We start from the raw sequence: 57,671 nt of genomic DNA, 5'->3' as shown, positions 1-57,671 counted from the left end.
CTGAGTTGAGGTGAGTTTGCTCAGGCGGGTTGTGGCGGGGTCCGGGCCTGTCCACAGCCAGATGGCGAAGGCTGTGGACAACGCCGCGATCAAGGCGTTGGTCATCGCAGCTGCTCCCATGTTGGTGTGGTGCCGTGGTCGTTGGTTGGGTGTCTCTGTCGCCTGTCGACTGATGTTCGGTGGGCCGAGCCGTCTGATGTCCGGTGGGCGAGGCCATCTACTGCTCGGTGGGTTTGGCTGCCTGCTGCTCGATGGGTTGGGCCAACTGCTGCTCGGGCTTCCGCTGGTCGGTGGGTGGGGCCGTCTGGTGCTCGGTGGGTCGGGCTGCCTGCTCTGCGGGTGGGGGTGGCTGTTCTTTGGGTTAGGGCGTTGTAGCCGGGGCCAGTTTGGGTGTGGCCTGTTGCGTCGAAGGTTAGGGCCGGGAGGGACTCCACCAGGCCGGTCGAGGTTCTGGAGAGCAGGCAGATCTCGGCTATGCGACGTCGGCCGTCCGGACGGTCTCGGGTCAGGTGGATGACCGCGTCCAGTGCTGCGGCGAGTTGGCTGTGTACGGCCTCTCTGCTCAACCCGGCCGCGCAGCCGAGGGCCTCCAGGCGGGGTGGTACGTCGGCCGCGGTGTTGGCATGCAGCGTGCCGCAGCCGCCTTCGTGGCCGGTGTTCAGGGCGGCCAGCAGGTCCACCACCTCCGAACCCCGGACCTCCCCCACGACCAGGCGGTCAGGGCGCATGCGGAGCGCCTGGCGTACGAGGTCGCGCAGGCCCACGCCGCCTGCTCCCTCCAGGTTGGCCGGGCGGGTCTCCAGGCGCACCACGTGTGGGTGGAGGGGGCGGAGCTCGGCCGAGTCTTCGACGAGGAGGAGGCGCTCGCCCGGGTCGGCCAGGGAGAGGAGGGCCGACAGGAGGGTGGTCTTGCCGGTGCCGGTGCCGCCTGTCACGAGGAACGCCAGCCTGGCGGTCACCATGGCGGTCAGGATCGGGATCGCGGATGGGGCGATCGTGCCTGCTGACACCAGGTCTGCCAAGGTGAACGTACGGCGTGGGGGCAGGCGTAGGGATATGCAGGTGCCGCCGGAGGCTACCGGTGGGAGCACGGCGTGCAGGCGCACTCCACCCGCGAGCCTGGCGTCGACGTACGGGGACGCGTCGTCGAGGCGTCTGCCTGCGGCGGCTGCGAGGCGTTGGGCCAGTCTGCGTACGGCTCCGTCGTCGGTGAACCTGATCTGGGTGCGGTGCAGGCCGCCGCCGTCGTCTATCCACACCTCGCGGGGGCCGTTGACCAGGACGTCTGTCACGTCGGGCCGGGTCAGGAGGGGCTCCAGTGGGCCGGCGCCTATCAGGTCGGCACAGAGGGCCCGGGCCACGGCGAGGATCTCGGCGTCGCCGTATACGGATTTCTCGGCTCTCAGGGCGACTGCCACCTGGGCGGCGCTGGGTTCGACGCCCGTTCGGGCCAGGCGTACGCGGACGGCTTCCACCAGCTCCGGGGACACTCCTGGGGCGGCGAGGCCGGTGCTCTGGTGGGCCGGCTGTGGGGGCCTGGTGGTCATGCCGGAAGGAGGTCTCTCAGGAGGGTCGCGCAGAGCGAGCCGAGGACGGTGCGGGGGCCGAGCTTCGGGAGTTCGCCGCGGTTGAGGGTGGCGGTGAGCCTGGGCTGGTCGGGGAGGTGCCCGGCTGACGGGATGCCGAGAGAGGCGACGGCCATGTCGTCCTCGACTATCCCCGGGCGGAGGATCGCGCGGATGTCGGCGGTGTGTTTGCGCACCTCACCGAGGACCTGGGAGGTGGACAGGACGCCGCGTACGTCTGCCGTGGTCACCAGCAACGTGGTCTTGGCTCTGGTGAGCGCCTCTGTCGAGGCTGGGTCCAGGTGGCGGGGGAGGTCGACGACCACCAGGTCGAAGCCTCGTCGGCCCGCTTCCAGGACCGAGCGCATGGCTTGGGCCGGGATCGGTGCCACTTCGCCTCGCTGGAAGGACAGGACCGCCAGGTCCCCGAAGGACGGCAGCGCGGCGTGAAGGGCACTGGAGTTGATCCGGCCCTCCCTGGCCACCAGGTCGCCCCAGCGGGAGCCTGGTGCCTCCTCGTGGCCCAGGAGGGCGTCTATGCCTCCGCCCAGCGGATCGGCGTCTATCAGGAGCGTGCGGAGCTGATCGCCTGACGCACGCAGGGCCAGGCAGGCTGAGAGGACGCTCGCCCCGGCTCCTCCTCGGCCGCCGATCACGCAGATCACCGGGCCTGAGCGGGGGTCGGGCTCCATGGCGTCCGCGAACCGCTCCACGAGGTCGCGTTCGCCGCTGGGGAGGGTGACGACCGCCTGGGCGCCTACCGCGACGCATTTTCGCCAGGTGTCGGGGTCTTCTGGGTCTCGGGTCACCAGGAGGACCTGATCCCGGGGCGGGGGTGAGCTCGCGGCCACGGTGTCCGCCTGGTCGGCGCCGATGGCTATCAGGGGTGCGAGATTCCAGTACGGGCGGGCGTGGGCGGGGACGTGGGCCACGTCCAGCTGGGCTCCGGCTGCGGCTGCTATGCGGACCAGGTCGTCCAGTAGGGCGTGGTCCTCGGTGATGACCAGGGGGCGGTGCATCCTTGTGGCCTTCCTGTGGGGTTGGGGACTCAGCGGAGCTCAACCCTGATGGAGGGGGTGGGGATGGCGGGGCACCGAACGGGGTTCTGGGGATTGTGGGTGCTGGTTGAGGGGCTCCTGTGGATAACGCTGGGGTGAAGCGGCCGAGGCGGGGCAACGCCGGTGGAGCGGCTCAGGCAGAGCGATGGGGGCCAAATGCGATGCAGGCTGAGAGGCGCGGGTGGAGCCGCTTAGGGCTTTAGCGGCCCAGGCAAGGCAAGGAGCTACTTGGGCAGAGCGACCAGCTCGGGCGGCCACGCGGCCCAGGCAGACGCGGCCCAGGCAGGCGCGGCTCACGCGGGGCGCGCCGCTTGGGCAGGAGCGTGGCCTGGGCGAGCGGGTGACGCAGGCAGGCGGGTAACGCAGGCAGGCGCCTGAAGCAGGCGGGCGCGTGGCCTGGGCAGGTGAGGTCGGCGAGATGTGTAGAGGGATGCGCTTGGGCGAAACGTGGAGCCGCTCGGACCGGACGCCAGCGGCGTTGGCGGGAGAGGCGTAGGGCGGTGTGGAGGGGCGCTGGTGGGGCGTGGGGCGGCGGGCAGGACCTTCGGGTGGATGCGCACTGTGCCCCGCAGCGGCCTCGCGGGTGGGTGCGCACTGTGCCGCCCACAGCAGCCTCGCGGGTGGGGAGCGTGGTGGGGCTGGTGGTTCCGCCGTGACCAGGTGGTTGAGGGGGAAAAGGGGCGACCCCCGCCGGGGGGGAGAGCGGGGGTCGCCTGATCGGTCCGGCTCCGGGGGGGTAGAGCCGGTCCCGTTTCAGAAGAAAGCTTTCATCACTTGACCGGAGCCTGGCAAGGGACTTGCAAACCTATCCCCCGCACAGTCGGCTCCAGTTTGGGGCGATACCAACGTATGCTGCCCGATCGACTCGAGTTTCGTCGAGGAGCAATCTCGCATTTTCGCCAAGTTTTTTGGCAGCGCCATAACGATCACATAAAGGCCGTCACAGAGAGTGATCGTCAGGGCTGGGCGGCCGACACATCGGAGGGCGGTTCGGATGGGCGGTCGGAGCCTGGTCCACGGGTGGGTAAAGGTCTTGGTCCGAGGGGTTCCCATCAGGGTGGATCCGTCGTAGAAAGGTGACACGGACCCCTTGTCCGGGTGCATCACCCAGGCACCCACGCGCGACCAGCCGCGGGAGGCGCGTCGTGACGGGCTTGACCCGCTCCGACGAATTGAGGTGCACGCTTGGTAACCCGGTGTGATGCACCGGCAGACGGCGTCTCTTGACTGAGACGCCGTCAGCTATGTCAGCCGCGGCTCTCTCAGCCCCTTTGCATGGCCTCACAGACCGCAGTCGCCTCGCGTACGCCGAGGGTAACCGCGGAGGCACATTGTTGTATCCAGCGGCCCACGCCCTCCGATGTCCCGGTCAGGTACGCCCGCAGACCCTCGGCGTACGGCTGCTCCAGGTGCCCCACCTCCACGGCCACCAGGGACTTCGGATCCAGGCCGTACTCCACCAGGGTCAGGCGCTCCGCCGCGCGGGCCACGACGCCGTCCGCCACGCCGAAGGGGCGCAGCACGGCCAGCTCGGCGTGTACGACGGCGGCCAGCACCAGCGCGGGCGCCTTCGTGGGCCGTTCCAGCAGGTCGAGCAGGCTGTCGAGGCGGGCCGACGCCTCCGCGGCGCCCGGGGCCGGACCCAGGCCCAGAGGGTCGGGGGCCTGGTCGGACGTCCGGGGGCGGCCCAGAGCGGTCATCCGGGCCGCCTCAGCCGACTCACCCCCTGCCCCAGCCTCCGGAGCCGCTCCACCCGCCGAAGCCGCCTGACCCGTGAGGCCGGCCGCCGCCACGGAGTGGAGCCGGGCGAGCACCTGCCGGGGAGCCTTTCGCCAGGTCGAGCCCAGGCGGCCCAGCTCCGCCGACGCGCGTAGCGCCCCCTGGACCAGCGGGTCGTCAATCTCGTCCCGGCGCAGGGCCTCCAGGGGAACGTCCACCCCCTCAAGGGCGGCCGAGGCGCGGGCGCCGCGCAACGACGACTCCGCGGACACCGCCGGGCTGGCCCGGCGCAGGACGCGATGGCGGTAAAGCCTGTCAACGGCCTCACGGGCCTGGTCCACCGCCTCGGGCACGCCAGGGAACCCGGCGATCACGGCCAACGGGTCACTCACGAAACCCGACCCTAGTGGGTGGCCAGGATCAACGCCGCAGGTGCCGGTGGTTCGCCGCTCCTGCCCGCCCTCGGATCAAGGTGTCAGCGAGTAGTGCGGCCTCGCGGATGGTGACGAACCCGTCAGCGTACTGAGGAGAACGATTGAACGCGGCGAACAACCCCGGAAGCACCGGGAACACGGTTTGAGGCGATGCGATGACAGTGCGTCGGAAAGTACTGTACAACGTTCCAAGCCTTATCTCGTCGCCTTACAAGCGCAATTGAAACGTTGTAATACTGAAATCAGGAGAATATAGGGGTGGCCGATTCGTCGGTACTCACCACTTTATGGGCCCCCTGACCACAGTGGCACGGACCACGGTACAGACCTGTCTAGACCTCTTGTGTGTGGAGGCCGTGAGCTGGTGAAGTGGGACACGACCTATCCAACTGGCCATAGAAGGAGCACGAGGTGGCCCCGGAAACCTCTGGCAACGAGACTCAGGCGCTGTCAAATCTGCTACAGGAGAACCGCCGGTTCGCCCCTCCGGCCGACCTGGCAGCGGCCGCGAACGTGACCGCCGCCGCATATAGCGAGGCCGCCGCCGACCGTCTCGCCTTCTGGGAGCGGGCCGCCGAGCGACTGACCTGGGCCAAGCGGTGGGACAAGACGCTGGAGTGGAACCCGCCCTTCGCCAAGTGGTTCTTGGGAGGCGAGCTCAACGTCGCCTACAACTGCGTCGACCGCCACGTGGAGGAAGGTCGCGGCGACAAGGTCGCCTACCATTGGGAGGGCGAGCCCGAGGGCGACACCCGTACCCTCACCTACAACGGCCTGAAGACCGAGGTCAGCAAGGCCGCCAACGCCCTGCGGGAGCTCGGCGTCGCCAAGGGCGACCGGGTGGCGATCTACATGCCGATGATCCCCGAGCTGCCCATCGCCATGCTCGCCTGCGCCCGCATCGGGGCGGTGCACTCGGTGGTGTTCGGCGGGTTCTCGGCGACGGCGCTGAAGAGCCGGATCGACGACGCCGACGCCAAGCTCGTGATCACCGCCGACGGCGGCTACCGCAGGGGCAACCCGTCGGCCCTCAAGCCGACCGTGGACGAGGCCGTCGCCGAGTGCCCGCAGGTCGAGCACGTCCTCGTCGTACGGCGCACCGGACAGGACGTCGCCTTCACCGACAAGGACGTCTGGTGGCACGACCTGGTCGACCGCCAGAGCGACCAGCACACCGCCGAGCCCCACGACGCCGAGCACCCCCTGTACATCCTCTACACCAGCGGCACCACCGGCAAGCCCAAGGGCATCCTGCACACCACCGGCGGCTACCTGACCCAGACCGCCTGGACGCACGACGCGGTGTTCGACCTCAAGCCGGAGACCGACATCTACTGGTGCACGGCCGACATCGGCTGGGTGACCGGACACTCCTACATCGTGTACGGCCCCCTCGCCAACGGCGCTACCAGCGTCATCTACGAGGGCACCCCGGACACCCCGCACCGCGGCCGGTTCTGGGAGATCGTGCAGAAGTACAAGATCACGATCCTCTACACCGCCCCCACGGCGATCAGGACGTTCATGAAGTGGGGCGACGACATCCCCGCCAAGTACGACATGTCCAGCCTGCGCATCCTGGGCTCCGTCGGCGAGCCGATCAACCCCGAGGCGTACGTCTGGTACCGCGAGCACATCGGCGGCGAGCGCTGCCCCGTCGTCGACACCTGGTGGCAGACGGAGACCGGCGCGATCATGATCAGCCCGCTGCCCGGCGTGACCGCGGGCAAGCCGGGCGCGGCGATGCGCCCGCTGCCGGGCATCGTCGCCGACGTGGTCGACGACCAGGGCAACAGCGTTCCGGACGGTGGAGGCGGTTTCCTCGTGGTCCGCGAGCCGTGGCCGTCCATGCTCCGGACGATCTGGGGCGACGACCAGCGCTACATCGACACGTACTGGAGCAGGTTCGACGGGATGTACTTCCCCGGCGACGGCGCCAAGAAGGACGATGACGGCGACCTGTGGCTGCTCGGCCGGGTGGACGACGTCATGCTCGTCTCCGGCCACAACATCTCCACCACGGAGGTGGAGAGCGCGCTGGTCAGCCACCCGAAGGTGGCCGAGGCGGCCGTGGTCGGCGCGACCGACCCGGTGACGGGCCAGGCCATCGTGTCGTTCGTGATCCTGCGCGGCACGGCGGAGGAGAGCGACGACATCGCCACCGACCTGCGTAACCACGTGGCCAAGACGCTGGGCCCGATCGCCAAGCCGCGCCAGATCCTGGTGGTGCCCGAGCTGCCCAAGACCCGCTCCGGCAAGATCATGCGCCGCCTCCTGCGCGACGTGGCGGAGAACCGCAGCATCGGCGACGTCACCACGCTGGCCGACAGCACGGTGATGAACCTCATCTCGGAGAAGCTCCCGACGGCCAAGTCCGAGGACTGAACAATCCGCCTTCCCCAACCGCATGTCCCCATAAATCGGGATATGCGGTTGGACGGCGCCGCAGGCCACGGCCGCAACGGCCGTACGGGGGCACGGACATCTCCCTCACCGCGACCATCCACCGCGACCATCCACCGGCGCCACCGGTGCCCACCCCGGGGGTCCGGCCGCACGCACCCGTCCCAGGCGCTATCTTGTCCGATCGGGTAGTTCTGGGAGTGATGGGCAGGGACCGGTACCCGGTAAGTTCCTCGGCGTGTTCGGCGCCGCCTGGCCGTCACCACCGGCCGGCCTGGCAAGACTGTCCGAGTGACGCCACCGGGCGACGGCCGCGTGTACGGGGTACGCGAGCCGCGTCAATGCGCTGGATGATGTTTGACACGGCCACCAGGCCTCGATAGGAGACGTTCATGCCGCAGACTCCCGAGGAAGAATCCCTGGGTTCACTGGTCGCCCAGGCGAGCAGTCACATCTCGTCGCTGGTGCGCTCGGAGATCGAGCTGGCCAAGGCCGAGTTCAGGTTCGACGCCAAGCGGGTCGGCATGGCCGGCGGGCTGTTCGCCGCGGCGGCCTTCATGGCGCACCTGTGCCTGATCCTGGCCTCGTTCACGATCGCCTACGCCCTGGCCCAGTGGCTGCCCAACTGGCTGGCCTTCCTCATCGTGACCGTGTTCTACCTGCTGGTCGCGGGTCTGCTGGTGCTGATCGGAGTCCGCCGGCTCAAGGGCCTGGCCGGGATGAAACGTACCGCCAGGTCGATCAAGGGTCTCAAGGAGATCGCCACGCCCGACGGCGAGGTGCTCCCGGCGGCAAGCCCGGACCGCGAGCCGGTGACCCGCGATGGCACCTGACGAGTCCGTCGTCCAGATCGAGGGCCCGTGGACGCATCGCGCGGTCCACGCGGGCGGCACCCGCTTCCACGTCGTCGAGGCGGGTGAGGGGCCGCTGGTCCTGCTGCTGCACGGGTTCCCGCAGTTCTGGTGGACCTGGCGGCACCAGCTGAGCTCGCTGTCCGCGGCCGGCTACCGGGCGGTCGCGGCCGACCTGCGCGGCTACGGCGGCAGCGACAAGCCGCCGCGCGGCTACGACCTGCCCACGCTGGCCGCCGACGCGACCGGGCTGATCAGGGCGCTGGGCGAGACCGGGGCGATCGTGGTCGGCCACGACTGGGGCGGGCTGCTGGCCTGGACGATGGCCGTACTCGACCCCAAGTGCGTGCGCCGGCTGGTGGCCGTGTCGTCGCCGCATCCCCTCCGGCTGCGCAGAGCGCTGCTGACCGACCCGTTCGGCCAGCTCAAGGCCAGCCGCCGGACCCTGGGCTACCAGCTCCCGCTGCTGCCGGAGCACCGGCTGACCCGCCACGACGCCTCCCTGGTGGGGCGGCTGCTCCGCGAGTGGTCCGGGCCGGGCTGGCCGCGGACCGAGGTGGAGCGGACCTACCGCGAGGCGTTCCAGATCCCGGCCGTGGCGCACTCGGCGCTGGAATACCACAGGTGGTTCGGCCGTTCGCAGCTACGCCCCGACGGCCGGCGCTACGCCAGGGCCATGCGTACCGAGGTCGAGGCTCCCACGCTGCACCTGCACGGTGCGCTCGACCCGTGCGTGCTGCCGCGTACGGCACAGGGCTCCAGCCGCTACGTGGCGGCGCCCTACCGGTGGCGGCTCCTCGAAGGGGCCGGCCACTTCCCCCATGAGGAGATCCCTGACGTGTTCGACACCGAGTTGCTCGGCTGGCTGGCCGATCCGGAACCCGACCGATGAGAGACCGCGATCCCGAGGGCAGGCCGCGTAACGCCAGACCGCGCGACGCGTACGGCAGGCCGCTCCCCTACGGCTCCCCCGGCGTGCCCAGGGTCCCCGACGACTACGCGCCCACCACCGAACAGGCCCTGGCCGACGGCCGCCGTTTCCTGGGCGAGGGCATGCCGTTCAACGCGCACGAGGTGTTCGAGGGCCGCTGGAAGTGCGCGCCGGAGGACGAGCGCGAGTTGTGGCAGGGGCTCGCGCAGATCTGCGTCGGGCTGACGCACCTCCAGCGGGGCAACGGCCGCGGCGCGGTGACCCTCTTCAGCCGCGGCGCCGCCAAGGCCCAGGGGTACGGCGGCGCGTACGACGCGGTCGGCAAGGCGGCCTCGGGCCTGAGCGCGGACAGCGACCCCGAGGCGGCCATCGCCCTGATCATGGAGAAACTGCCGGCCTAGCGGGCCCGCGCTCAGTCGCACTCCTCCGTGCTGTCCGGCGTGGTGTCGTTTCTGCCCTGGGCGGCGTCGGGGGAGACCTCCTCGGCCGTCAGGACGTAGCCGGTGTCCTTCTCGTTGATCGCGGCCGCGAAGATCACGCCGTAGACGGCGCCGCTCTCCGTGAGCAGCGGGCCGCCGGAGTTACCGGGCAGCACCTCGCCGCGGATCGCGTAGACCTGGCGCGTGACGGTGTGCGAGCGGTAGATGTCGGGACCCTCGGCGTCGAGCTGGCCGCCGATCCTGGCGGGCACGGCGGTGAACCCCCGGCCCTTGGGGAACCCGGCGATGATCGCGTTGTCGTTGCGCCCGCCGTCCCCGTCGAAGGCCAGCTGCGGCAGGCCGAGGCCGGGCACGTACAGGATGGCGATGTCGCGGCGCGGGTTGTAGCGGACGACCGTGGCCTCGTGGCGGGTGTTGGTCGAGTCGATGATCTGCAGGTCACGGGTGACGCCGGCGACCACGTGGGCGTTGGTCATGATCCGGTCGGGCGCGTAGACGAAGCCGGTGCCCTCGATGTGCTTGTTGCAGCTCTCGGCATTGCCCTGCACCTTGACGATGGACTCCCGCGCCCTGGACAGCCTGGAGCCGCGCAGCACGCTCTCGTCGGGCGGCGGCACGTCGATGAACGCCCCCGCGCCGATGTCGTCGAACACGGGCGGGAAGTCCGAACGGTCGATGAACTTCTTGAACGGCTGCTGCCAGTTGCGCGCGGCCTGCGGGATCGCGTCGTCGACCGTGGTCAGCAGCGCGGAGTTCTTCACCTGGTCGACGAGCGGGGTGAACGCGGTGGAGACGATCAGCGACCCGATCAGCCAGGCGATGACCAGCACCGACAACGCGCTGGCGAACGTGCCGCCCACCGCGTCGGCCAGCCTCGCCGGCTCCCAGGTGACGTGGCTGCGCACGACCGCGCCGAGGGTCGAGGACGCGAACTGACCGAGGGTGGCGGACAGGAAGACGATCACGATGGCGAGCAGTGCCTGCGGCGTGTCGCCGTCGACGACGGCCTTGGAGATGGGCGGCGCGATGAAGACACCGAGCACGGCCCCGCCGACGAACCCCACGAAGCTCATCGCTCCGATGATGAAGCCCTGCCGATAACCCGAGATGCCGAAGGCGATCACGAGGCCGATCAATATGAGGTCAAGCAGATCACCGCGCACGCTTCAAAGGTAACCAGCGATACGGTCAAGTGTGCACGTCTTCCGCCAGGACGGCGTCACTCACCTGGCTATCTTGAGCGCTATGCCGCCGGCCGAGGGAACAGTGCGCGGTCTCATCGAGGCAGCCCTGCGCGACACCGATCCTGACGGCCCGCTGCGCTGGCACGTGATCTGTCAGCTGCGCCAGCGGGGGGACCTGGAGTCGTTCATCGAGGCGCGGCGGTTGTGCGCGGCCGACACCGTCGCGGAGCGGCTGCTCGGCGTGGACATCATGGGGATGCTGCGGCCGTTCGTGGACCGTACGCTGCCGGTGCTGCGTTATCTGGCCGCCAGCGAGGACGACGCCATGGTGCTCTACTCGGTGCTGATCGCCTTCGGCCACCTCGCCGACCCGCGCGCGCTCCCGTCGGTGATCGAGCTGGCCGGGCATGAGGACGCCCGAGTCAGGTACGGGGCCGCGTACGCGCTGCAGCACGTGCTCGGCGAGCCGCCGGACCGGGCGGGCCTGGACACGCTCAGGAAGCTGGCATGTGACAGCGACGCCGACGTGGCCGGCTGGGCCTCCCTGGGCGTGGCCCTCCGGTCAACGCGGCAACCGTCCGACCGGCGAGAACGCCCGTCAGCTTCGTCGTGAGGCGAGGTTGAGCATCCCGGGCGGCATGTCCTCCACCCGCGTGTCGTCCCACGGCCGGTCGAGCCCGCCTTCGCGCAGCACCGAGTCCAGCACCATCGCGGTGAACCCCCACACCAGCATCCCCCGCACCTTGAACGCCGGCCCCGCCATCCCGCTGGGATGCCGCAACATGATCCGGTTGCCCGGGTCGACCAGCTCGGCGATCGGCACCCGCTCCACGGAGTCGACCTCGTCAGGCGAGGCCGCGTGCACCGCCGAGGGCTCGCGCCACCAGGCGATCACGGGCGTGACCCGGTTGTCGCTGTGGTCGAGGTAGAGCTCGGGCAGCGTGCACAGCACGTGCACCCCCGCCGGGTCGACCCCGGTCTCCTCCTCGGCCTCCCGCAGCGCCGCCTCGACCGGCCCGGCGTCCTCGGGATCGACGCCGCCGCCGGGGAAGGCGGGCTGTCCCGCGTGCCGGCGGCCCCGGGTGCTGCGCTGGATGAGCAGGACGTCCGGCCCTAACGCCCCCTCCCCGAACAACATCAGCACGGCCGCGTCCCGGCCGCCGCGCGCGGGTGGCCGCATGTATCGGGGAACCCGGGCCCGCTGGGCCCGCGCCGCCAGTCTGTCGAGCCAGTCGGGCACTTGCGTCACGCATGCTGCAACACGCGCCGGCGCCGATCACTTCCCCGGATCAGGAGAACGGGCCGGGCTTGACGAGCTTTTCCGCCTCGGCCTCCGAGGTGGGGCCGGTGCCGTAGGAGGGGCACAGGGCGGCCAGCGGGCACACGCCGCAGGCCGGGCGGCGGGCATGGCAGATGCGGCGGCCGTGCCAGATCACCCGGTGGGAGAAGATCGTCCACTCGCGCCTGGGCAGCAGCTCGCCGACGATGTGCTCGATCTTGACGGGATCGGTCTCGTCGGTCCAGCCGAAGCGGCGCACCAGCCGCTGGAAGTGGGTGTCGACGGTGAGCCCCGGCACGTCGAACGCGTTGCCGAGCACCACGTTGGCCGTCTTGCGTCCCACGCCGGGCAGCGTGACCAGGTCCTTGAGCTTGCCGGGGACCTCGCCCCCGTAGCGCTCGCAGACCGCCTGGGCCATGCCGATGATGCTGTTGGTCTTCGCGCGGAAGAAGCCGGTCGAGCGGATGATGTCCTCCACCTCGGACCGGTCCGCGGCGGCGTAGTCGGCCACCGCCGGGTATTTCGCGAACAGCGTAGGGGTCACCATGTTGACCCGCTTGTCCGTGCACTGCGCGGAGAGGATGGTCGCGACCAGCAGTTCTAAGGGGTTGGTGAAGTCGAGCTCGCAGTGGGCGTCCGGATAGGTCTCCGCCAGGATGCGGTTGATCTTGCGCGCCCGGCGTACCAGTGCGAGCCGGGTCTCCGGCTTGCGCCCCGCCGCTTTGGTGGCCATGCGGCCAAGACTAGAAGCTTCTCCACATGGTTGAACCCTGGACCGGCCGGAACACGTACAACCTGGCGCGGGAAGGGGGCCGGGTATGGGTGATCAGGGTGCGTCGCTGGCGTACTTCGTGCGTCACGAGGGGCCGCTGGGCGGCCGGGCGCTGCATCATTTCGCCGTGAGCTGCATGGCGGCGCTGGCCAGGCTGCACGGTGGCGACACCGCCGGGCTGCGGATGAGCCGGGACAGCGTGGCGCTCGGCGGCCGGGGCCAGGTGCTCATCGGCTGGGAGACCTCCGGGACCAGCTACGAAGGCGCGGCGGCGGACGACGTACGGGCCTGGGCCGACCTGGTGGTCTTCGCGGCCACCGGGACGGAGGACGGCGACCCGCGGATCCTCCCGCCCGCGCTGCGGCTGGCGGTCGAGCAGTGCCGGCACCCCGATCCCGGCGCCCGGCCGAGATCCGTGGACGTGCTGCGTGTCCTGCTGGGACGGTCCGTGGCGGCGGCGATGGCCTCAGTCGACGGCCTGCTGTCCGGGGCGCACCGGCGCGTCGGGTAACTTTCCCCCTGAATGTGACTCATGGGGCAAGCCCAAATCACTCCGGCATATCCCCTAACCTGTGTGTGCCGCCCGGAGTGGGGTGCGTCACAATGGCAGCAGAGGAGGCAGAGTGAACACCGACGATGTGCTGGGCAAGGCCCCCCTGTTCGCCGCGTTGGACCGCGAGAGCGCCGCCGCGCTGCGGACGAGCATCACGGAGGTCCAGCTGTCCAAGGGACAGACGCTCTTCCACGAGAACGAGACCGGCGACCGGCTCTACGTCGTGCTGGAGGGCAAGATCAAGCTCTCCCGCACCTCGCCGGACGGGCGGGAAAATCTGCTCAGCGTGCTGGGGCCGAGCGAGATGTTCGGCGAGTTGTCGCTGTTCGACCCGCGACCGCGCACGGCCACCGCGACCGCGCTGACCGACGTGCGGCTGGCCGGGCTGGGCCACGACGACCTGCGACCCTGGCTGACCGGCCGCCCCGAGGTGGCCCTGCACCTGCTGCGCGCGCTCGCGCAGCGACTGCGGCGCACCAACGACGTGCTGGCCGACCTGGTCTTCACCGACGTGCCCGGACGGGTGGCCAAGCAGCTGCTCGACCTGGCCGAGCGCTTCGGCACCAAGATCGACGACGGCCTGCGGGTGCACCACGACCTGACCCAGGAGGAGCTGGCCCAGCTCGTCGGCGCCTCCCGCGAGACGGTCAACAAGGCGCTGGCCGACTTCGCCCAGCGCGGCTGGCTGCGCATCGAGGCCAAGGCCGTGGTCATCCTCGACATCGACCGGCTCCACAACCGGTCCAGGTGACCGGGTCCGGCCCGGACCGGCGTCAGGACCGGTCCAGATAGTCCAGCTGCGCGACCACTGACATCTCGGCGGCGGCCCAGAGGGAGCGGTCGACGTCTGCGTAGACGATGCGGACGATCTCGCGCGGCGTGCGCGCCCCCTGCTCCCGCGCCGCCCTGATCTGGTCGAGCCGCTCGCGCCGGTGCGCGATATAGCCGTCCAGCGCCCCGATCGGATCGGGCAGCACCGGCCCGTGGCCGGGCAGCAGCGCCCGCGCCGCCAGGCTCTCCGCCACCGCCCTGAGCCGGTCGAGGCTGCGGAGATAGTCGGCCAGCCCGCCGTCCTTGGCGATGATCGTGGTGCCCCTGCCGAGCACCGTGTCACCGGTCAGCATCGCCTGGTCCTGGGGCAGCCAGAAGCAGAGCGAGTCGAACGAGTGGCCGGGCGTGCCGTAGACATGGAGCTCCACGTCGCCCGCGGTCACCACGTCGCCGTCGGCGAGGCCCTCGTCGCCGAGCCGGTGGCGCGGGTCGAGGGCGCGCACGGGCGCGCCGACCAGCTCGGCGAAGCGCCTGGCGCCGCCGCTGTGGTCGAAATGCCCGTGGGTGAGCAGGATCTCGGTGACGTGGCGCTCCCCCAGATGGTCGCGTACGCGGCGGAGGTGCGACTCGTCGTCCGGCCCCGGATCCACCACCACGACGTCCTCCCCGCCGACGACCCACGTGTTGGTGCCGTCGAGCGTCATCACGGAGGGGTTGGGCGCGAGCAGGTTCTCGGCGTGCTCGGTACGGGAGCCGTCGGGCGTGCCGATCGGGATGTACAGGCCGCTCACGAGATCACCAGCCGCATCCGGCCGTCGGTCTCCACGGCCCTGGGCATGATGGGCACGATCTCCCGGCGTTCGGCCAGGATGGAGTCGAGGCCGTCGTGGCCCGCCAGTTCGTCAAGCGTGTGATGGGTGGGCGGCATCAGGAAGATCTCGCCCTGTTCTGCCAGGGCGAGCGCCTCGGCGGGGCGTTTCCAGGCGACCTGGTCGGCCTCGCCCCCCACGTCGCGGGTGCGCTGGCCCTCGGGCAGCACCGCGGCGAAGAAGCGCGTGTCATAGCGCCTGTGCTCGATCTCGGGCGTGATCCAGTGCGCCCAGGGCTTGAGCAGGTCGGAGCGGAGCACCAGGCCGCGCCGGGCGAGGAAGTCCGCGAACGACAGGCTCCGGTCGATCAGCGCCAGCCTGTCGGCCTCCCAGTCGTCGCCTGTCGTGTCCCCGACCACGGAGTCGGGGCCGGGGCCCGCCAGCAACACGCCGGACTCCTCGAACGTCTCGCGTACGGCCGCGCACACCAGCGCGCGGGCGACCCGCTCGCCGGCGTGGAAGATCGCGCCCCACTCCGCGGGCGACGGCCCGGCCCAGGCGACCGCCTGGTCGGCGTCGCGGGCGTCCACGGAGCCGCCGGGGAAGACGTACGCGCCCGCCGCGAAGGCCATCGTGGACGTCCGCCGGAGCAGATAGACCTCCGGGCCCTCCCGCAGGATCACCACCGTGGCGGCGTCCCGCGCGGGCACCGGCTCGACCCGTCCGGCCATGATGTCCCGGGCCCGCGCGGCGAGCTCGGCTGGAAGCGGGAATCCGACCCCGGTCACATAGAACACCATTCGGTCATGGTGACATATCCCAGCAATTAGGAAACTTCCGCTATCAATTCCACCTCCACCGGCGAGTCGAGGGGCAGCACGGCGACGCCCACGGCGCTACGCGCGTGCCTGCCCAGATCGCCGAACACCTCGGCCAGCAGCTCGCTCGCGCCGTTGCCCACCTTGGGCTGCTCGGTGTACGCCGGGTCGCTGGCCACGAACACCACGACCTTCACGATGCGTACGACCCTCGACAGGTCGCCGACCTCCGACTTGAGCGCGGCAACCGCGTTGAGCGCGCAGACGCGGGCCAGCGCGGCGGCCTCCTCCGTGGTGACCCCGGCGCCCAGCTTGCCGGTCCGGGTCAGCTTGCCGTCCACGAAGGGCAGCTGGCCGGAGGTGTAAACGTGGTCGCCCGAGCGTACGGCGGGCACGTAGGCCCCCGCCGGCGTGGGCACGTCGGGCAGGCTCAGCCCCAGCTCCGCGAGCTTCTGCTCGGGCGTCGTCACTGCTTCTCCCGCTTGAAGTAGGCGACGAGCTGCTCGGGCGTGGCGCCCTGCAGGATCTGGACCAGCTCCCAGCCGTCGGAGCCGAAGTTGTCCAGGATCATCTTGGTGTTGTGGATGAGCACAGGGGCCGTGAGGTACTCCCATTTCTTCATGGCAGTCAGCGTAGGCGTTGTGACCACGGCCCGTGATACACCGCCGAACGCGGCGCAGCACAGTGTGAGCAATCTCAATCGAGACTCATCGGCATCCGGGAAATGGCCGTTCGGTAGCCTCGAGTGGTGGAGTCTCCGGACACGGACTGGACCGACGTGCGACTGCACGTGGTCACCGGCAAGGGCGGCACGGGCAAGACCACGGTCGCCGCCGCCCTGGCCCTCGCCCTGGCCGCGGGCGGCCGCAAGGTGCTGCTGGTCGAGGTGGAGGGCAGGCAGGGCATCGCGCAGATCTTCGATCTGCCGCCGCTGCCGTACGAAGAGCGCAAGGTCGCCGTGGCCCCCTCCGGCGGCGACGTCTACGCGCTGGCCGTCGATCCCGAAGAGGCGATGCTCGAATACATCGAGATGTTCTACGGGATGCGCCGCGCCGGCCGGGCGCTGACCAAGATGGGCATCGTCGACTTCGCCACCACCGTGGCCCCCGGGTTCCGCGACGTGCTCGTCACGGGCAAGACGACCGAGGCCGTACGCAGGCGGGGCAAGAACGGCCGCCGGATCTACGACGCGGTCGTGCTCGACGCGCCGCCGACCGGCCGCATCGCGCGCTTTCTGAACGTCACCCAGGAGGTGGCGGGCCTGGCCAAGGTCGGGCCGATCAAGAACCACTCCGAGCTGGTCAACGGCGTGGTCAAGTCGCGGGAGACGGCCGTGCACCTTGTCACCCTGCTGGAGGAGATGCCGGTCCAGGAGACCCTCGACGGCATCGGCGAATTGCGCTCCGCGGGCCTGCCAACTGGTTGCATTTTCATCAATATGGTGCGCGATTCACTGCTCCCCCAGGCCGCTCTTGACACAGCTGTCAAAGCCCGCTTCGACCCGGGGGAGCTCGTACTCGGGCTCAAAGCGGCGGGAGTGGCCGACGGCGCCCAGGCCGTGGCGATGGCCGAGGCGCTCGCCGAGGAGGTCGCCGAGCACGCCCACCGCACCGAGCTGGAGCGCGCCGAACGCGAGTCACTGGCCGGGGCGGGGCTCAAGAGCTACGACCTGCCCCTGCTGGCCGACGGCGTCGACCTGGCCGGCCTCTACGAGCTGGCAGAGAGCATCCGCACCCAGGGAGCAGCGTGAAAAAGCCCGCCCGCCTCGACATCGACGCCATCCTCGACGACAGCGGCACCAGGATCGTCGTCTGCTGCGGTGCGGGCGGCGTGGGCAAGACCACGACCGCCGCCGCCCTCGGGCTGCGGGCCGCGGAGCGCGGCCGGTGCGTGGTCGTGCTCACCGTCGACCCGGCCCGGCGCCTGGCCCAGTCGATGGGCCTCACCGAGCTGGACAACACGCCGCGCCTGGTCAGCTCGCCCGAGGGCGGCGGCCAGCTCTTCGCGATGATGCTCGACATGAAGCGCACGTTCGACGAGATCATCGAGGCGCACGCCGATCCCGCGCGGGCCCGCCAGATCCTGTCCAACCCCTTCTACCAGTCGCTCTCCTCCAGCTTCTCGGGCACGCAGGAGTACATGGCGATGGAGAAGCTGGGCCAGCTGCGCCGCTCCGACGAGTGGGACCTGATCATCGTGGACACGCCGCCCTCGCGGTCGGCGCTCGACTTCCTCGACGCCCCCGAGCGGCTCGGGCGCTTCCTCGACGGACGGGTCATCCGGCTGCTGACGGCACCGGCCAAGGCCGGAGGGCGCAACGCGTTCCGGCTGCTCAACGCCGGGTTCGGGCTGGTGGCGGGAGCGATGACCAAGCTGCTCGGCGCACAGGTGATCAAGGACCTGCAGACGTTCGTGTCAGCGCTCGACGCCGTCTTCGGCGGGTTCAGGCAGCGCGCCGACATGACGTACAAGCTGCTGCAGGCCCCCGGCACGGCCTTCCTCGTGGTGGCCGCGCCGGAGCGCGACGCGATGCGCGAGGCGTCCTACTTCGTCGAGAGGCTCGCTGAGGAGCGCATGCCGCTGGCCGGACTGGTGGTCAACCGCGTGCACGTGGCACCCGCCTCGAAGCTCTCAGCGGCCCGCAGCGCCGCCGCCGCGGAGGACCTGGACTCCAGGGGCGAGCACGAGCTGACCGCCGCCGTGCTGCGGCTGCACGCCGGGCGGATGCAACTCATGGCCCGCGAGGGCCGTGAGCAGGAACACTTCACCTCGGCCCACCCCACGGTGCCCGTGGTGCGGGTTCGCGCCATGTCCGAGGATGTTCACGATCTCACGGGTCTGCGGCAGATCGGTGACCTGCTGGCGAGCGCCTGATGACAAAAGTACGGCCGGCGGACGGCGCCGGCCGTACTTTCTCGCGGGTTCGGGATCAGCCCGCGACCAGCTCGTTTGTTCGTTCGTACTCTTCCTTGGCCGACTCGAGCAGCTCGCGCCACGAGTCCACGTCGGGTCGTCGCCGTAGCAGCGCACGCCGTTCGCGTTCGGTCATACCGCCCCACACCCCGAACTCGATGCGGTTGTCCAGCGCATCGGCGAGGCATTCGGTGCGGACCGGGCAGCCCCGGCAGATGAGCTTGGCCCTGTTCTGCGCGGCGCCCTGCACGAACAGGGCATCCGGATCCGCACCCTTACAGGCGGCACGGGAGGTCCAATCCGTGATCCACATTGTTCGACCCCACTCCCCTTAGGTGGTCAGTCGTTCATTTGGGGCCGACGGGCGCGGGCGCCGAGCCTCCGTATTCAGTTGCCGCAGAGGAGAACGTACGCAACTACACGTTCGGGCCGACAGACCCCAGAGGACCAATTTCTCGGCGGAGTCTTGACCGGGAATGACTAGTCACCCCCGCCAGTCAAGGCGAAATGGTGTCGAGCTACCGATAAGGTCAGGCTTTCGACGTACTCTTGGTAGCGTGCAAGCGCGTGGCAAAGATCGATCCAACCCCGTTCTGGGCACCCTGCGTCTGATCATCGCAGGGGCAGCCGCCGGGGTGCTCACGGCCGCCGTGGCCCTGCCCGCGGTGGGCGGTGCCGGGATCTCGGCCAAGAGCGCCGTGGAAGGGCTCAACCTCAAGCCGGAAGAGCTCGACGAACCTCCCCTGCCCGAGCGGACCGAGCTGTTCGACGCCAACGGCAAGAGGATCGCCCAGTTCTACTTCGAGAACCGGCAGTCCGTACGCCTCGACCAGGTCGCGCCCATCATGCAGACGGCCCTGATCGCGATCGAAGACTATCGCTACCACGAGCACGGGGCGATCGATATCGAGGGAACGGCCAGGGCGCTCCTCAAAAACCTGAGCAACGGCGGCGTGATGCAGGGTGGCTCGTCCATCACCCAGCAGTACGTCAAGCAGGTCCTGCTCAACAAGGCCGAGACGCCTGAGGAGCAGCAGGCGGCGATCGCGCCCACCGTCTCGCGCAAGCTGGCCGAGCTGCGCTACGCGCTGGCGATCGAGGAGAAGTACAGCAAGGACCAGATCCTCGAGAAATATCTGAACATCGCCTACTTCGGCGCCGGAGCCCACGGCGTCCAGGCCGCCGCCAGGCGCTTCTTCGACAAGTCGGCCGCCGACCTCAACCTCGTCGAGGCCGCCACCCTGGCCGGCGCCGTACAGAACCCCGCCAGGACCGACCCCAACGTCGGCCCCGAGTCCCGGGCGCGGCTGCTGGAGCGGCGCAACGTCGTGCTCGACCGGATGGCCGAGATCGGCAAGATCACGCCACAGCAGGCGGCCGAGGCCAAGGCGGAGAAGCTGGGGTGGAAGGACACGAAAGTACCCGGCGGCTGCGAGGCCAGCATTTATCCGTACTTCTGCCTCTACGTCCAGTACGAGATCCTCAACAACGAGGAGTTCGGCAAAAACCCGGAGGAGCGCAGGAAGCTGCTCCAGCGGGGCGGTCTGCGGATCAAGACCACCATCGACCCGAAGATGCAGAAGGCGGCCGAGAAGGCCATCAAGAAATACGTCAGCACCAAGGACAAGCCCGTGGCCGCGCAGGCCATGGTCGTCCCCGGCACCGGCGAGATCAAGGCGATGGCCGCCTCCCGCAAGTTCGGCCGGAGCAAGAAGAACAACGAGATGAGCTACAACATCGTGGCCGACGCGGCGCACGGTGGCGGGCGCGGGTTCCAGCAGGGCTCGACGGCCAAGGTCTACACGCTGGCCGCGGCGCTGGAGGAGGGCCTGAAGTACGGCGACGGCTTCCCGAGCCCGGCGGGCTACACGGCAGGCGGCTACAGCACGTTCAAGAACTGCAAGGGCGAGAACGTCGGCGACCCGAGCCACACCGTGCGTAACTCCAGCGAGGGCGGGGGCGGTTTCAAGACCCTGGAAACCGGCACGTGGGGGTCGGTGAACACGTTCTTCGTCAAGCTGGAGGAGAAGGTCGGGCTCTGCGACGTCGTCAAGATGGCCAAGAAGCTCGGGGTCAAGCGGGCCGACGGCGGCAAGCTGTCGGAGGTGGAGACGTTCACGCTCGGGGTCAACGAGGTGGACCCGGTGACGATCGCCAGCTCGTACGCGGCGCTCGCCGCCCGCGGCGAATACTGCAAGCCGCTGGCGATCACCGAGATCGAGGACCGGAACGGCAAGGCCAAGCAGTACAAACCCAAGTGCTCCCAGGTGATCGAGGAGGAGGTCGCCGACGCGGTCAGCGGCATCCTGTCCGGCGTGTTCACCAAGGGCACGATGACCGAGGTGGGCGGCATCGGCCGGGACGCGGCCGGCAAGACGGGCACGACGGACAACTACATGTCGGCCTGGTTCGCCGGGTACACGCCCAACCTGGCCTCGGCGGTCAGCCTCGGCGACCCGCGCGGCGCCGCCGACCACGAGCTGATCGGGGTCAGGATCGGCGGGACGTACTACTCGTACGTGTACGGGGCCTCCATCTCCGGGCGGATCTGGAAGGACTCCATGATCGACGCCCTGAAGGGGGTCGAGCCCGCGAAGTTCACGCCTGTTGACCGCTCGCGCTTCGGCGGGTGCACGGACAACTGCGCGCCCAAGCCTCCCAAGGAGAAGGACGAGGAGGGCGGCCCCGACAACCCGTTCGACATCTTCAACCCCGACCGCGGGGACGACGGACGCGGCGGCGACGGGCGGGGCCCCGGCGGAGACGGACGCGGCGGCGGTGGCGACGGCCGCGGACCTGGCGGGGGCGGCTTCGGGAACGGACGGGGCGGCGGCGGCAACGGCACGGCAGGCCCTGCCAATCCTGGCCGCTGAGGGCCCTGGAGAGCCTGTGAGGGTGCGCTGTGCGGCGCTGAGGCCTCCTCTGCCGGCTTGAGAAGCCTGGCGAGGAGGCCGCGGTTGCGCAGCCGGCGACAAGCCCGTCTGCGACGCCCACAGAAGCGCGGCGGCGGCGAGGAGCCCGTGTGAACGCCCGCCACGGAAACGGCGGCGAGGAGCCCGCCAGCAAGGCGCGCAGAAGCGGCAAGAAGCCCGCCTCAAGCCTTCGCTCGCCGATCAGCCAGCCGCGTAGCCGCCTATCCTGGCCTTACCTGCCGCGTAGCCCCCAAGCCTGGCCTTAGCAGCCTGCCGCGTAGCCCCAAACCGTGGCTTAGCCCTCAAGCCTGGGCTTAGCCTGCCGCCAGCTTGGTGCGGACGGCGGCGGCCACCCGGCCCCCCTCGGCCCTCCCGGCCACCTTCGGGTTGACGACCTTCATGACCTGCCCCATCGCCTGCGGGCCCGAGGCCCCGGTCTCGACGATGGCGGCCTCGACGATCTGCGCCAGCTCCTCGTCGGAGAGCTGCGCCGGCAGGTACTCCTCCAGCACCGCCTGCTCGTCCAGCTCCGCCTGGGCCTGCTCGGCCCGCCCCGCGTTGCCGAACGCCTCCGCCGCCTCCCGGCGCTTCTTGGCCTCCTTGGTGAGGACCTTGATGATCTCGTCGTCGGTCAGCTCCCTGGCCTCCTTGCCGGCCACCTCCTCGACGTTCACCGCGGCCAGTGCCATACGAATCGTCCGGAGACGTACCTCGTCCCGGCCCTTCAGCGAGGCCGTCAGATCGGCCTTCAGCTTGTCCTTCAATGCGCTCATGCGCTCCATCTTGCCGTCTGCGCGGACCGTACGGTCGTCACGCGCCGGATCTCGGGCATCATGAAGAGGTGAGGAAAGCCGTCGCAGTGCCACTGTCCATGCTCGGTCTCGGCCTGGCGGGGGTGGGTTACGCCGCCGTGGTGGAGCGCAACTGGTTCCGGCTCCGCCGCTTCGACGTGCCGGTGCTGGCTCGCGGCCAGCGTCCCGTACGCGTTCTGCACCTGTCGGACCTCCACCTGACCCCGCGCCGTACGATGCTGATCAACTGGGTCCGCTCCCTGGGAGCCCTCAAGCCCGACCTGGTGGTCAACACCGGCGACTCGATCGCGCACCCGGAGGCCGTCCCCTCACTCCTGCACGCCCTGGAGCCCCTGCTGTCCCGCCCGGGCCTGTTCGTCTACGGCTCCAACGACCTCTACGCCCCGCAGCCCAAAAACCCGGCCCGCTACCTGTGGCGCACGTCCAGAAACGAGCGCCGCCAGCACATCCCCAATCTGCCGTGGGAGGAGCTGGGCGCGAGCATGGCGGCCGAAGGCTGGCTCGACATGAACAACACCACGGCCCGCATCAAGGTGGCCGACCTGGACGTGGCGGTGGCGGGCATCCACGACTCCCACATCTCCCGCGACCGCTATGACCTCGTCGCGGGCCCGGCCCCGGCCGACGCCGACCTCCGCCTGGGCGTCATGCACTCGCCCGAGCCCCGCAACATGACCCGCTTCGCCGCCGACGGCTACCAACTCCTGCTGGCCGGCCACACGCACGGCGGCCAGCTCTGCATCCCCTTCTACGGCGCCCTGGTGACCAACTGCGGCATCGACCGCGCCCGGGTGAAGGGCCTGAGCCGCCACGACTCCGCCTGGCTCCACGTCTCCGCCGGCCTCGGCACCTCCCCGTACGCCCCGGCCCGCTTCGCCTGCTTCCCAGAGGCCACCCTCCTCACTCTGGTTCCGCGACGATAAAGGCGGTCACAAGCACCTTGGGAGTCCGCTAGACTTTCTCAAGCACGCGCAAGACGGGCGTGCACCGGGGTGTAGCGCAGCTTGGCAGCGCGCTTCGTTCGGGACGAAGAGGTCGTGGGTTCAAATCCCGCCACCCCGACAGTAGTACTGCAGATCAAGGGCCTGATCGCTGGAAACAGCGGTCAGGCCCTTGATCTTTCGTTAGCGTGGCGTTAGTGGTTGAACCTCATCACGTAGCCGTTAGCAACCCCAGGCAGCCCAAAAAATCACTCGACCTGCGCCCGTTTGAACCCCGGAATCTGGGGCCAGCGAGGGATCGACCCCAGAGCTGGACTATGAATCCTGGAAGTCTCGCGCGGGCCAGCCTTGCTGATCTCCCCCGGCGCCGCGTGGAGTGGCCGGCTGGAGCGCGCATCGAGTCACGGTCCAATCGTCCTGTCTGTCTTCGTGGATAGGGTGACCAAATGTCGCAAACGCTTCCGCCCCTGATCACCGAGGCGGCGGCACTATCCGTCGCCGGAGCCCGGCTCCACCGGTACGAGATGGGCCCGGCGCTAATCGGGGCGGGAGCGGACGCAACCGTCATCATCGTTGCACCCGGGGACAACCCGGGGCGCAGCAGCGTCCAGGACTCCATCCATGTGTTACTGAGCGGGGACAGGATTGCGGACCTCCACTCACGGTTTGAATTCCGGGGCCCTCTACCCATCCACGTCTTCGCCCGCCTGGACCAAGGATGCCTTCCCCTCGGCACCGCGCTCTGCAGAGGAACGTCGTACGCCCCTGCCGCCTTCGACCACGCCGCATTGGAACTCGACCGCCCCTTGAGCCGCGAGATGCTGGACGCGGTCCGACCAGTCCCGACACCCGGCCCGGTGCCAGACGTGGACTGGGTCGACCACGTGGAAACCGATCCGATCCGGGCTCTGGAGTCGTTCGTCCTCGGCTGGTTTCCCGCCGAGGAGACGGAGCCGGCCGAAGAGGAGAGCACGGCGGGCGACCTGAACAACCTGCCGGAGGCGTTGGCCGCCTTCCACCGCTTGGCCCGCCTCCGCCCGGCGATCCACAGATTCCACGACCCGGTACTGAAGCAGCCCCGGCGCTCTTCCAGACGGCTCGGCGACCGACTGGTCTTCGCCGTGTGGGACGGAGCCGGGATGGACTGGTCCATCCCGTGGCCACCGGAGGAACCATGCCAAGCTGATCCCCGCGTGTGGCTCACCGAAGAACCCAATGCTGCGGACTCGGAGCCGATCCTCGAAGTGGAACCGCTGAGCCGCTTCCTCCTGCAGTTCACGCTCTACGAAGCCATTAATGCCGCCCCCTACCACGCATCGAGCTACTGCATGCCGACCGCGCGCCTTGACGCGTTGTGGAGCATGCTGCGTCCCATACCCCTGAGCCCATTCCTGCCGGCCTATACGGCCGAGAGGTTCTTCGTGGCCCCAGGGTTGCTCATGCAGGTCAGCAACGACGAGAGCGAGGCGGTCGTGAGCTTCGGCGCGCTCCACCGCGGGACCCTGACGCCGCTGCTCGAACACGGGTTCAGCTGGTCCCGCTTCGACGGGTGAGACATGAAGGACCGCTCTGGGCGAGGTCTTTGATCCAGATTATCGGCGGAAGCGTAGTGGCTGGTGATCATTACGATCGGGCGGGTGGACGATTCTGCTGGACGTTACGGGCAGCGTCCAGGTGGGCCGCTGGGCATCCGATGGCGGTGCCGATGAGGGCGTAGTAGCGGGGCGCGGCCACACCTACAGGTATGGCCGCGCCCCGAGTTCAACTCGCGCTCTCGCCTGTGTCCATCCCGAGAACCTTCATGAGATGAGCAGTACAGACACGGTAGAGGTCGCCGATCCGAATGATGCGAACGGGGAACTCGCCATCACGCGCAAGCTGGTACGCCTTGGACCGGCCGATGCCGAGGGCACGGGCCGCTGTCATCAGGTCGATCGTGGGCGGCAGGTCTTGTAGATCGCGGAATGTCATCGGGTTCATGAAATGCCTCCCGATGCCGCTCCAGCCTCTCGGATCCTCGCGACAGCAAGCCGGATGAACGGCTCGTTCAGCTCGATGCCGACGAAGTCCCGGCCGAGTTGCCGGGCGGCGATGCCGGTCGTGCCGCTGCCCATGAACGGGTCCAGAACCTTGCCGCCCGGGCAGCAGCCAGCGGCAATGGCCTTGAGCGGGATATCGATCGGGAAGGCCGCGAAGTGGTCGCGCGTAGCGGGCGGGTGGGATCGACCAGACGTCCCCAGGGTTCTTGCCGTTCGGGTGGGCAGCGGCATGCCGTCTGCCCGTGTGGGGCGCATTGCCGCGCCGTGGCGCAGTGGAACGCAGGCGTCCGTGTCCCCAGAACGGTATCGTTGATCTATTGCATAGCCTTAGCACGAGGAACTCTCTGGAGAGAGGTTATGATCCCGAAAATGTGGCACCCCGCTGCTAAGCAATCGAGGGAAAACAGCACACCCCCGTCGTATATCCGCAGGTGAACAAGTGTCGGCCCCGCGGATGCGGGGGTGTCCCGGTCGCCGTCAAGGTAAACGTAGACCTCGCGGCCCGCCTCACGCATGGCGGGTGTTTCGGCTACGACGATTTCATCAGGTACCGCGCAGTGGTCGGCCCACAGGGCGGGGGTGTTCCACAGGTCTAACTGGACGCGCACATTGCGTTCGAGTTGACCACGCACGTGCGGGGAACTCCGGATGTGACATCAGTTGCTCTTGAATTTCCTGCTCGGTGGGTGTGACTGCCCGTTACCCGTACTGCATGCCCTGTCCTACCGCGCCAGTCTCCACTAATTCAACGTGTGTAGCTGGTTGCGAGAAATGCCTGCATCAACACACCACCGCAGCGGAATTTATGTTACACAGGGGAGTTATGCTTCTGATGCGATAGGTTCCTTCTCCTGTTGGAACCGAGTTCTTCTTAGCCTGGCTCGCCAAAGCGGCTGGCCACTTCGTCTGGTCATCCCAGACAAAGTCGTAGAGTATTTGAATGGAGCCAAAGTCATGGTTAGATAGGTCGGCTCCGCATAGATCTCTGGCGGTTGATTCATAGGCATCCTCCGAAATGCGCGGTAGATCAATTGCGAGGTCGCTTGCCCGAGCAAGGCCGCGTCCTAAGGTGCTGATCAGGGCCCCAATGAGAGTACTTAAGTATGCTTCAAGAAGCAGATCATTAGTTGCGATAGGTGACATAGCAGCTGCGAGAGCACGCGCTGTGGCCACATTGAGCAGGCGAACGAGGTCTGCCACCTCATCCAAATCGTCCGAAGATGCCTTGTCGAAAGCCGCGCTAACGGCTTTCGACACACTGCCCAGTTGTTCTGACGTGGGAATGATCTTAGCGAGGCAGTTGGTGAGTATCGTTGCACGATAGAGATCGGCAATGATCTGGCGGAGCCGGACATGCACCATAAACGGGGTGAGCTCCGGAGTCAGCTTTTCCGGGCGCACGTCGAGTAGATTCGTTAGCAGGATATTGACATTGGTGCTACTTTTCACTCTTTTGGAGAGAGTAGCACTTGCCGAGTCGAGTAGGTGGTCGAGTTCTTCGTCAGTCATCGGCTCTGCTGTATCGTCGCAATCTAAGGTGGTCACTCGTCTCCTTATTCTCGTTGAGATGGCTGCCAAGGATCTTTTTCATTGTTGCACGAGCCTTTTTGATCAGGTCGCGTGCTTGCTGCTCTGTCAAGCCCATTTGTTCAGCGATGATGGCATATTTGAAATCATCCATACGATAGGCCATAGCCAAGCGCTGGTCGGGGGGTAAAGCATGCAGGGCTGCTCGTACATCCGACTCGAGGGCCACCTGCTCGGCCCAATCGTGGCCCATCTGATCATGGTCGGTGGGATCCGAGCCGAATGGAATTGTCGGTATTTGACGACGATTCTGGCCGCGAGGTCGCGTGAGTGCGCGAGTCGCTACGGTGCGTATCCATGCTCCTGGCTCACGAATTGAGATCCATTGGGACGGGCGATTAGTCAGCAACCGCCATGCCTCAAGGAAAGCTTCCTGTGCTGCGTCGTCGCTGTCTTCATGCGATGCACCGTACCGCATAAGGAACACCTTCAAACGAGGGTACTCATTCTCTGTGAACGACACGAAGGCTTCGCGTACCGCTCGATGAGTTCCCGCTGCCGAGTTGATGGGCGATCGCTCTGAGTGCTGGTCGCTCATTAATTTGGGCCCGATATCTGCCCGTCCGAGGCTTTGGTGAGCGTATTGGTCAGCTCTCGAAGAAGGGTGCGTTGCCAGCGGGCGGAAACCCACGCGCTCGCTATGGTGGTGAAGACGCTGGCAATCGCCGAGCATGCGCTTGCCAGGATGATCGGATCCATCGGGGGATGCCTCCAGCTCTCTCTGTGCATCGGAGCACATTAATAAGTGGCGGCTGAGAGCAAGATCGGGAATGGCGAAGGTGTCACGGATGCATGTTCTTGTGGCTACGGGTACTGATTTTTTCCTCGTAGTGTCAAAAATTTCTACGGCTCGACGGGTATTTACGTGTTTTGGGCCGAGTCAATCGACTATCGCCTTATGTGGACTTGTGTTCTTTGTTTCCGATATCACCCGGAGGGTGTTGCGGCGGCATGGCTGTCCCTGCCAGGTCAGGGGGCCGAGGCGTGCTCTTCCTGTAAAGGCCCGTGGCTGAAGGTGCCGAAGCGGCCGGGAGATTCCACTCGCAGCGGGGGCCGATCGAACTTCGTGTCCTCGTGAGGTTGTGTCAGTGAGCTCTTTCCATCGTGACGGCACTGGTCAGGATGGGTTTGCGGGGAGCGGTGGCGGATGAGAGGATCCGCATCCGGTGTGCCGAACGCCGCTCCCGGTGGCGGAGGTTAGACCCGGCCCGGCAAGCCCTGCTGGTCTTGGCGCATCTGCGTAATGGCGACACCTACGCGCGTCTGACCGGCGGGTTTCGCCATCGGCACCACCACGGCCTGGCGCTACATCCGCGAAGCCGTGGACCTGCTGGCCGCCCTGGCCGACGACGTGCACGCCGCCGTCAAGCGCGCATCCCGGCTGGCCTACACCATCCTGGACGGCACCCTCATCCCCATCGACCGCCTCGCCGACGAGCGCCCGTACTACAGCGGCAAACACAAACAGCAAGGGATGAACGTGCAACTACTGGCCGACCCCGCAGGCCGGCTGGCCGGCACCACCGAATGGATCATGCGCGGCGAAAACCGCGGCGGCAGCAACTACGCCATCTCCGGCTCCCTGATCTGTTCCTGACCTCCATCCGCCCTCCGGCCCCCCTGCCCCGCTGTAGGGCAGAGGGCCGCTCCGCCGTTCAAGCACGGCCGGGTGTACGGGCCGGCGCCGCGCACGTCAGCCCGTACGGCGCTGATCCCGCCACAGCGGTGGGCGTCGGCAGCAGCTCTGCCGATCCTCGGTGGCCCGCGCCGATGCCCGGACACTCCAGGTCACGGCCAGGCGGCCGGCACGACGATGTCCTCCCCGGGAAAACGGGTGCCTGGTCAGTGGGTGAGCAGGAGGCTGTCGACCAGGCCGGTGGTGGAGGAGATGGTGTCGGTGCCCAGCAGGCAACCGGGCAGGCTGCCGACGTAGCTGATGCCGCTGGTGATGCGGGTGACGTCGTCACCCAGGTAGCGGCCGGCGGTGACGACGCCGGTGACGTTGATGGTCTGCGGGGTGGTGGTGGCCGGGGCTGAGTCGAGGGCGGGCAGGAGCGCAGTGGCCAGTGCGGTCAGGCGGCGCGGCAGCTGGTGGTGGGCGGGGGAGATCGGTGAGGTCGCGGGGCATGAGGTGCTCCGATGATCAGGTCAGGAGCAGGTGGCCAGTACGACCGAGATGACTGTGCAGGTGGCCGAAGCTGAGTCGTTGGCCGGGTTCGGGTCGGCCGGGGTGGAGGTGGTGCGGGTGGCGGTCACGGGGACGGGGCCGATTTTGAGCAGGCCGATCGGCAGGCGGAAGGTGTAAGTGGCCGTAGCGCCGTCGGCGATGCCGGTGGAGGTGCAGGTCACCCGGCCGGGGGTGGAGGTGCAGCCGGCTGAGAGGTTGGTGGCGGTTTTACCGGCGGGCAGGGTCGCGGTGAGCGTGGCCGAGGTGACCGCGTCCGGGCCGTCGTTGCGGGCGGTCAGTCTGTAGCTCAGGTACGGGACCAGGATGCCCAGATGAGGCTGGGCGGTCAGATCGATGTCGAGGTCGGCGGCGACGATGGTGGTGTTCTCGGCGTCGCTGTCGTTGGCCTGGGTGGGGTCGGCCTCGGTGGCGTCGACGCCGGCGGTCGCGGTCACGGTGCCGGTGGTAGTGGGTGACAGGGTGACGGTCACGGTGGCGGAGGCGCTGCTGGCCAGGCTGCCCAGGCTGCAGGAGACCGTAGTAGTGACCGTGCAGGAGCCCTGCGACGGGGTGGCGGACACGATGCCGGCCGAGGCGCTGCCGGACAGGGCCAGGGTGGCGGTCACGCCGGTGGCGCCGGCGGGGCCGTTGTTGGTCACGGTGACGGTGTCGGTGAACGTGCTTCCGAGGTTGACCGGGTCGGCCGAGTCGGCCACCTGCACGGCCAGGTCGGCTCCGGACGGTGCGGGGGCCCAGTCGGTGGCGTACTGGAAGCCGGAGATGCCGGCCAGGATGGTCTTGCCCGTGCCGTTGGCGTTCATGACAGCGGGGTCGGCGCCAGTGGTGTAGGCGATCTTGGTTCCGTCGGGTGACCACTGCGAGAGGGCGCTGACGCCGTCGTTGGTGAGGGCGGTATGCCCGGTGCCGTTGGCGTTCATCACGTAGATGTTGTCGGAGCCGCCGCCGAGTTCGTCGATGGCGGAGAGCGTGTAGGTGATCTTGCTGCCGTCGGGTGACCAGTCCGGGAGGATGGCGGACTGGGCGCCGGAGTAGCTGGTCACCTGCGTGGCGCCGGTACCGTCTGGGTTGACGGTGAAGATGTTGTTGCCGGCCCTGTAAGCGATCTTGGTTCCGTCAGGTGACCAGGCGGGGCTGTCGCCGAACACGCCGAGGGAGACATTGCCGGTCCCGTCGGCGTTGATGGTGCTGATCGATCCGCCCAGACTGGTGTAGGCGATCTTGGCGCCGTCGGGGGACCAGGTGATCGAGAAATCGATGAGACCGGCGCCGGTGGTGATCTGGGTCTCGCCGGTGCCGTCGGGGTTCATCGTCCACACCTGCAGGGCTCCGCTGGCGAAACGGGTGAAGGCGATCTTGGTGGCGTCGGCGTTCGCGGTGGGGTAGTTGTCGTACGCGGTGTTGTCGGTGATCTTCGTCAGGCCGGTGCCGTCGGGGTTGATCGAGTAGATCTCCCCGTCCGGCTCGGTGGACTGATCGACGAAGTAGATCTTGCCGTTGTCGCCCGGCCAGGCGGCCTGCGCCGGACCGGCCAGCCCGGCCAGCACGGTCGCCACCAGGACAAGCGCGGCGGCCGGTGCCGTCCAGCGGCGTAGCCATCCCGATTGGCGGGCGGGCGCGAACGCGACGTGATGCCATAAGAAGACATGACGGAGCATGGGATCTCCTCTTTCTCAAGACGGCCGATTCCCGTGCCCGGCCCTGGCCAGAGGGCGAGGCGCGGGCCGCGGACGGCGCGGGGTCCTGCGTGGCCCTCACACCACGGCAACACCCCGGCGCCCACTGCCGCGGACAGGCCCTTGTTCACAGGCACACGACATGCGGCGCACAGACTGGACGGAAACAGTTCCTGTACCAGGGCATGCCTGAGCAGCCCGCCTGCCAGGTCAGCGTGGGGCGGTCTCAGGTGGCACAGGTGATGGACCCTTGGAACACACCCTCCCGACGGAGGGGTCGGTCTATCGGCGCGACCCGTACGCTGATCAATACACGCGTACGCTCAATCCACGCGTCCGTCCACTGGAAGCATGACGCGCCGTGCTCAACACCCGGATATGGGCGAATGGTGTTGCCATTCGTTCTCCTTCACCCCTGTAACGGACAGAAACGGCGGGGTTTGGTGCCTACCAGCGGCCAGTGTCCGCCCGCCCGCAGGCGATGGCAATCCTCTACCGAAAACCGTTTCGCGGTGCGCCCGGCAACCTCGCCACCCAGCACGGCGCACTGAGCGGCCCTGCTCTGCCCCCTGGCCGTGAAGCAACCGCCTTTGCACAGGTGAACTCCACAATTAGGGGTTCCGGTCACGCGCTCCGACTGCCGGGCCTGAGGCGCTGGGCAGCCGCCGCAGCCGGACCGGATGTCCACAACTGGACACCTTCTCCCACTGCCGGTGACGGGCATGCGGGCGAGCTCCCACGCCCCGGCGGGCACACAACGTCAGCGGGGACGTCCCGCCCACCGCCAGCCCGCCCCCACCCTTGAACGCGCCGACCTCAGCCGCCCGATTGCGGCCCGCCAGCCCGGATCACGGTCGGCGAACACGTCGATCAGCACGCGGACCGGCAGCCCCGCCTCGGCCGGATGCCGGAACTGCCGATCCAGGTTCAGGGTGTAGCGGTTGTGGCCGCCGACTCGGTGGCGGGTCAGATAGCCCGCCCGGCACAGATCGGCAACGATGTTCTGCACGCTCCGCTCGGTGATGCCGATGCTGGCGGCGACCTGGCCCATGACCGCGTCACGGTCGCGGGAGATCTCCACCAGCACCCGGGCATGGTTGGTGAGAAACGTCCAACGGGTCGGACGTATGGGGGGCGAGGGTCGTCGCTAGCTGGGCCTCACGCGTCGAAGGCGGCAACCCCGGCCAGCGAGCTCTTCTGGCGATATTGCGGGCAAGCGCGGAATATCCCCGCGGGTAAGCGAACGGCGTCCCAGGTCGGCCTCTCGAGTACAGGCCGCTGACAGATGGTGAACACTTAAAACGCTTTCCGTTGAATTCGCGCTCGCGGCTCTGGACGAAGAGGTCGTGGGTTCAAGTCCCGCCACCCCGACAGATAAGATCGAATATGTCTACTCGCCGCGCACAGGCGATCCTGCCACGTGGGTCCTTCAGGACCTCAGCGCTGCGGCGGGGAGCCGCCTGGGGCGTCCGACTCACGCTCGAGCGGTGGGACGCCTGCCCAGTCCGGCAGCGGTTCGCACTGTCTTATCCATTCCGAAGGCACGCGAGTGCTCCCTGAGGCCGCGACGATACCGCCCACGATGGCACAGGTGGTATCGACATCCCCGCCGGCCGCCGCAGTGGTCCACATGGCCGCTTCAAAGTCATGGCGTTCGCGCGCCGTCACCCAGAGGGTGAAAGGAACCGTGTCATGCGCGCTGACCTGCCGCCCGTTTCCCAGCATCCTGGCGGCGAGCGCCGAATCACCGATGGTGAGGAGTTGCCGGGCCTCCGCGATGCCGTCACGGACCATGCTCGCGGGCACGTTCTCGCTGATCCTGTCCAGGAAGCGCCCCGGCGGGAGATCGGGCTCCGTGACGGCCGTTGCCGCGGCCACCGCTACCGCTATGGCGCCGGCTACTGCTTCGGGGTGAGTGTGGGTCACCTGTGCTGAAAGGGCCGCCTGTTGGATGACCTGCGCGACGTCGTCGGCGAACCAGGCGCCGAGAGGGGCCACCCGCATAGCGGCGCCATTGCCCCATGAGCCCTTGCCGTCGAACAGTTCGGCCGAAAGCGTCCGCCAGTCCCCGCCTTCGCGGATGAGACGGAGCATCCGATTCGTGGCCGGGCCGTACCCACGATCGAAATCGTGACGTGCCGCGAAGCTCGCGGCGAGTGCGTCCTGGTCGATGGCGCCGTGGTCAGCAAGGACACGATGGATAGAGCATGCCATCTCGGCGTCGTCGGTCCACTGCCATGGGCCGGGCGGAGGCAGGCGGTCGGAGAGGGCTTGTCGATTGGCCGGAACGAAGAATTGGGAACCGAAGGCGTCGCCCAGAGCCAGGCCGCGAAGAGAGGCTGTGGCACGCGCAAGAGGATCAGGGGGCATCCTCTCCATTGTGAGGTACGCCAGAGCGGCTCGTCCGTCCGAGGCGGACTGGCTGCGGCACCAAGGGCTCATGCATCGTTGGGGCCCTCTCAGTCCTCGGCAACTCGCCCTCCTCAAGCGCATCTCGACCGGCGAGGACCTGGGCCGGCCCGATGACGTGCCGGAAGCGCCACGCCGGCTATCGGCCTTACCACCGAAGGCCTGAAGTCACCGCATGGGGACGTGTGGTGGACTTCGCGTAGCGCCGCGGGGTGGTGCCCGACGACCCTTACCTCGGGAAGCGGAAGCAGTGGAACGGGGGCCTCCGTATCCGGCTCATGGTCGGCACACGCAGCAGGCACTCGCCACCGAGGCAGCCAGTAGGGGTTATTCGATTCGTGAGTGTCCCATCTCTCAGAGGCGCGGCAGCGGCTATCAATATAAGGGGCTTTGTTACGAGCGAAACTGCTAACGCCGTGACGGCCAGATTTCGGTCTCTGTCGAACGACACGCCTATGTCATCACCATTCTCCAGGGGTCATCTCAATCAACGGACGGCGAGCGGGCGGTGGAAACTGGAGGATGTCGTCGGCGACGTCGTTCAGGAGCTTGAAACCCGCGCTCGCGATGACGGACAGCGAAGAATGGGCGAAGGGATCGCCCGAGCTCAGCGTAAGGATCGCTGGCAGGAGGCTATGGCCAGGCCGTAGGCCGGCCGGCTCCGACGTTAGGGGCGGCTAGGGGTACTTCAGGGGCGGAGCCCCGGCTTAGCCTGAACTCCGCTGCCTGAGGGAGATCGTCGATTATGCGGAATAACCGGCAAAAATACAGCGGGACATTCATCCACGACTTTCTCGACCAAAGCGCCGCGGAGTTTCCCGAGTCGCCAGCGGTGAGGGACTCCACCGGGATCTGGACCTATCACGAACTGGATACGATCAGCCACGCGGTAGACCGCTGGCTGGCCGGGCACGGCGTCGGGCCGGGCGCGCGAGTGGTGGTGCAGGCCCCCACCGACCGCCGGTTGGCCGCGCTGTTCTTCGGCGTCTCCCGCCGCGGTGCCGTCTTCGTGCCGCTCAACTCGGCGATGAAGAGCTTTCACCTGCGTTCGGTGCTCGAGAACGCCGACCCCGCGCTGGTGATCGTCGAATCCGCCGGCGGGAAACCCGCCGACGTGCGCGCCCTCACCGGCGCACCGGTCCACGACTTCGAAGCGGTCTGGGACGAGGTGACCGAGCTCGCGAGCCAACGGGCGCGCGTGGCCGAACCGATTGAGATCAACCCCACGGATCTGGCCGCGCTGGTGTACACCTCGGGCAGTACGGCGGAGCCGAAAGCGGTGATCTGCCCCCACGCCCAGGTCTGCTTCGCCACCGTGGCGCTCGCCGAGGCGCTCGGCTACCGTCCGGACGACGTGGTCTTCTGCCGTTTCCCGATGTCCTGGGACTACGGGCTGTACAAGCTGCTGATGACCTGCGCCGTGGGCGCCGAACTGGTCTTCGCCGACGCCGGCGCCGACCTGCGGCTGGTCGACCAGCTCCGGAAGACCCGGGCGACGGTGGTGCCGATCGTGCCCTCGCTGGCCAACATGATCATCGCCTCGGCGCAGCGGAAGGGTGAGCCCACCACCGGGGTGCGGTTGTTCACCAACACGGGCGCGGCGCTGCCCACCGCCACCATCGACGCGCTGCGGACCCACTTCCCCGGCGCCCGGGTGGTCCGCCAGTTCGGCCAGACCGAGTGCAAGCGCATCTCCGTCATGCCTCCGGAGGAGGAGCGGGAGCGCCCGGACTCCGTCGGACGGCCGCTGGCCGGCACCGCCGTACACATCCTCGACCCCGACGGGAAGCCGGTGCCCACCGGGGAGACCGGGGAGATCGTGGTGACCGGCCCGCACGTGATGCCGGGGTACTGGCGCAACCCCGAGGTGACCGCGAAGACCTTCCGCCGCGACCCGCGGACCGGGGAGACGCGCCTGCACACCGGTGACTACGGCCACTTCGACCAGGACGGATACCTCTACTTCGACGGCCGGCGGGACGACATGTTCAAACGCAAGGGCATCCGGATGAGCACCGTGGAGATCGAGGCGGCGGCGCTCGACATCGCCGGGGTACGGGCGGCCGCCGCGCTGCCCCCGGAGGGCGAGCACGATCTCGCGATCTTCGTCGAGGCCGACAACGGGGCGAAGCTGGAACCCCACGCCGTCCTCCGCGAGCTGGCCGCCCGGCTGGAGCCGGCGAAGGTGCCCGCGGTCTGCCGGGTGATCCCGGAGCTCCCGCAGTCCGCGCACGGCAAGTACGCCCGCGACCAGCTGCGCCACCTGCACGCACAGGAAGAACGTCCGGCCACTCCCCGCCCCCGGCAGGCGCTCCCGGACTCAGCGCCCAAGGATGCGACCCGGCAGGCGGAGCCCCACCGGAAGCCGCCGGGAATCAGCCGTGAGGAACTGGTCAGCCGGTTCGGGTCCCCGCTCTACGTGTACGACCTGGACCGGGTCACGGCGGCGCACCGGGACCTGGCCGACTTCATGCCGGAGGGCACGGCGATCTACTATGCGCTCAAGGCCAACCCGCACCCGGACGTGGCCCGCGCGCTGCGTACGGCCCCGGGCGGCGGCTGCCGTGCGGAGATCAGCTCCACCGGGGAGCTGAGCGCCGCGCTGGCCGCCGGTTTCACCGGCGCGGACTGCATGTACACCGGGCCCGGGAAGACAGCGGGGGAACTGGCCGAGGCGCTCGCCGCCGGGGTGCGGCTGTTCTCCGTGGAGTCGCTCACCGACCTCGAACACATCGGCGCCGCGGCCACCGCGCACGGCACCGTCGCGAAATGCCTGCTGCGCGTGAACAGCGCCACCGCGGCCGCCGCCACCAGTATCCGGATGACCGGCGCCCCCTCCCAGTTCGGCAACGACATGGAGGACCTGCCCGCCCAGGTGGCCGCGATGCGCGCGATTCCGGGCATCCGGATCATCGGCGCCCACTTCTTCCCGCTCAGCAACGCCGCGGACGAGGACAGCCTGCTCGGCGAGTTCCAGCACACCGTGACGGTCGCCGCGGAGGTGCAGCGCATCCTGGGCGAACCGCTCGAACTGGTGGATCTCGGCGGTGGGTTCGCCGCGCCGTACGGCATGCCCGGTACGCGGCCCGGCTACCCGAGCCTGCGCAAAGGCCTGGAAGAGGCGCTGGACCGGTACCTGCCGCAGTGGCGGGACGGCCGGCCGGGCATCGCCTGCGAGTCCGGCCGGTACCTGGTGTCCGACTGTGGCGAGCTGCACTGCACCGTGGTCAACGTCAAGGAGAGCCGGGGCCGCACCTTCGTCATCCTGGACGCGGGGATCAACGCGTTCGGCGGCATGGCCGGGCTCGGCCGGCTGCTCCCGGTCCAGGTCAAGCCCACGCCACCGAACGGCGGCACACCGAACGACGCCGCGCCCGGCCGCCGGGCCGCGCTGGCCGGGCCCTTGTGCACACCCGGCGACCTGCTCGCCCGCGAGGTCGAACTGCCCGACCCGGCCCCCGGCGATCTGGTGACCATCCCGCACGCGGGCGCTTACGGACTCACCGCCAGCTTGTCCCTGTTCCTCGGCCGCCCCGCGCCTACCGAAGTGGTGATCCGCGGGGGCGAGATCGTCTCCGTCTCCCAGCTGCAACGCCAACGGGTCTACGACCTGCCGCGAAACCCCGACCCCCGGAGCGCATGATGGCAACCCCAGGCGAGCACGGCGGCCCTTCCGAGGCCGGGCTCGACGGCCTCGACGAACTGCCCGCCGCGGAGCAGCGCCGGGTGCTCCTGGAACTGGTGCTCCGGGAGACCGGGGAGGCGCTGCTCGGAGTGGAGGGCGGCGAGCTGGCCGAAGTGACCTCCAGCCGGCCGTTCCGCGAGCTCGGCCTCGACTCGCTGGCCGCAGTGGACCTGCACGACCGGCTGGTCACCGCCACCGGCGTGGCGCTGCCGATGACCCTGGCCTTCGACTACCCCACGCCCGAGCTGGTCGCCGACTACGTCCGCGCCGCCGTACTGGGTCTGCCCGTGCCGGAGCCCGCGACGGGGCGCGCGGACGTCCTGGACGCCACGCCGGACGCCGACGCCGACCCGGTCGTCATCGTCGGCATCGGGTGCCGCTTCCCCGGCGGCGTCGACTCCGCCGAGGGACTGTGGCGAATCTTCGCCGAGGAACGCGAGGTGCTCGGCGACTTTCCCACCGACCGCGGCTGGGATCTGGAGAACCTCTTCGACACGAACCCGGACGCCCCAGGGAAGAGCTACGTGAGTCGCGGCGGCTTTCTGCCCGACGCGACCGGGTTCGACGCGGACTTCTTCGGCATCAACCCGCGCGAGGCGCTGGCCATGGACCCGCAGCAGCGGGTGGTGCTGGAAACCTGCTGGGCCGCGCTGGAGCACGCGGGCATCGACCCGACGTCACTGCGCGACCAGCCCGTCGGCGCGTTCTTCGGCGCCGAGGTACACGAGTACGGCGTGCGCGTGCACGAGGCGCCGGAAGGCCTGGACGGCTACCTGATGACCGGCAACGCGCCGAGTGTGGTCTCCGGCCGGCTCGCCTATCTGCTCGGCCTGTCCGGGCCGGCGATCACGGTGGACACCGCGTGCTCCGGCGCGATCGTCTCGCTGCACCTGGCCTGCGCCTCGCTACGCTCAGGCGAGTCCTCCCTGGCCTTCGTCGGCGGGGTGGCGGTGATGGGCAGCCCGGGCATGTTCACCGCGTTCAGCCGGCAGCGGGGGCTGGCTCCGGACGGCCGGGTGAAGGCGTTCGCCGATGCCGCGGACGGCACAGCGTTCTCCGAGGGTGTCGCGGTGCTGGTGGTGGAGCGGCTGTCGGACGCCCGCCGCCACGGGCACCGGGTGCTGGCCGTGGTGCGCGGCACCGCGATCAACCAGGACGGCAGGTCCAACGGGCTGACCGCGCCGAGCGGTCCCGCGCAGCGCAGGCTCATCCGGGACGCACTGGCGGCCGCCCGGCTGGAGCCCGCGGACGTGGACGCGGTCGACGCGCACGGCACCGGCACCGCGCTGGGGGACCCGATCGAGGCGCACGCGCTGCTGGCCACCTACGGTCAGGACCGGCAGTCGCCGCTGTGGCTGGGCTCGGCCAAGTCCAACCTGGGTCACACCCAGGCGGCCGGCGGCATTGCCAGTGTGATCAAGATGGTCCTGGCGATGCGGCATGGGCTGTTGCCCAAGACGCTGCACGTGGACGCGCCGTCCTCCAAGGTGGACTGGTCCGGCGGGGCGGTGGAGCTGCTGACCGAGGCCCGGCAGTGGCCGCGGGTCGAGGGCCGGCCGCGCCGCGCGGGGGTGTCGTCGTTCGGCATCTCCGGCACCAACGCTCATGTGATCTTGGAAGAGCCGCCCGTTGAGGAGCCGTCGGTCGTCGGTACCGCTGTGCCCGCTGTTGAGGAAGCGTTGGCCGGGGCGGGGTCGGCAGAGTGGGACAGCATCACGGCCACCGCACCCCAGGGCGACCACGCGGCCGTGCCGGTGCCGGTGCCTGTGGTGGTGTCGGCCAAGAGCGAGGCGGCGTTGCGGGCGCAGGCCGGTCGGCTTGCCGGGTTCGTGGCCGAGCACGGTGAGGCTGGTCCGGTGGGGGTGGCGGCCGGGCTGGCGCGCCGGGCGGCGTTGGAGCATCGGGCGGTGTTGCCGACGGCGGATCGGGAGGGTCTGCTGTCCGCGTTGCGGGCGTTGGCGGCTGGGGAGTCGGAGCCGTCTTCGGTGGTGGGTCGGGTGCGGCCGGGCCGGGTGGCGGTGCTGTTCTCTGGTCAGGGTGCTCAGCGGTCTGGAATGGGACGGGAGTTGTATGCGGCCTTCCCGGTGTTCGCTCGCGCCTTTGATGAGGCGTGTGCGTTGCTGGAGGCCGAGCTCACCGCTATCGAGGCTGCGGGGGTTGTGAGCGGTCTGGCCGGTGGGTTGGGCTTGCGGGAGATCATCCTCGGCGAGACCGATGGTTCTGGTGCCGGTGGGGTGCTGGATCAGACGGTGTTCGCGCAGGCCGGGCTGTTCGCGGTGGAGACCGCGTTGTACCGGCTGCTGGAATCGTTGGGGGTCCGGCCTGATTTTGTGGCTGGGCATTCGCTGGGGGAGATCAGCGCGGCGCATGTGGCCGGGGTGCTGGACCTGGCGGATGCGTGCCGGTTGGTGGCCGCTCGTGGGCGGTTGATGCAGGCGTTGCCGGCCGGGGGCGCGATGGCGGCGATCGGCTGCGGCGAAGAGGAGCTCGCGCCGGTGCTGGCCGGGCGTGGCGAGATCTCAGTGGCGGCGGTGAACGCGCCCGGCGCGGTGGTCGTCTCCGGCGCGTCCGAGCAGGTGGAGCAGGTCGTCGAGTGGGCGCGGCAGCACGGGCACCGGACCCGGCCGCTGCGGGTGTCGCACGCGTTCCACTCGCCGTTGATGGAGCCGATGCTGACCGAGTTCGCCGCGGTGGCGGCCTCGCTGACGTTCCACCCGCCGACCATGGCGCTGGTGTCGGGAGTGAGCGGGCGGGTTGCCGGGTCGCAGATCACCGAGCCCGGCTACTGGGTGGAGCATGTGCACCGGCCGGTGCGGTTCGCCGACGTCGTCACCACTCTGCGCGGGCACGGGGTCGGCTGTTTCCTGGAGGCCGGTCCGGACGCGCAGCTGGCCCCGATGATCGAACAAACCCTCACCCACCGCAACGACAACGACGCAGAGCCTGCCTCGGTGGTGGCGTTGCTGCGCCGCGATCGGGACGAGACCGCCCAACTGGTCGCCGGACTGGGCCAGGCCTGGACGTGTGGCACGGCCGTGGATTGGACTGCCTGGCCGACCGGGCCAGGCGGTGCCCGCATCGGCGACCTGGATCTGCCCACCTACCCCTTCCAGCACCGCCGCTACTGGCTGCAACCCGCCCCGGCCGGTGACCCGGCCGCGCTTGGTCTGGGTGCCGCCGACCATCCGATCCTGGGTGCGGTGGTGGAACAGCCTGACGGTGGCGCCATCCTGACCGGCCGGTTGTTGGTCACCGCCCACTCCTGGCTGGCCGATCACGCCATCAACGCCACTCCGATCCTGCCCGGCACCGCCTTCGTCGAGCTCGCCCTGCGTGCCGGTGACCAGGTCGGCTGCCCGGCCATCGACGAACTCACCCTGCACACCCCCCTGGAGCTACCGAGTCGGGGCCACGTGACGATCCGGGTGGTCGCCGGCCGATCCGCCGTGGACGGGCGGCGGCCCGTGGAGATCCACTCCATCGGCGAAGACGGTGTCTGGCTACGGCACGCTACCGGCTTCCTCTCCCCCGACCCGGCTCCCGGCCCGGCGGCACACGAGTTCGCCGACTGGCCACCGCCGGGCGCGGAACCGCTCGACGTCACCGGCCTCTACCCGGCGATGGCCAACCGCGGCTACGACTACGGCCCCGCTTTCCGCGGCCTCACCCGAGCCTGGCGTCGCGGCGAGGAGGTCTTCGTCGAAGTGGCGTTGGCCGACGGGATGGAGGCAACGGGCTTCGGCGTGCACCCGGCGCTGCTCGACGCGGCCCTGCACGCCACCGACCTGCTGCCCGGCCACGACCAGGATACGGCGTTGCCGTTCGCCTGGCGCGGGGTGTCACTGCATGCCGACGGGGCGCGTGCGGCGCGGGTCAGGCTGCGCCAGGACGACGAAGCCGGGGTTCGGCTCGACCTCGCCGACCCTGTGGGCCAGCCGGTGGCCACGGTGACGTCACTGGCTTACCGCTCGGTGCCCGCGGAGTGGTCGAGCTCGCGCTCTGCGGCGCACCAGTGGCTGCACGAGGTGGCGTGGCGGCCGGTGGACGTGACGGTGTCGTCGGGTGGCATCGGCGCAGATCTGGTGATCGATGCCACCGGGTGGGCCAGGGTCGGATCTGCCGACAGTGGGCTGCTGGACCGCCTACGCCGTGGCGTGGGTTCGGTGTTGGCCCGCTTGCAGGAATGGCTGACTCGTGAACCGGGAGATGACGCCCGGTTGGTGGTGGTGACCCGGGGCGCGGTGGCCGTGGCCGACGGTGAGATCCCGGATCCGGCGCAGGCGGCGGTGTTCGGGTTGATACGGGCGGCGCAGGCGGAGCATCCCGGCCGGATCACACTGGTCGATCTGGAAACCGACGCCGAGACGGCACCCGGTGAGGTGGCGCTTGCCGACGCCTCGCTGGGCCGAATCGGCGACGGGGTGGCCGACGCGGCGGCGGCGGCGGCGCTGGCTTGTGGTGAGCCGGAGGTGGCGCTGCGCGGCGGCCGGGTGTGGGTGCCGCGTCTGGGGCGGGTGGCGTCGCCCGGTTCGGAAGACGTGGCCTCTTCCTGGTCGGCGCCTGGCGGTGCTGGTCGGGCGGGGGGTGACAATGCCGGCGAGGAGCCCGTGGCGGCCTGGCCGGTCGATGGGACCACGCTGATCACCGGCGGCACCGGTGGACTGGGCGCGCTGGTGGCTCGGCATCTGGTCGTCGAGCACGGGGTGCGGCATCTGCTGCTGGTCTCCCGCCGGGGTGCCGATGCCCCCGGCGCGGCCGAACTCCGCGATGAGCTGGCCGGGCTGGGCGCCGAGGTGTCTGTCGCGGCCTGTGATGTGGCTGATCGGGACGCGCTGGCGGTGTTGCTGGAGGGGATCGGCCAGGCCCATCCGTTGCGGGCGGTGGTGCATGCGGCGGGGGTGGTGGACGACGGAGTGATCACGTCGTTGTCGGCCGAGCGGGTGGAGGCGGTGTTGCGGCCGAAGGTGGACGCGGCCTGGCATCTGCACGAGCTGACCCGCGAGGATGGTCTGGCCCGGTTTGTGGTGTTCTCCTCGCTGGCCGGGGTGGTGGATGGGGCCGGGCAGGGCAACTACGCGGCCGCGAACGCGTTCACCGATGCGCTGGCGGTGGCCCGGGCCGCGGCCGGTTTGCCGGCGGTCTCGCTGGCGTGGGGGCCGTGGGCCGAGGAGCGGGGCATGGCCGGCCGGATCAGCGCGCGGGATGATGCGCGGATGCGCAGCGCGGGGCTGGTGACGTTGACCGCGGGTCAGGGTCTGGCCTTGCTGGACGCCGGCCTGGCCGCGGGTCGGCCGTATCTGGTGCCGGCCCGGTTCGATCCGGCCGCGCTGGGCCGGCGTGGGGCCGATCTGCCGGCGCTGTTGCGTGAGCTGGCCGGTCCCCTCGCGCGCCCGGCCGCCGACCCCGCCCGGACGGTCGGCCCGGCCGACTCCGCCGGGGCGGCTGGTGAGGTGCGGCCGTTGGTGGCGGCGCTGGCGCAGCTGTCGGCCCCGCAGCGGCAGCGGCGGCTTTTGGATGTGGTCTGTAGCGAGGCGGCGGCCACTTTGGGTCATGACACCGCTGCGGCCATCGATGCGGACCGGCCTTTCCAGGAGTTCGGGTTCGACTCGCTGACCGCGGTGGAGTTGCGTAACCGGCTGCACGCGATGACCGGGCTACGGCTCACTCCTACTCTGGTTTTCGACCATCCCACTCCCCGCGCGCTTGCGGTGCATCTGGACGCCGCCCTGTCCGGTACCGCGGCCCGTCGCCCGGTCCCGGCTGCCCCGGCCGGCGGCTCTGCCGGTGATGTTGGTGGTGATCTCATTGCCGTTGTCGGGATGGCCTGCCGTTTCCCCGGCCAGGTGACCGGTCCTGAAGACCTCTGGCGGCTCCTGATCGACGATCGTGATGGCATCACCGGCTTCCCCACCGACCGAGGCTGGGACATCACCGGCATGTACGATCCGGAGCCCGGCAAGCTGGGTCGCACCTACACCCGGCAAGGCGGGTTCCTGCACGACGCGGCGTACTTCGACCCCGCTCCGTTTGATATCGGCCCGCGGGAGGCCACCGCCATGGACCCGCAGCAGCGGCTGCTGCTCGAAGCGTCCTGGGAGGCCCTGGAGCGCGCCGGCATCGACCCATCCGGACTGCGTGGCACCCCGACCGGGGTGTTCGCCGGAGTGATGTACCACGACTGGGGCACTCGGCCGGGCCAGGTGCCGGAGGAGTATGCCGGCTACCTGGGCAACGGCAGCCTGGCCAGCGTGGTGTCCGGGCGGGTGTCGTACGCGTTCGGCTTGGAAGGGCCGGCGGTGTCGGTGGACACGGCGTGTTCGTCGTCGTTGGTGGCGTTGCATCTGGCGGCGCAGGCCTTGCGTGCGGGAGAGTGCGATCTGGCGCTGGCCGGTGGGGTGACGGTGATGTCCACGCCGGACACCTTCACCGACTTCGGCCTCCAGCGCGGGTTGGCCGCTGATGGGCGGTGTAAGTCCTTCGCCGAGGCGGCTGATGGGGTCGGCTGGGGCGAGGGTGTCGGGGTGCTGGTGGTGGAGCGGCTGTCGGACGCCCGCCGTCGGGGGCATCGGGTGCTGGCAGTGCTGCGCGGTAGCGCGGTGAACCAGGACGGGGCGTCGAATGGGCTGACCGCGCCGAACGGTCCCTCGCAGGAGCGGGTGATCGCTCAGGCGCTGGCCTCGGCAGGGATCGGTCCCGCACAGGTGGACGTGGTAGAAGGACACGGCACCGGCACCGCGCTGGGCGACCCGATCGAGGCGCAGGCTTTGCTGGCCGCCTACGGCCAGGACCGGCCATCGCCGTTGTGGCTGGGGTCGGTGAAGTCGAACCTGGGGCATACCCAGGCGGCGGCCGGAGTAGCCGGTGTGATCAAGATGATCCTGGCCATGCGGCACGAGCTGTTGCCCAGGACGCTGCACGTGGACGCGCCGTCGTCGAAGGTGGACTGGTCCGGTGGGGCGGTGGAGCTGCTGACCGAGCCCCAGCCCTGGCCGCGCGCTGCGGACCGGCCGCGCCGGGCGGGGGTGTCGTCGTTCGGCATCTCCGGCACCAATGCGCACGTCATCCTGGAAGAACCCCCGGCCGAGGAAGAGCCGCTCACCAGGGAGCCGTCGGGCGAGCGGGACGGCAGCACGGCCACTTCACCCGAGGGCGACCACGCCGCCGTGCCGGTGCCGGTGCCTGTGGTGGTGTCGGCCAAGAGCGAGGCGGCGTTGCGGGCGCAGGCCGACCGGCTTGCCGGGTTCATGACCGAGCATGACGAGGTTGGTCCGGTGAGGGTGGCGGCCGGGCTGGCGCGCCGGGCCGCCCTGGAGCATCGGGCGGTGTTGCCAGCGGTGGACCGGGAGGGTCTGCTGGCCGGGCTGCGGGCGCTGGCGGCTGGGGAGTTGGAGCCGTCTTCGGTGGGTCGGGTGCGGCCGGGCCGGGTGGCGGTGCTGTTCTCTGGTCAGGGTGCCCAGCGGCCCGGGATGGGCCGTGAGCTATATGCGGCTTACCCGGTGTTCGCTCGCGCTTTTGATGAGGCTTGCGAACTCCTGGAGGCTGAGCTCACCGCCGCCGACGCTGCGGGGGTTGTGACCGGTCTGGCCGGTGGTGTGAGCCTGCGGGAGATCATCCTCGGCCAGACCAGCGAGACCGGTGATTCTGCTGCCGGTGGAGTGCTGGATCAGACGGTGTTCGCGCAAGCCGGGCTGTTCGCGGTGGAGACGGCGTTGTACCGGCTGCTGGAATCGCTGGGCATCCGGCCCGATTACGTGGCCGGGCATTCGCTGGGGGAGATCACTGCGGCGCATGTGGCCGGGGTGCTGGACCTGGCGGACGCGTGCCGGTTGGTGGCGGCTCGTGGCCGGTTGATGCAGGCGTTGCCGGCCGGGGGTGCGATGGCGGCGATCGGCTGTGGCGAAGAGGAACTCGCGCCCGTATTGGCTGGCTATGACCAGGTGGCGGTGGCAGCGGTCAACGCGCCCGGCGCGGTGGTGATCTCCGGCGCATCCGGCCAGGTGGAACAGGTCATCGACTGGGCGCGGCAGCACGGGCACCGAACCCGGCCGCTGCGGGTGTCACACGCCTTCCACTCCCCGCTGATGGAGCCGATGCTGGCCGAGCTCGAGCAGGTCGTGGCGGGGCTGACGCTGCGGCGTCCGGAGCTGCCGCTGGTGTCCAACGTCTCAGGTGACCTGGCCGGCGAAGAGATCACCCAGCCCGGCTACTGGGCCGAGCACGTGCGGCGGCCGGTGCGGTTCGCCGACACCGTCACTACCTTGTCCCGGCATCAGGTCGGCTGCTTCGTCGAGGTAGGCCCGGACGCCCAGCTGACCCCCATGATCGAACAAACCCTCACCCACCACAACGACAACGACGCAGAACCCGCCTCGGTGGTGGCCCTGCTGCGGCGCGACCGGGACGAAACCACCCAACTGGTCGCCGGGCTGGGCCAGGCCTGGACATGTGGCACGGCCGTGGACTGGACCGCCTGGCCGGCCTGGACCACCGGGGCCGGACGGGCCAGACCGGCCGGACCGGACGGTGTCGGCCGTCTGGACCTGCCCACCTACGCCTTCCAGCACCGCCGCTACTGGCTGCAGCCCACCCTGGCCGGTGACCCGGCCTCCCTCGGCCAGACCGCCGTCGACCACCCGATCCTGGGTGCGGTGGTGGAGCAGCCCGACGGCGGCGCCATCCTGACCGGTCGGTTGTCGGTCACCACCCAGCCCTGGCTGGCCGATCACGTCATCAACGCCGTCCCGATCCTGCCTGGTACCGCCTTTGTCGAGCTGGCCCTGCGTGCCGGTGACCAGGTCGGCTGCCCGGCGATCGAAGAGCTCACGCTGCACAGCCCCCTGCCCATCCCGGACACCACCGACGGCGTCACTCTTCAGATCATTCTGAGCCCACCTGACGAAGACGGCCGGCACCAGATCGGCATCCACTCCAAAGACGATCATGGGACCTGGACCCGGCACGCGACCGGCGCCCTCACCCCCACCCCCCAAGACACCCCAGCGGACCTGGGCCACGCCTGGCCCCCGCCGGATGCCCAGCCGTTGGACACCACCGGCCTGTACGACCGCCTGGTCGACCACGGCTACGGCTACGGCCCCGCCTTCCACGGCCTCACCCGAGCCTGGAAACACGGCGACGACCTCTACGCCGACATCACCCTCCCCGAAGAAGCCGGACAGACCACCCGATACGGCCTACACCCCGCCCTCCTCGACGCCGCGATGCACGTGGACCTGGTGGCGGGGCCGAAGGCCACGTTGATCCCGTTCAACTGGAACGGCGTCACCCTGCACGCCGCCGGCGCCGACGCGGTGCGAGTGCGGCTGCGCCGGCTGGACGGCGACGAGGTCACCCGGCTGGACCTCACCGACTCCGCCGGCCGGCCGGTGGCCACGGTGGAGACGGTGGTGTCCCGGCCGGTTCAGGCCGACCAGCTGGCACAGGCCCGCCCGGCCTCGGAGTCGCTGCTCGCGGTGACGTGGCGGCCGGTCACGCCGTCGGGTCCCCTCGGCGCGGTGGACGCCTCCGACGCGCTCGTCATCGACGCCACCGGCGGCGCCGGCGAAGCCTCAGGCGGCGGTGTGCCGGATCGGGTGCGGCGTGCCCTGCGTACGGTCCTTACCGGTCTACAGGACTGGTCGGTCAAGGCGGACACCCGGCCGGCAGTGGTGATCACCCGGGGTGCCGTGGCGGTGCGCGACACCGAAGCGCCGGATCCGGCGCGGGCCGCGGTCTGGGGCCTGGTGCGGGCCGCCCAGGAGGAGAACCCCGGTCGGATCATCCTGGTCGACCTGGATCCGGCCGGCTACCTGGCGGACGGCGTGCGCGTGGCCCTGGCCACCGGCGAGCCCGAGTTGGCGATCCGTGACGGCCGGCCGTGGGTTCCCCGGCTGACCGGCGCCGCACTCCCGCGCGAGGGTCACGCCGACCGGGTATCGCGCGCCGCAGCCGTTGACCCGTACGACGCGGCCTGGCCGGCCGATGGGACCACGCTGATCACCGGCGGCACCGGCGGGCTGGGCGCCCTGATGGCCCGGCATCTGGTGGCCGAACACGGCGTACGGCACCTGCTACTGGCCTCCCGCCGGGGCCTGGACGCCCCCGGCGCCGCCGAACTCCGCGACGAACTGACCGAACTGGGCGCCGAGGTCACCATCGCCACCTGCGACGTGGCCGACCGGGACGCCCTCACCGTACTGCTGGAGGAGATCCCCGGCACCCACCCCCTGCGCGCCGTGGTGCACACCGCGGGAGTGATGGCCGGCGGGGTGCTCGGCACGCTGACGGAGGAAGGGCTGGACCGGGTGCTGCGCCCCAAGGCGGACGCCGCCTGGCACCTGCACGAACTCACCCAAAAGCATGACCTCGCCCGCTTCGTACTGTTCTCCTCCGCCGGAGGGATGGTGCTCGCCGCCGGGCAGGGCGACTACGCGGCGGCCAACGCCTTCCTCGACGCGCTCGCCGCGGATCGCGCCGCCTCCGGGCTGCCCGCCACCTCACTGACCTGGGGAATGTGGGCGGTGGACACCGGGCTCGGTGGGCCGCTGCAGGACACCGACCTGGCCCGGGTGCGCACGCTGGGCATACCGGCGATCTCCGCGGAGACCGGGCTGGCGCTGTTCGACGCGGCGCTGCGCGTGCCCGCGCCGGTGCTGGCGCCGATCCGGCCGGACGTCCGCGCGCTGCGGGCTCGTGGCGACGACCTGCCCGCGCTCTTGCGTGACCTCGTGGGCGTGCGCCGTACAGCCGCCGTGGCCGCACGGACCGACGAGTCGAACGGCGCAGCCGGGCTGCAGGAGCGGCTGGCCGGGCTGCCTGCCCGGGAGCGGGACCGCCTGTTGCTTGAGCTGGTCCAGGCCGAGGCAGCGGTGGCGCTCGGGCACGACACCGCGGACGCGATCGACGCCGAGCGCGGCTTCGTGCAGCTCGGCTTCAGCTCGCTGGCCGCCGTCGAGCTGCGGAACCGGCTGCGCCGGCGGACCGGCCTTCCGCTGCCCGCCACGCTCGCCTTCGACCAGCCGAACGCCACCGCGGTCGCCCGATACCTGGCCGAGCGGCTGGCCCCAGCGGAGGTGGAGTCTCCCGAGCCTCCTCCCTCCGCGGCGGACGACGAGCAGCTCGCCGCGGCCTCTGCCGAGCAACTCGCCACGGCCTCCGCGGAGGAACTCTTCGAGATTCTCGACCGGGAGCTGGGTGGCGACGTGTAGCCGAGGTCCTCGGCGCCGGGCGGCGGTCGCAGGAAGCGGGCAACCCGCTAAAGGCGTCCTGCCGCCCGGTGGCCGGGGGGACGCGGCTGCGCCCCGTCGTCCGCGGAGTGCCCAAGCGGCTTCTCCCGGTCGACGACGGACCGCTCATTCACGATCCGCTGCCCGCCCTGAGGTTCGCCGATATCGCCGGCATCCGGGACGAAAAAGGGCCCGCACATCACATGGGCCCGACCTCCTGAGCGCGTGCCCTGGTCGCGATCCTGAAGTTCCGCCGATGACATGAAGAAGCTCCTGGTGGAGGCTTGATCATCACGATCAGTGCCGTCATCACCAGGAGCTTCGAGTGCTGTTCTCTTTGTGATACTAGGGCAGGAGAACCACCGCGCTCGTCCGACCTGCTCTCACCAACCGCGCCGTACGGTCTCGACGATGTGCGCGCGCTGCTCCTCGGTCACCCACCAGCCCACGGGCAGGCAGACGACGCGCTCCGCCACGCTGTCGAGTCCGGGCAGCAGCGTGGCGTACCGGCGGACGCAGGTGTGGGTGTCGTTGCGTTCGTGGACGTTGCTGACCATGATCTGGGCCTCGTCCATGCGCTTCATGAAGCCGGCGCGGTCCTCGACCTTGATGGGGTAGATCCAGAAGGACGACTCGCGATCCTGGGCGCGTTCGGTCAGTTCCAGCCCCGGCACGCCGGCGAGCTCCCGGTCGTAGTGGGCGGCGTGGGCCCGGTGCCGTGCCACGACCTCCTCCGCCCATTCCAGATTGGCCAGCCCTATCGCGGCGTTGATGTCGGTCATGTGGAACTTGTAGCCCCACTCGGCGACGTCCGGCGGGTTGCGCAGCCGGTCGGCGGCGCGGCTGATGCCGAACCAGCGCAGCAGCGTGGCCCGGTGATGCAGCTCGTCGTCCGGCAGCACCAGAGCCCCACCGTCACCGCAGGTCAAATGCTTGATCGCCTGGAAGCTGAACACGGCGACGTTGCCGTGGGTGCCCAGGCGGCGGCCCTGGTAGGTGGCGCCCCACGCGTGGGCGCAGTCCTCGATCACCACGGGGCGGAATCCGAAGGCCGCCTCGGCGTCGTCGAGGATCTTCGCCAGCCGCCCGAGGTCAACCGGATAGCCGGAGAAGTGCACGACGACGATGGCGCGGGTACGGGGAGAGATCTTGCGGGCCAGGTCGTCGAGGTCGACGTTGAGCGTGGCGGGATCGACGTCCACCCACTTGATGCGCAACCGGTTCGCGAGGATGGTCCAGTTGGTGGCCTCCATGGTCAGGGGCGTGGAGAGCACCTCGCCATCGTCGTCCCCACCTGCGGCAACCATGTGGAGCGCCAGGTGCAGCCCCGAGGTGCCGCTGTTGACCGTGGCGACGCGCGGGTTGCCGATTCGCTCCCCCAGCGCCCGCTCGAACTCGGCGACCTTGGCGCCCTGGCCGATCTGGCCACTGCCGACGACCTCGGCGACCGCTGCCGGAGCCGACTCCGACATGGGGACCTTGAACAGCGGGATCAACGCGGCACTCCGTCCGGTGTGGCGAGTTCGGCATAGCGGGCCAGACAGTCGGCGTAGGAGGGCAGGATGCCGAGCCGTTCGGCCTCTTTCAGGGAGGGCGCGGCCCGGTCCTTGTCCGACAGGACGGGCTCAAGGTCGCGCGGCCAGGGCAGGTCGAGGTCGGGGTCCAGCGGGTTCACCTCGAAGGAGCTCTCCGGCGACCAGGTGCTGGAGCACAGGTAGAAGACGGTGGCCTGCTCGGTCAGCGGGGCGAACCCGTGCGCGAGCCCCTCGGCGAGATAGAGCGCGTGCCGGTTGTCCTCGCTCAGCTCCGCCACGACGTGCTCGCCGTACGTGGGCGAGCCCTGCCTGATGTCGACGACGATGTCGCGGATGGCGCCGCTCGGGCAGCTCACGTAGCGGGCCTGGCCGGGCAGGTGGATCGCGTGCAATCCACGGATCGTGCCGCGTGTGGAGACGGAGCAGTTGACCTGGGCCACAGTCAGCGAATGGCCGACGGCCTCGGCGAAGGCAGGCTGCTTGAAGACCTCGAGGAACAGTCCTCTGGAGTCGGGGAAGATCTTGGGCTCGACGAGGAACGCCCCGCCGATGCCGAGTTCGCGAATCCGCATATGATCCCTCCTTCGACGTTATGTTGGGTCGCCCTGATCTGCGGCGACAACCCCTACGGCACCCTTATGCGCCTGCCACCAGGGGCGGTTGTTCCGATACCACTCGACCGTCTCGGCCAGGCCTTTCTCGAAGTCCACGGCCGGGCGGTACCCCAGCTCGGCGCGGATCTTGACGTCGCGGACGGAGTAGCGGCGGTCGTGGCCCAGGCGGTCCTCGACGAACTCCACGCGCTCCCATCCGGCGCCGCAGGCCTCCAGTAGCATCCCGGTCAGCTCGCGATTGGTCAGCTCGGTGCCGCCGCCGATGTTGTAGACCTCTCCCGACCGGCCGGCCTGCCGTACCAGCTCGATCCCCGCGACATGGTCGGCCACGTGGAGCCAGTCGCGCGAGTTCATGCCGTCCCCGTACAACGGCACCTTGCCGCCGTCGAGCAGGTTGGTGACGAACAGCGGGATGACCTTCTCGGGGAACTGGTACGGCCCGTAGTTGTTGGAGCAGCGGGTCACCCGCACGTCCAGCCCGTACGTCCGGTGGTAGGCGAGGGCGAGCAGGTCGGACGAGGCCTTCGACGCGGAGTACGGCGAGTTGGGCGACAGCGGCTGGTCCTCTCCCCAGGAGCCTTCGGAGATGGAGCCGTACACTTCGTCGGTCGAGACGTGCACGAACGTGCCGAGCCCGTGCTCGACCGCCGCCGCGAGCAGCGTGTGGGTCCCCGTCACGTTGGTGCGGACGAACTCCCCCGCACCGCTGATGGACCGGTCGACGTGGGATTCGGCGGCGAAGTGCACCACCTGATCGTGCGCGGCCACCAGTTCTCCGACGAGGGCGGCGTCGCAGATGTCGCCCCACACGAACGTGAAGCGGCCGTCGGCGGGCTCCAGGTTGGCCCTGTTGCCCGCGTAGGTGAGCTTGTCGAGAACCGTCAGCTTGGAGTGGCCCTGCTCGGCCATGGTACGGACGTAATGGGAGCCGATGAATCCGGCGCCGCCGGTGACCAGGATCCTCATTTCACGTAACTATTCGCGATGCTCATCACGTACTGGCCGTAGCCGGACTGCGACTGCTCGGCTCCGAGCCGGTAGCACTGCTCCGCGTCGATGAAGTCCATGCGGAGCGCCACCTCCTCCAGGCAGGCGATGCGAACGCCCTGGCGTTGTTCGAGGGTCTGCACGTACTGTCCCGCCTGGAGCAGCGTCTCCGGCGTACCGGTGTCCAGCCAGGCGAATCCTCTGCCGAGATCCACCAGTTTGGCCCTGCCCCGCTCTACGTAGGCCAGGTTCACGTCGGTGATCTCCAGTTCGCCACGTTCGGACGGCTTGAGATTCTCGGCGATGTCGATGACGTCGTTGTCGTAGAAATACAGGCCTGTGATGGCTCTGTTGGAGCGCGGCTTCGCCGGTTTCTCCTCTATCGAGATCAGGCGCCCGCTCTCATCGGTCATCCCCACTCCGTAGCGGCCGGGATCGCTCACCGGATACCCGAACAGCACGCACCCCTCCACATCCTGCACGTTCTCTTCCAGCACCTCCGAGAAGGAGGGTCCGTGGAAGATGTTGTCGCCGAGGATCAACGCGGCCGGGCCGCCGCCGATGTGGGAGGCGCCGATGAGAAAAGCCTGGGCTATCCCGTCCGGCGATTCCTGGGAGGCGTAGGAGATGTTCAGCCCGAAGCGGGAGCCGTCGCCCAGCAGCCGTACGAAGTTCGGCACCTGGTCGGACGAGGAAATGAGGAGGATATCCCTGATGCCGGCCAACATGAGCACCGATATCGGGTAATAGATCATCGGCTTGTCGCTCACCGGGAGCAGCTGTTTTGAGACCGCGGCGGTGATCGGATGCAGCCGCGTTCCCCGGCCTCCCGCGAGGACGATTCCTTTCACGGCCTTTTACCTCTCTGCTGCGTGGAAGTGTCCCGAGGCTAAGCAGGGGCGGAGCGGAGCGGCAAGGTCGATGACCGGAGAGAGGGGGAGCATTAGGGGGGACCGCCATGCCCTGTAACCGGCGAATAGGGGACCGTCCGCACCCGACCGCGAATGGGGACGGTGAGACACCTGAATTAGGGGAGGGTAGGGGCTGACCAGGTCTCCCCCGGCGGCGAGAATTCCCCACATTGACGTCTCCTGAAGGGAGTCCGACGGTGCGGACTGTCGCTTTACGCCGTGCCGTCACGGCGCTCGTGGTCGCGGTTTCCTCACTCACACCGGCCGTTTCGGTGCAGGCGGCGCAGGACACGGGGGACGCCTCCACGCGCGAGGTCCCCGGGCTGCGCGAGCCGGTGCGGCTGGTGGTGGACCGCTGGGGGGTTCCGCACCTGTACGCGCGCAACACCGACGACGTGTTCCTGGCGCAGGGGTACAACGCCGCGCGGGACCGGCTGTTCCAGCTCGACCTGTGGCGGCGGCGCGGCCTGGGCCTGCTGTCGGCCGCCTTCGGGCCTAGTTACGTCGATAAGGACCGGGCCGCCCGGCTCTTCCTGTACCGCGGGGACATGCAGCGGGAGTGGGCCGCCTACGGGCCGGACACGCGCAGCGCCGTGACCGCGTTCGTCCGCGGCATCAACGCCTACGTCGACTGGGTCAACGCGCACCCGGAGGCGTTGCCGCCGGAGTTCCGCCGGCTGGGCCACCGGCCGGACCGCTGGCGGCCTGAGGACGTGGTACGGATCCGCAGCCACGGGCTGGCGCTCAACGCGTACCCCGAGGCGTTGCGCGCGGCCGCGATGTGCGCCGGTGGGCAATCCGCCGCCCGGGCTCTCGTCCGCCTGGAACCCGCGCACGAGCCCCGGGTGCCGGACGGACTCGACCCGTGCGCCGTGCCCGCGGACGTGCTCAACACCTACCTGCTCGGCGTCACGCCGGTCGCCTTCAACGGCGTCGCGGTACAGTCGGCGCCGCTGTCAGCGCCCGGAGGGTCGAACGCCTGGGCGCTCGCGCCGTCGCGTACCGCCACCGGCCGGCCGATCCTCGCCGGCGACCCGCACCGATCCACCACGGCGCCGGCGCTGCGCTACGTCACCCATCTGTCCGCGCCCGGCCTGGATGTGATCGGCGCCGGCGAGCCATCGCTGCCCGGGATCTCCATGGGGCACAACGGCCGCGCCGCTTTCGGGCTCACCGTTTTCGCCGCGGACCAGGAAGACCTTCAGGTGTACCGCCTGCACCCGGACGACCCGGGCCGCTACTTCTACCGTGACCGCTGGGTGCCCTTCACCACGGTGCGGGAGGAGGTGCCGGTGGCCGGCTCGACGCCCCGTCAGGTGGAGTTGACCTTCTCCAAGCATGGCCCGGTGCTCAAGGTGGACGCGGACCGGGACCTCGCGTTCGGCCTGCGTACCGCCTGGTCGGAGCCGGGCACGGCGCCGTACCTCACCGGTCTCGACGCCATGACCGCGCGGAGCTTCCCCGAGTTCGCCGCCAAGGTGCGGCGCTGGGCCGCCCCGCCGGAGAACCTGATCTACGCCGACACCTCGGGCTCCATCGGCTGGGTGCCCGGCGCCCTGGTCCCCAAGCGGCCACGACACGACGGGCTGCTGCCGGTGCCCGGCGACGGCCGCTACGAATGGGACGGCTTCCGCGACGGCGCCGAGTTGCCCAGGGTGAGCAACCCCAAGAGTGGCTTCATCGCCTCGGCGAACGAGTTCAACATGCCCTCCGGGCACCCGGTGCGCGTCGGCTACGAGTGGGAGCCGTCGGCCCGCAAGGAGCGCATCGAGGACGTGCTGTCCGGCTCGACCCGGCACACTCCGTCCGAGATGGCGCGACTTCAGCGCGACCAGGTCGACGAGTACGCCCGGCGCATCCTCGCGGTGCTGCGCGACATTCCGGCCGGTGACGACCCGGACACCGTGGCCGCAATGAAGCACTTGCGCGAATACGACGGTACGCCGAGCGCCGACTCCCCCGGCGCGGCGCTGTACGAGCCCTGGCTCTACGGGCATCTCGGCCCGGCGTTCCTCGCCAAGTTCGCCACCCCGGCGGTGGCCGCCCGAGTGCCGCGCGCCGACTCCCGGCAGTTGATCGACGCGTTGGAGCGGCCGGACCACTGGTTCGGACCGAACGGCGCCGCGGTGCGGGACCAGCTCGTGCAGCAGACGCTGCGCGCGGCCTACGCCGACATTCGCGGCCGGCTCGGCGCCGACCCGGCAGCCTGGCGCTGGGGAAGCCTGCATCAGGTGCTGTTCTCCCACCCCCTGGGCGACAATGTCGGCCCGTTCCCCCGGGGCGGCTCCGTGACCACGGTGGACGCCTCGACCTATTACCCAGGGTTCTACCGGTCGCAGTCCGGCGCCGCGTACCGGATGGTGCTGGACGTCGGGGCCTGGGACAACTCCACCTTCGTGAGCGCCCCGGGGCAGTCCGGGAACCCGGCGAGCCCGCACTACGCGGACCTCGCCGCCGCCTGGAACTCCGGCGCCCAGGTGCCGCTGCTGTACAGCCCGGCCGCGGTCGCGCGGAACACGGAAAGCGTCATCACTCTGGTGCCCGCGGCGTCCGGCCGCGGGTGATCGCCGGCGCCCCCCGGTGCTCACCGGGGGGCGGCGAACGAATCACAGCGGAAGGAACGATGTGGACGAGCGTTGGATCAAGCGATTTCACCCCGCGCCGGACGCCCCGGCGCGGGTGGTCATACTGCCGCACGCCGGCGGCGCGGTCAGCGCCTACTTCAAGCTGTCCGCCGCGCTGCACCCGGCGCTTGACGCCCACGCGGTGCAGTACCCGGGCCGGCAGGAGCGCCGGCACGAGCCGCCCTTGACGGACGTGCGCCTGCTGGCCGCCGCCATCGCCGATGCGCTCCCCGACGACGGGCGGCCCACGCTGCTGTTCGGGCACAGTATGGGCGCGGTGGTCGCCTTCGAACTGGCCCTGCTCCTGGAGCGGCGCGGCACGGCCCCGCACGCGCTGGTCGCCTCCGGCCGGCGCGCCCCGTCCACCTACCGCGACGAGTGGGTGCACCGGCGGGACCCGGCCGGCGTGGCGGACGAACTCCGCCGGCTCAGCGGCACCGACCCGGTGTTCCTGCAGGACCCGGAGCTGTTCGAGATGGTGCTGCCGGCGCTGCGCGCCGACTACCAGGCGGTGGAGACCTACGAGTGCGCCCCGGACGCCGCGGTCGGCTGCCCGCTGGTCGTCTTCGTCGGCGACGACGACCCGAAGACCACCGTCGAGGAGGCAGGCGCCTGGCGCCGGAACACCACCGGCGGCTTCGACCTGCGGGTCTTTCCCGGGGGACACTTCTACCTGGACGACCAGGTGGCCGAGGTGACCGACGCGCTCATCGCGCTGTCCAAATAGTGTGACTCACCCGGTCCGGGTGAGTCACACTCACCCGGACGTCTGAGCCAGCCATTCCTCGATCACGGCGGCGGTCTGCCGCGCCTCTGACTCCAGGATGCTGAAGTGGTCGGCGGCCACCTCGCGCACCGCCATACCGGAGGTGAGGACCGGAGACCAGCCCGCGCCGACGCCCGCGGCCGTCCCGCCGGGCGTCGCCACCCCCTGGTTGGCGCGGATGAACAGCGTCGGCGCCGCCAGTTCGGCCGGCCGCCACTGGGAGAGCAGGGCGGCGTACCAGCCCATAGCGGACAGCCGGGCGGCGGTGAACGGGCCGAACACGGCCTCCCGATCGAGCAGGCCGCCCACGATCGACGACCAGACACCGGCGCTCTCCCCCGCCCCGGGAACATGCGTGTCGAGAAGGATCACCGCGGCCGGCCCCTGGCCGGCTTCCGTCAGGGCGCCGGCGAGCGCGTGCGCGAACACCCCGCCGGCGGAGTATCCGACCAGCGCGTACGGCTCCGCGGCGACCCCGGCGCCGCCGGTCACCATTCGGGCCAGCCCGTGCACGAGGGCGTCCAGTGAGGCCGGCAGGCTCTCCTCCCTGACGAACCCCGGCACCGGCAGCACGGCGAGGTCGCGCACCTCGCGGAATTCCGTGGCCAGCGGGACGAACTGGTGCGGCCCGCCGAAGGCCATCGGTGAGTTCAGGCAGAACAGCCGCGGCCGGCGCGGGCCGGTGGCCAGCACCACCGGGGTGCGGGCCGGGGCGTCGGCCGCGTCGTACTGGGGACGGATCGCGGCGGCGGCGTGCAGCAGCGTCATCCCCTCCTCGATCTTGCCGGCGGCGGCAGCCGCGCGGAACAGGCCGCTCAACGTCTCCGTCGCACCCGCCAGTTCCTGTGTGGCCGACCCGTCGCCGTGCGCCGTGGCGGGTCCGGGCCGGGCTTGGCCGTTGGCCGCCGCGGCCGGCGCTCCGGGCGCTGCGGCGGCCGGAGCCGGACCGATTTCCTCGGCCAGCACCCGGGCCAGCGCGCCGGCCGTCGGGTAGTCGAAGGCAGCGGTGGCCGGCAGACGGACGCCGGTGTCCGAGTTGAGCGCGTTGCGCAACTCCATGGCGGCCAGCGAGTCCAGGCCCAGCCCGACCAGGTCGGCCTCCGGCTCGATGGGCTCCGGGTCCGCGTGTCCGAGCACCTGGGCCACCCGCCTCCGAACCAGCTCGACCAGGCGCTCCTGGCGCTCCTCGGGGTCCAGCGCGGCCAGCGGTTCCAGCTCGATCTCGCCCGACGCCGCCGTGCGTCGTACGGCCGGGGCCAGGTCTTGGAGCAGCGCGGGAACGCCGTCCGCGCGGGCGCGCACAGCGGCCGGGTCCAGCCGGATCGGCGCCAGCACGGCGGCGTCCGCCCGCCGCGCCGCGTCGAACAACGTCAGCCCCGCGTCCACCGGCAGCGGCAGCATGCCCCAGCGGCGGATTCGGGCCAGGTCGTCGTCGCGCAGCCCGCGTTGCATGCCCGCCTCGCCACCCCACAGGCCCCAGGCCAGCGTCCGCGCCGGCAAGCCCGCCGCCCGGCGGTGCTCGGCCAGCGCGTTGAGGAAGGCGTTGGCCGCCGCGTAGTTCCCCTGGCCGGGGTTGTCCACCAGCGATGCCGACGAGGAGAACAGTACGAACTCGGCCAGGTCATGCTTTTGGGTGAGTTCGTGTAGGTGCCAGGCGGCGTCCGCCTTGGGCCCGGCCACCTGGTCGACCAGCTCGGGCGTGAGGTCGGCGAGGACCGCGTTCGCGCTCGCCCCCGCGGTGTGCACCACGGCGCGCAGGGGGTGGGTACCGGGTATACCCTCCAGCAGTACGGTGAGGGCGTCCCGATCGGCCACGTCGCAGGCGGCGACGGTGACCTCGGCGCCCAGTTCGGTCAGCTCGTCGCGGAGTTCGGCGGCGCCGGGGGCGTCCAGGCCCCGGCGGGAGGCCAGCAGCAGGTGCCGTACGCCGTGTTCGGCCACCAGGTGCCGGGCCAGCAGAGCGCCCAGCCCGCCGGTGCCACCGGTGATCAGCGTGGCCCCATCGACCGGCCAGGCCGCCACGGGCTCCTCGCCGAGGCGGGCCCGCTCCAGCCGGGGCGCCCAGAGCCGGTCATCGCGCAACGCGACCTGTGGTTCCCCGCTCCTAAGCAGCGCGGCCGTCTCGCCGTCGGGGGCGACCGGAGTACCGCCAGAGCTCGCGGCATCCCGGGCGCTCTGCTGCCTGGGGTCCAGGTCGATCAGGGTGATCCGGCCGGGTTCCTCCGCCTGAGCGGCCCGTACCAGTCCCCACACCGCCGCCTGC

General features: G+C 69.8%; 41 protein-coding genes, 1 tRNA gene and 1 pseudogene (1 of these 43 running past the window's edge). 18 read left to right on the top strand and 25 right to left on the bottom strand.

From position 1 onward, the window contains the following. The 4 genes from BLS95_RS59325 to BLS95_RS41905 form a co-directional block, all read right to left on the bottom strand. Positions 1 to 105: the 5' portion of a type II secretion system F family protein gene (locus BLS95_RS59325; protein WP_090945168.1), read on the bottom strand. 603 nt of this gene lie to the left of the window's left edge; 105 of the gene's 708 nt are visible here — the first part of the coding sequence; the start codon lies at positions 103 to 105; its stop codon lies off the left edge, out of view. Continuing rightward, a complete protein-coding gene (locus BLS95_RS41915; protein ID WP_342742819.1) occupies positions 102 to 1,547 on the bottom strand; it encodes a TadA family conjugal transfer-associated ATPase in 1,446 nt (481 codons plus the stop codon). Before BLS95_RS41915 ends, BLS95_RS59325 begins: the two co-directional genes overlap by 4 nt. Beyond that, positions 1,544 to 2,584 carry a septum site-determining protein Ssd gene (ssd, locus tag BLS95_RS41910; protein WP_090945167.1) on the bottom strand — a complete coding sequence of 347 codons (1,041 nt, stop codon included), beginning with the start codon at positions 2,582 to 2,584 and terminating at the stop codon, positions 1,544 to 1,546. The genes BLS95_RS41915 and ssd overlap by 4 nt, the downstream gene beginning before the upstream one ends. Before the next feature lie 1,301 nt (positions 2,585 to 3,885). Beyond that, a complete protein-coding gene (locus BLS95_RS41905; RefSeq protein ID WP_090945166.1) occupies positions 3,886 to 4,734 on the bottom strand; it encodes a Fic family protein in 849 nt (282 codons plus the stop codon). Between the two features lie 453 nt (positions 4,735 to 5,187). Here BLS95_RS41905 and acs point away from each other — a divergent pair, with 453 nt between their 5' ends. From acs to BLS95_RS41885, 4 genes are all read left to right on the top strand, one after another. Beyond that, positions 5,188 to 7,161 carry an acetate--CoA ligase gene (gene acs / locus BLS95_RS41900; RefSeq protein WP_090945165.1) on the top strand — a complete coding sequence of 658 codons (1,974 nt, stop codon included), beginning with the start codon at positions 5,188 to 5,190 and terminating at the stop codon, positions 7,159 to 7,161. A 410-nt stretch (positions 7,162 to 7,571) separates the two neighbouring features. Then, positions 7,572 to 8,012, top strand: coding sequence for a phage holin family protein (locus BLS95_RS41895; protein ID WP_090945164.1), 441 nt, complete (start codon positions 7,572 to 7,574; stop codon positions 8,010 to 8,012). Beyond that, positions 8,002 to 8,922: an alpha/beta fold hydrolase gene (locus BLS95_RS41890; protein WP_090945163.1), complete on the top strand. Its 921-nt coding sequence runs from the start codon at positions 8,002 to 8,004 to the stop codon at positions 8,920 to 8,922. Before BLS95_RS41895 ends, BLS95_RS41890 begins: the two co-directional genes overlap by 11 nt. Next, entirely contained in the window at positions 8,919 to 9,362 is a 444-nt protein-coding gene (locus tag BLS95_RS41885; RefSeq protein WP_090945162.1) for a DUF309 domain-containing protein, read from the top strand. Before BLS95_RS41890 ends, BLS95_RS41885 begins: the two co-directional genes overlap by 4 nt. A gap of 11 nt (positions 9,363 to 9,373) precedes the next feature. Here the strand turns inward: BLS95_RS41885 and BLS95_RS41880 are convergent, their stop codons facing one another. Next, the gene (locus BLS95_RS41880) at positions 9,374 to 10,564 is read right to left on the bottom strand and encodes a MarP family serine protease (RefSeq protein WP_090945161.1); all 1,191 of its coding nucleotides are present in this window, start codon (positions 10,562 to 10,564) and stop codon (positions 9,374 to 9,376) included. 82 nt (positions 10,565 to 10,646) lie between these two features. Here BLS95_RS41880 and BLS95_RS41875 point away from each other — a divergent pair, with 82 nt between their 5' ends. Next, on the top strand, positions 10,647 to 11,198 hold the full coding sequence (locus BLS95_RS41875; RefSeq protein WP_090945160.1) for a HEAT repeat domain-containing protein: 552 nt from the start codon (positions 10,647 to 10,649) through the stop codon (positions 11,196 to 11,198). On the opposite strand, the gene BLS95_RS41870 is transcribed toward BLS95_RS41875, so the two are convergent. Both BLS95_RS41870 and nth read right to left on the bottom strand, forming a co-directional pair. Continuing rightward, the gene (locus BLS95_RS41870) at positions 11,184 to 11,834 is read right to left on the bottom strand and encodes an NUDIX hydrolase (RefSeq protein WP_090945159.1); all 651 of its coding nucleotides are present in this window, start codon (positions 11,832 to 11,834) and stop codon (positions 11,184 to 11,186) included. The two genes, BLS95_RS41875 and BLS95_RS41870, sit on opposite strands and share 15 nt — an antisense overlap. 40 nt (positions 11,835 to 11,874) lie before the next feature. Further along, positions 11,875 to 12,597 (bottom strand): endonuclease III, encoded by a 723-nt coding sequence (gene nth, locus BLS95_RS41865; protein ID WP_090945158.1) that lies wholly within the window; start codon positions 12,595 to 12,597, stop codon positions 11,875 to 11,877. 85 nt (positions 12,598 to 12,682) lie between these two features. On the opposite strand from nth, the gene BLS95_RS41860 reads away from it, so the two are divergent. Then, positions 12,683 to 13,147, top strand: coding sequence for a hypothetical protein (locus BLS95_RS41860; RefSeq protein WP_090945157.1), 465 nt, complete (start codon positions 12,683 to 12,685; stop codon positions 13,145 to 13,147). Between the two features lie 112 nt (positions 13,148 to 13,259). After that, positions 13,260 to 13,940 carry a Crp/Fnr family transcriptional regulator gene (locus BLS95_RS41855; RefSeq protein ID WP_090945156.1) on the top strand — a complete coding sequence of 227 codons (681 nt, stop codon included), beginning with the start codon at positions 13,260 to 13,262 and terminating at the stop codon, positions 13,938 to 13,940. Positions 13,941 to 13,962: 22 nt separating this feature from the next. Here BLS95_RS41855 and BLS95_RS41850 read toward each other — a convergent pair whose 3' ends face one another. Genes BLS95_RS41850 through sp36 form a run of 4 tightly spaced genes read right to left on the bottom strand, consistent with a single transcriptional unit; the run spans position 13,963 to position 16,209 of the window. Continuing rightward, complete coding sequence (locus tag BLS95_RS41850; RefSeq protein ID WP_090945155.1) at positions 13,963 to 14,751, bottom strand: MBL fold metallo-hydrolase; 789 nt, start codon at positions 14,749 to 14,751, stop codon at positions 13,963 to 13,965. Next, positions 14,748 to 15,569: an NUDIX hydrolase gene (locus BLS95_RS41845; RefSeq protein WP_245765619.1), complete on the bottom strand. Its 822-nt coding sequence runs from the start codon at positions 15,567 to 15,569 to the stop codon at positions 14,748 to 14,750. Before BLS95_RS41845 ends, BLS95_RS41850 begins: the two co-directional genes overlap by 4 nt. A 26-nt stretch (positions 15,570 to 15,595) precedes the next feature. After that, positions 15,596 to 16,057, bottom strand: a complete 462-nt coding sequence (locus tag BLS95_RS41840; RefSeq protein WP_090945154.1) for a RidA family protein — start codon at positions 16,055 to 16,057, stop codon at positions 15,596 to 15,598. Continuing rightward, positions 16,054 to 16,209 carry a Sp36 family protein gene (gene sp36, locus BLS95_RS56275; protein ID WP_090945153.1) on the bottom strand — a complete coding sequence of 52 codons (156 nt, stop codon included), beginning with the start codon at positions 16,207 to 16,209 and terminating at the stop codon, positions 16,054 to 16,056. Before sp36 ends, BLS95_RS41840 begins: the two co-directional genes overlap by 4 nt. 126 nt (positions 16,210 to 16,335) lie before the next feature. Between sp36 and bagA the strand changes: the two genes are divergently transcribed. Together bagA and bagB are read left to right on the top strand one after the other, a co-directional pair. Next, positions 16,336 to 17,337, top strand: coding sequence for an ATPase BagA (bagA, locus tag BLS95_RS41830; RefSeq protein ID WP_218136247.1), 1,002 nt, complete (start codon positions 16,336 to 16,338; stop codon positions 17,335 to 17,337). Continuing rightward, a complete protein-coding gene (gene bagB, locus BLS95_RS41825) occupies positions 17,334 to 18,461 on the top strand; it encodes an ATPase BagB (RefSeq protein ID WP_090945152.1) in 1,128 nt (375 codons plus the stop codon). The genes bagA and bagB overlap by 4 nt, the downstream gene beginning before the upstream one ends. A 55-nt stretch (positions 18,462 to 18,516) precedes the next feature. On the opposite strand, the gene BLS95_RS41820 is transcribed toward bagB, so the two are convergent. Next, complete coding sequence (locus BLS95_RS41820) at positions 18,517 to 18,813, bottom strand: WhiB family transcriptional regulator (RefSeq protein ID WP_090945151.1); 297 nt, start codon at positions 18,811 to 18,813, stop codon at positions 18,517 to 18,519. A gap of 244 nt (positions 18,814 to 19,057) precedes the next feature. Here BLS95_RS41820 and BLS95_RS41815 point away from each other — a divergent pair, with 244 nt between their 5' ends. Beyond that, a complete protein-coding gene (locus BLS95_RS41815; protein WP_245765618.1) occupies positions 19,058 to 21,373 on the top strand; it encodes a transglycosylase domain-containing protein in 2,316 nt (771 codons plus the stop codon). Positions 21,374 to 21,726: 353 nt separating this feature from the next. On the opposite strand, the gene BLS95_RS41810 is transcribed toward BLS95_RS41815, so the two are convergent. Beyond that, a complete protein-coding gene (locus BLS95_RS41810; RefSeq protein ID WP_090945149.1) occupies positions 21,727 to 22,185 on the bottom strand; it encodes a GatB/YqeY domain-containing protein in 459 nt (152 codons plus the stop codon). Between the two features lie 98 nt (positions 22,186 to 22,283). On the opposite strand from BLS95_RS41810, the gene BLS95_RS41805 reads away from it, so the two are divergent. The 3 genes from BLS95_RS41805 (at position 22,284) to BLS95_RS54850 (ending at position 24,718) form a co-directional block, all read left to right on the top strand. Continuing rightward, a complete protein-coding gene (locus BLS95_RS41805; protein ID WP_090945148.1) occupies positions 22,284 to 23,147 on the top strand; it encodes a metallophosphoesterase in 864 nt (287 codons plus the stop codon). A gap of 65 nt (positions 23,148 to 23,212) precedes the next feature. Then, positions 23,213 to 23,286 (top strand) — tRNA-Pro (locus BLS95_RS41800). A 745-nt stretch (positions 23,287 to 24,031) separates the two neighbouring features. Beyond that, the gene (locus BLS95_RS54850; protein WP_143044093.1) at positions 24,032 to 24,718 is read left to right on the top strand and encodes a hypothetical protein; all 687 of its coding nucleotides are present in this window, start codon (positions 24,032 to 24,034) and stop codon (positions 24,716 to 24,718) included. Positions 24,719 to 24,926: 208 nt separating this feature from the next. Here BLS95_RS54850 and BLS95_RS41790 read toward each other — a convergent pair whose 3' ends face one another. From BLS95_RS41790 to BLS95_RS41780, 4 genes are all read right to left on the bottom strand, one after another. Next, on the bottom strand, positions 24,927 to 25,145 hold the full coding sequence (locus tag BLS95_RS41790; protein WP_245765617.1) for a MerR family transcriptional regulator: 219 nt from the start codon (positions 25,143 to 25,145) through the stop codon (positions 24,927 to 24,929). Next, positions 25,142 to 25,435, bottom strand: coding sequence for a DNA methyltransferase (locus BLS95_RS41785; protein WP_245765616.1), 294 nt, complete (start codon positions 25,433 to 25,435; stop codon positions 25,142 to 25,144). Before BLS95_RS41785 ends, BLS95_RS41790 begins: the two co-directional genes overlap by 4 nt. Positions 25,436 to 25,984: 549 nt before the next feature. Continuing rightward, positions 25,985 to 26,749, bottom strand: coding sequence for a hypothetical protein (locus BLS95_RS54845; protein WP_143044092.1), 765 nt, complete (start codon positions 26,747 to 26,749; stop codon positions 25,985 to 25,987). Then, positions 26,706 to 27,329 (bottom strand): RNA polymerase sigma factor, encoded by a 624-nt coding sequence (locus BLS95_RS41780; RefSeq protein WP_176993663.1) that lies wholly within the window; start codon positions 27,327 to 27,329, stop codon positions 26,706 to 26,708. The genes BLS95_RS54845 and BLS95_RS41780 overlap by 44 nt, the downstream gene beginning before the upstream one ends. Positions 27,330 to 27,913: 584 nt before the next feature. Here BLS95_RS41780 and BLS95_RS41775 point away from each other — a divergent pair. Further along, positions 27,914 to 28,304 (top strand): annotated as a pseudogene (locus tag BLS95_RS41775) (transposase family protein); the annotation flags it as partial. A gap of 635 nt (positions 28,305 to 28,939) precedes the next feature. Here BLS95_RS41775 and BLS95_RS41770 read toward each other — a convergent pair. The 3 genes from BLS95_RS41770 to BLS95_RS41760 form a co-directional block, all read right to left on the bottom strand. Then, the gene (locus tag BLS95_RS41770) at positions 28,940 to 30,634 is read right to left on the bottom strand and encodes a CARDB domain-containing protein (protein WP_090945143.1); all 1,695 of its coding nucleotides are present in this window, start codon (positions 30,632 to 30,634) and stop codon (positions 28,940 to 28,942) included. A 778-nt stretch (positions 30,635 to 31,412) separates the two neighbouring features. Continuing rightward, the gene (locus BLS95_RS41765) at positions 31,413 to 31,739 is read right to left on the bottom strand and encodes a MarR family transcriptional regulator (RefSeq protein WP_218136246.1); all 327 of its coding nucleotides are present in this window, start codon (positions 31,737 to 31,739) and stop codon (positions 31,413 to 31,415) included. A 350-nt stretch (positions 31,740 to 32,089) separates the two neighbouring features. Continuing rightward, positions 32,090 to 33,022, bottom strand: a complete 933-nt coding sequence (locus BLS95_RS41760; RefSeq protein WP_245765614.1) for an ADP-ribosylglycohydrolase family protein — start codon at positions 33,020 to 33,022, stop codon at positions 32,090 to 32,092. A gap of 784 nt (positions 33,023 to 33,806) precedes the next feature. On the opposite strand from BLS95_RS41760, the gene BLS95_RS58505 reads away from it, so the two are divergent. Together BLS95_RS58505 and BLS95_RS41745 are read left to right on the top strand one after the other, a co-directional pair. Then, a complete protein-coding gene (locus BLS95_RS58505) occupies positions 33,807 to 36,704 on the top strand; it encodes an AMP-binding protein (RefSeq protein WP_281250098.1) in 2,898 nt (965 codons plus the stop codon). Next, positions 36,701 to 47,953, top strand: a complete 11,253-nt coding sequence (locus tag BLS95_RS41745; protein WP_090945141.1) for a type I polyketide synthase — start codon at positions 36,701 to 36,703, stop codon at positions 47,951 to 47,953. Before BLS95_RS58505 ends, BLS95_RS41745 begins: the two co-directional genes overlap by 4 nt. 401 nt (positions 47,954 to 48,354) lie before the next feature. On the opposite strand, the gene BLS95_RS41740 is transcribed toward BLS95_RS41745, so the two are convergent. From BLS95_RS41740 to rfbA, 4 genes are read right to left on the bottom strand one after another with little or no spacing between them, the layout of a single operon-like run. Continuing rightward, positions 48,355 to 49,467: a DegT/DnrJ/EryC1/StrS family aminotransferase gene (locus BLS95_RS41740; protein WP_090945140.1), complete on the bottom strand. Its 1,113-nt coding sequence runs from the start codon at positions 49,465 to 49,467 to the stop codon at positions 48,355 to 48,357. Further along, the gene (gene rfbC / locus BLS95_RS41735) at positions 49,464 to 50,078 is read right to left on the bottom strand and encodes a dTDP-4-dehydrorhamnose 3,5-epimerase (protein WP_245765612.1); all 615 of its coding nucleotides are present in this window, start codon (positions 50,076 to 50,078) and stop codon (positions 49,464 to 49,466) included. Before rfbC ends, BLS95_RS41740 begins: the two co-directional genes overlap by 4 nt. An 18-nt stretch (positions 50,079 to 50,096) precedes the next feature. Beyond that, positions 50,097 to 51,086 carry a dTDP-glucose 4,6-dehydratase gene (rfbB, locus tag BLS95_RS41730; protein WP_090945139.1) on the bottom strand — a complete coding sequence of 330 codons (990 nt, stop codon included), beginning with the start codon at positions 51,084 to 51,086 and terminating at the stop codon, positions 50,097 to 50,099. After that, on the bottom strand, positions 51,083 to 51,958 hold the full coding sequence (gene rfbA / locus BLS95_RS41725; RefSeq protein ID WP_090945138.1) for a glucose-1-phosphate thymidylyltransferase RfbA: 876 nt from the start codon (positions 51,956 to 51,958) through the stop codon (positions 51,083 to 51,085). The genes rfbB and rfbA overlap by 4 nt, the downstream gene beginning before the upstream one ends. Positions 51,959 to 52,215: 257 nt before the next feature. Here rfbA and BLS95_RS41720 point away from each other — a divergent pair, with 257 nt between their 5' ends. Both BLS95_RS41720 and BLS95_RS41715 read left to right on the top strand, forming a co-directional pair. Further along, positions 52,216 to 54,582, top strand: a complete 2,367-nt coding sequence (locus tag BLS95_RS41720; RefSeq protein WP_176993662.1) for a penicillin acylase family protein — start codon at positions 52,216 to 52,218, stop codon at positions 54,580 to 54,582. A 61-nt stretch (positions 54,583 to 54,643) separates the two neighbouring features. After that, positions 54,644 to 55,369: a thioesterase II family protein gene (locus BLS95_RS41715; protein ID WP_090945136.1), complete on the top strand. Its 726-nt coding sequence runs from the start codon at positions 54,644 to 54,646 to the stop codon at positions 55,367 to 55,369. A 30-nt stretch (positions 55,370 to 55,399) separates the two neighbouring features. On the opposite strand, the gene BLS95_RS41710 is transcribed toward BLS95_RS41715, so the two are convergent. After that, positions 55,400 to 57,671: type I polyketide synthase (locus BLS95_RS41710; protein WP_143044091.1), on the bottom strand; the 2,272-nt coding region annotated here is incomplete at its 5' end.

The organism is Nonomuraea jiangxiensis (genome assembly GCF_900099965.1).
In the GTDB taxonomy this organism is placed as follows: Bacteria; Actinomycetota; Actinomycetes; order Streptosporangiales; family Streptosporangiaceae; genus Nonomuraea; species Nonomuraea jiangxiensis.
The sequence above is the reverse complement of the archived record's forward strand: the minus strand, read 5'-3'. Positions and strand labels throughout refer to the sequence as shown.

Bases quoted from the DNA above. Each gene is read 5' to 3' on its own strand.
- BLS95_RS41915 (WP_342742819.1), bottom strand. From the start codon at position 1,547: ATGACCACCAGGCCCCCACAGCCGGCCCACCAGAGCACCGGCCTCGCC.
- ssd (WP_090945167.1), bottom strand. From the start codon at position 2,584: ATGCACCGCCCCCTGGTCATCACCGAGGACCACGCCCTACTGGACGAC.
- BLS95_RS41895 (WP_090945164.1), top strand. From the start codon at position 7,572: ATGCCGCAGACTCCCGAGGAAGAATCCCTGGGTTCACTGGTCGCCCAG.
- BLS95_RS41890 (WP_090945163.1), top strand. From the start codon at position 8,002: ATGGCACCTGACGAGTCCGTCGTCCAGATCGAGGGCCCGTGGACGCAT.
- BLS95_RS41885 (WP_090945162.1), top strand. From the start codon at position 8,919: ATGAGAGACCGCGATCCCGAGGGCAGGCCGCGTAACGCCAGACCGCGC.
- BLS95_RS41875 (WP_090945160.1), top strand. From the start codon at position 10,647: ATGCCGCCGGCCGAGGGAACAGTGCGCGGTCTCATCGAGGCAGCCCTG.
- nth (WP_090945158.1), bottom strand. From the start codon at position 12,597: ATGGCCACCAAAGCGGCGGGGCGCAAGCCGGAGACCCGGCTCGCACTG.
- BLS95_RS41860 (WP_090945157.1), top strand. From the start codon at position 12,683: ATGGGTGATCAGGGTGCGTCGCTGGCGTACTTCGTGCGTCACGAGGGG.
- BLS95_RS41845 (WP_245765619.1), bottom strand. From the start codon at position 15,569: ATGGTGTTCTATGTGACCGGGGTCGGATTCCCGCTTCCAGCCGAGCTC.
- sp36 (WP_090945153.1), bottom strand. From the start codon at position 16,209: ATGAAGAAATGGGAGTACCTCACGGCCCCTGTGCTCATCCACAACACC.
- BLS95_RS41820 (WP_090945151.1), bottom strand. From the start codon at position 18,813: ATGTGGATCACGGATTGGACCTCCCGTGCCGCCTGTAAGGGTGCGGAT.
- BLS95_RS41810 (WP_090945149.1), bottom strand. From the start codon at position 22,185: ATGAGCGCATTGAAGGACAAGCTGAAGGCCGATCTGACGGCCTCGCTG.
- BLS95_RS41805 (WP_090945148.1), top strand. From the start codon at position 22,284: ATGCTCGGTCTCGGCCTGGCGGGGGTGGGTTACGCCGCCGTGGTGGAG.
- BLS95_RS41790 (WP_245765617.1), bottom strand. From the start codon at position 25,145: ATGAACCCGATGACATTCCGCGATCTACAAGACCTGCCGCCCACGATC.
- BLS95_RS41785 (WP_245765616.1), bottom strand. From the start codon at position 25,435: ATGCCGCTGCCCACCCGAACGGCAAGAACCCTGGGGACGTCTGGTCGA.
- BLS95_RS41780 (WP_176993663.1), bottom strand. From the start codon at position 27,329: ATGAGCGACCAGCACTCAGAGCGATCGCCCATCAACTCGGCAGCGGGA.
- BLS95_RS41770 (WP_090945143.1), bottom strand. From the start codon at position 30,634: ATGCTCCGTCATGTCTTCTTATGGCATCACGTCGCGTTCGCGCCCGCC.
- BLS95_RS41760 (WP_245765614.1), bottom strand. From the start codon at position 33,022: ATGCCCCCTGATCCTCTTGCGCGTGCCACAGCCTCTCTTCGCGGCCTG.
- BLS95_RS58505 (WP_281250098.1), top strand. From the start codon at position 33,807: ATGCGGAATAACCGGCAAAAATACAGCGGGACATTCATCCACGACTTT.
- BLS95_RS41745 (WP_090945141.1), top strand. From the start codon at position 36,701: ATGATGGCAACCCCAGGCGAGCACGGCGGCCCTTCCGAGGCCGGGCTC.
- rfbC (WP_245765612.1), bottom strand. From the start codon at position 50,078: ATGCGGATTCGCGAACTCGGCATCGGCGGGGCGTTCCTCGTCGAGCCC.
- rfbB (WP_090945139.1), bottom strand. From the start codon at position 51,086: ATGAGGATCCTGGTCACCGGCGGCGCCGGATTCATCGGCTCCCATTAC.